The following is a 57671-nucleotide window of genomic DNA, read 5'->3' as shown; positions in this document are numbered from 1 at the left end:
GGTCTCGGCAAGCTACGCCGAGGCCAACGCGGCGCTCGACACCTACGACCAGGCCGAGGCGGTCGGTCGCGCGGTCAGGTTCGCGGACGACGGCCGCGACGCCGCGGAACGCGTCGCCGACGTGCTCGGCGGCGAAGTTTCGCTCGTCGGTCCCGTCGAGTCGTTCGCGCTCGAAACGACCGGCGGCTTCGACGTGGGCGAGGTCGAAATCGAGGGGAGCGAACTCACCTTCTGGAACGAGTACATGACGCTCGACCTCGACGGCGAGCGCCTCGCGACGTTCCCGGACCTCATCACGACGCTCGACGCCGAGACGGGGATGCCCGTCTCGACGGCGGAACTCGCGGAGGGGCGGTCCGTGGCGGTCGTCGTCGCGCCCGCGGCGAACCTCTCTCTGGGCGCGGGGATGGCCGACCCGGCGCTCTTCGACCCGGTGGAACAGGCGGTCGGAAAAGCGGTCAAATCACACGTATTCAACTAACGACACTCATGTTCGACAAGATTCAGCAAGCCTACGACATCCTCAGCCGTCCCGACGCGGACGGCGAACTGGTACGCGACGCGCTCGAAACGTACGGCCTCGACACCGAGGTGACGACCATCTCGACCGACGAGGGAGCGACCGACTTCGTCAAGACGGTCGTCCCCGGCCGCGACCCGGACGCGCCGACCCTCGGCGTCGTCGGTCGCCTCGGCGGGGTCGCCGCGCGGCCGGCCGAACTCGGCCCGGTCTCCGACGCCGACGGGGCAATCGTCGCCCTCGCGGTCGCGCTCCACCTCGGCGAGATGCGCGAGCGCGGCGACGTGCTCGCCGGCGACGTTCGCATCGCCACGCACGTCTGTCCCGACGCGCCGACCTCCCCCCACGACCCGGTGCCCTTCATGGGCAGTCCGGTCGATACGCGTACTATGAACGAACACGAGGTGGACGAGGAGATGGACGCGGTCGTCTCCGTCGACGCCACGAAGGGCAACCGCGTCCACTGCGAGCGCGGCTTCGCCATCACGCCCACGGTCAAGGAAGGCTGGGTGCTGAAGGTGAGCGACAGCCTCCTCGACATCCAAGAGCGGGCGACCGGCCGCCCGCCGAGCACGCTCACGCTCACGATGCAGGACATCACCCCCTACGGCAACGACGTGCACCACATCAACAGCATCCTCCAGCCGGCGACGGCGACCGACGCGCCCGTCGTGGGCGTGGCGACGACGAGCGTCTCGCCCGTCCCCGGCTGCGGGACCGGCGCGAACTACCTCACCGACCTGCTCGACGCGACCGGGTTCGTCGTCGAGACGGCCAAGGACTTCACCCGCGGCCGCGCGTCGTTCTACGACGAGGCCGAGTACGACCGCCTCACGTCGCTGTACGGTTCGATGGGTCGCCTCCAGACGTTGGGCGAGGGCGTCTGAGATGTCGACGCTCGGACTCGTGACCATCGGGCAGGCCCCCCGGACCGACGTGACGCCCGACATCGCGGCGGCGCTCCCGCCCGAGGTGGACATCGTCGAGGTCGGCGCGCTCGACCGGTTCGACTCGGCGGCCGAGGTCGAGGCCGCGGTCGGCCCGCGCGAGGGACAGCCGGTGTACGTCTCGCGGCTGGCCGACGGCACGGCCGTCACCGTCGACCGCGAGTCGGTCGTCGAACTCCTCGGAGCGCGCATCCGCGACCTCGAATCCGAGGTGACGGCCATCGGCGTCCTCTGTACGGGTCACTTCCCGTCGTTCGACGTCAGCGTCCCCGTCTTCGAGCCGAGCGACCTGCTTTCGGCGTGGGTCTCGGCCATCCTCGACGGGGGGACCCTCGGCGTCATCATGCCCAAGGAGGAACAGGAGGCCATGACGTTCGAGAAGTGGGCCGATTACGACCTCGTCACGGCCGCCGGGTCGCCGTACGCCGACGAAGACGAGGTGTCGGCCGCGGCGGCCGACATCGGCACCGACGCCGACCTCATCGTGATGGACTGCATGGGCTACACGCCCGAGATGAAAGCGACCGTCCGCGAGCTAACGGGTACGGGCGTCCTGCTCGGGCGGTCGGTGCTGGCGAAGACCGCCGAGGAGGTGCTCTGAATGGCCGACTATCGCGAGGTGGCGACGCGGCTCCTCACCGAGAACATGAACGCCGCCCCCGGTGAGACGCTCCTCGTCGTGACCGATACCGACACGAACCACATCGGCCGGGCGCTGTTCGAGGCGGGGGTCGACCTCGGCTTGGACTCCGGACTGTTCGAGATTCCGCCGATGGAGCGAAACGGGATGGAACCGCCGGAATCGGTCGCCCGCGCCATGGAATCGGCCGATGTCGTGGTCTGTCCGACCAGCGCGTCGCTGACCCACACGCGAGCGCGAGAGGCCGCGACCGAGGCCGGCGCTCGCGTCGCCACGATGCCCGGCATCACGGACCAGATGTTCAGCGCGGGCGCGATTACGGCCGACTACGAGGAGGTCGAACGCCTGACGGCGGCGCTCACGGAGAAGCTCACCGCGGCCGACGAGGCCCGCATCGAGGCCGGCGGCGCGTCGGCGACGATGTCGCTTTCGGGCCGCGACGGCATCCCGAGCGACGGCATCATCGCCGACCCCGGCGACTCCGGCAACCTCCCGTCCGGCGAGAGCTACGTCGCGCCGGTCGAGGGGACGGCCACCGGCACGCTCGTCTTCGACGGCGGCCTCGCGGGCGTCGGCGTCCTCGACGACCCGCTGACGGTCGAACTCGACGCGGGGCACATCACGTCCGTCGAGGGCGCGGCCGCCGACGAGTTCCTCGACGCGACGAGCGGCGACGACTGCGCCCGACGGGTGTGCGAACTCGGCCTCGGGACGAACCCCGCGGCGAGCATCATCGGGACCGTCCTCGAAGACGAGAAGGTGTACGGCACCTGCCACGTCGCCTTCGGGGACAACCTCGGCTTCGGCGGGACCATCGACTGCGACTCGCACCTCGACGGCGTCATCCTCGAACCGACGGTCTCGCTCGACGGCGACGTCGTCGTCGCCGACGGCGAGGTGCGCGTGTGAGCGACCGCACGCCTTCGCCCTCGGTCGGTGACCGCGCGGGCACGGACCGCTCGGAGCAAGCAGACCACCCGGGCCACCCGGACCGCACGGATCGCCCCGCACTCGCCGCGGCGGCCGCCGAGGTTCCGGACCTCGCCCCGTGGTTGGCGCGCCGCGCCACGGTCCGCCAGTTCGACGCCGACGCCGAGATTCCCGACGACGAGGTTCGCGCGATGGTCGACGCCGGACGGAAGGCCCCGACCAGCGGGACGACCCAGATGTACAGCTTCGTCTGGATACGCGACCCCGACCGCCGCGAGCGGATTCACGAGCTGTGTAGCCGCGGCACCGTGCAGGTCGAGGAGGCGAGCCACTTCCTCCTCGTCTGTATCGACGTCCGCCGGATTCGACTGCTGTTGAAGCACCGCGACCGCGAGTTCCGCATGACGCCCGCGATGGGGCTGTTGGAGGGGTCGATAGACGCTTCGCTGGCCGCGATGGGCGTCATGCTGGCCGCCGAGAGCCGCGGCTACGGCGTCTGCCCTATCGGTAACATCCTGAACAACCTCACCGAGGTCGCCGCGACGGCCGACCTTCCGTCGGGCGTCCTGCCGATTTTCGGGCTCTGTCTCGGCGTCCCGCGTCACGGCGAGGCGACCGAGAACGCCCCGCGGGTCCCGCTCGACACGGTGCTCCACGAAGGCGGCTACCGCGACCCCACCGAGGCGCAACTCGACGCCTGCTACGACGCGATGAACGAGATGTACGGCGACAGCGTCTACGGCGACGACCGCCGCGAGTGGCAGGAGACGCTCGAACGCTACTGGGGGCCGAACGGCTTCATGAACCGCCGCGAGGGCGAACTGCTCGCCGCGCTCCGCCAGCAGGGCTTCTTCGCGGCCCGCGGCATCGACGAGCCGGCGGACGCGGACTCGGACTCGGACTCGCCAGACCCGGACCCGGACGCCGAGCGGAACGGCGGGGGTACCAACTGATGGTCGAACTCGGCGTCCTCCGCGTGCTCACGCTGGACGACCCGGAGGAGGTCGCCCGCCACGGGCGACTCGTCGAGCGGCACTACCCGCACGTCTCGACGCTGTCGCGGTGCATCCCCGACCACCCCGACGGGATTCCGAACGCGGCCGCCGAGGTCGACGCGCTCCCGTACATCGAGGCGCTCGGTCGCGAGATGGCGACCGAAGTCGATGCGCTCTGTATCAGTTGCGCGCTCGACCCCGGCGTGGAGGCGCTCGGCGAAGCGCTCGACATCCCGGTCGTCGGCGCGGGCGCGAGCGTGGCGGCCGTCGCGTCCGCCCGCGGCGAGCGCGTCGGGACGCTCGGTCTCGAAAACGGGGCCGGGTCGGCAATCCGTGACCTGCTCGGCGACCGACTCGCGGCCGAGGCGGTCGTGGAGGGCGCGGCGACGACGAACTTCCTCACGACCGACGACGGGCGAGCGGCGATTCGCGCGGCGGTCGACCGCCTCGTCGACGCCGGCTGTGACGTCGTCGCGCCGAGTTGTACCGGCATCTCCTCGTCGGGCGCGATTCCCGACGCGCGGGCCGACGCTCCGATACCCATCGTCGACCCTGTCGTGGCGATGGGCGCGGTGGCGACGACCGCGGTCGCGCCGCCGCGTCCACCACGGCAGTAGGTTGCCGGACCACCCCGATGGCATTCCGCGCCGCTCGCGCCGCGCTCGGGGTCACACGCGCGAGCTACCCATTTCGTCGTGCTCGGTTGCGGGCCGGCATCCTCGACCAGTCAACAGACAAACAACACTCGACGGGTCGCTCATCGACAGTCCACAACCAGTCAATATTTCGACACAATCGCGAATACGTCCCCGTCAAGAGCTCCCCGACTGAGAATTATTCATAAAGTAAAAAGATTGCTTTGGCTATAACCAAGAGTTAATTCAAAATCAGTCAATTTTATCACCCAAAAGCGGTAACCGTTGGTGTATGAGTGGCTCTGACCATAACTGGTGGCCAAACCAGTTAGACCTCGAAATCCTCGACCAGAACGCACAACAGACCGACCCGATGGGCGAGGAGTTCGACTACGCCGAGGAGTTCCAGCAGCTCGACTACGAGCAGGTGAAAGCCGACCTCGAAGAGCTGATGACCGACTCGCAGGACTGGTGGCCGGCGGACTACGGCCACTACGGTCCCCTCTTTATCCGGATGGCGTGGCACAGCGCCGGGACGTACCGCGCCCACGACGGCCGCGGCGGCGCGTCCGGCGGACACCAGCGTCTCCCGCCGATTAGCAGTTGGCCGGACAACGTGAACCTCGACAAGGCGCGCCGACTCCTCTGGCCCGTCAAGAAGAAGTACGGGAATCAGCTCTCGTGGGGCGACCTCATCGTCCTCGCCGGCAACGTGGCCCTCGAATCGATGGGCTTCGAGACGTTCGGCTTCGCGGGCGGCCGCGCCGACGACTACGTCGGCGACAAGGCCCCCAGCTGGGGTCCCGAAGACGAGTGGGAGACGACCTCCCCCGACCGCTTCGACGAGGACGGTAATCTCAAAGAGCCGCTCGGCAACACCGTCATGGGCCTCATCTACGTCAACCCCGAAGGTCCCAACGGCGAACCCGACCTCGAAGGCTCCGCGAAGAACATCCGCGAGACGTTCAGCGGCATGGCGATGAACGACAAGGAGACCGTCGCGCTCATCGCCGGCGGCCACACCTTCGGGAAGGTTCACGGCGCGGACTCCGGCGACAACCTCGAAGCAGAGCCCGAGGCGGCTCCCATCGAGGAACAGGGCCTCGGCTGGAAGAACAACCACGGCTCCGGAAAGGGCCCCGACACCATCACCAGCGGCATCGAGGGCCCGTGGACCAGCGCGCCGACCCAGTGGGACATGGGCTACGTCGCCAACCTCCTCGACTACGAGTGGGAGGCGCACAAGGGCCCCGGCGGTGCGTGGCAGTGGCGGCCGGCCGACGAGTCGCCGGCGGACAAGATTCCGGACGCGGCTCCGGACGCGCACCTCCCCGACCAGTTCGTCGACCCGATGATGCTCACCACCGACATCGCGCTGAAGAAGGACCCCGACTTCCGCGCGGTGCTCGAGGAGTTCCGAGAGGACCCCGAGGAGTTCCAAGAGTCGTTCGCCAAGGCGTGGTACAAACTCCTCCACCGCGACATGGGCCCGCCGTCCCGGCTCTACGGTCCCGAGGTCCCGGACGAAGCGATGCTGTGGCAGGACCCCATCCCGGACGCCGACTACGACCTCATCGACGACGAGGACGTCGCGGAGCTCAAAGCCGAGCTTCTCGACTCGGATCTTTCTGTCTCCCAGCTCGTCAAGACGGCGTGGGCCTCGGCGTCCACCTACCGGGACAGCGACAAGCGCGGCGGCGCGAACGGCGCGCGCATCCGCCTCGAACCCCAGCGTAGCTGGGAAGTCAACGAGCCCGACCAGCTCGACGACGTGCTCGGCACCCTCGAAGAGATTCAGGAGTCGTTCAACGGCGCGCGGTCCGACGACACCCGCGTCTCGCTCGCGGACCTCATCGTGCTGGGCGGCGCTGCGGCCATCGAGGAGGCGGCGGCCGACGCCGGCTACGACGTCGAAGTGCCGTTCGAGCCCGGACGGACCGACGCGTCGCAGGAACAGACCGACGTCGAGTCCTTCGAGATGCTCAAGCCCGACGCCGACGGCTTCCGCAACTACATCGCGGACGACGTCGACGAGCGCCCCGAGGACCTGCTCGTCGACAAGGCGGACCTGCTCGACCTCTCGGCGCACGAGATGACCGTCCTCGTCGGCGGCATGCGAGCGCTGGGCGCGAACTACCAGGACTCCGACCTCGGCGTCCTCACCGACGAGCCCGAGACGCTCACGAACGACTTCTTCGAGAACCTGCTCGACATGGACTACGAGTGGGTGCCGGTCTCAGACGACCAGTACCTGTACGAAGTGCGCGACCGCGAGACGGGCGATGTCGAGTGGGAGGCCACCCGCTTCGACCTCGTCTTCGGCTCGAACTCCCGGCTTCGCGCCATCGCGGAAGTGTACGGCGGCGACGACGGCGAAGAAGAGTTCGTCGAGGACTTCGTCGCGACGTGGCACAAGATTATGAGCCACGACCGCTTCGACCTCGAATAACCGCGCTCCCCGCCGCGTTCGGTCGCGGTTGCGGCGCGCAAAGTCGGTCACCGCCGCGGCGTCTGCGGTCGCGGTCACCGACGCCGGCTGACGGCTGACTTTTCCGCTCGCTTTTTTCGCTCTCACTCGCTCCCCGAGCGACTGCCGGCAAGTCAGTCGTCGGCCGGAACCTCGCAGTCGAACGTTTCGAGCCGTGCTTGCAGGCTGCCGGTCTGGCCTCTGAGGTCGTCGAGTTGTTCCCGAACCCCCGAAATCGTCGCCGCTCTGGACTCGGCTTGGCTCGCCAGCGCGTCGCTCTGTTCCGCGATATCCCGCGAGCGGTCGGCGACGCCGATAATCGCGTCGACCACCTCCTCGGTCGTGCGCGCGCCGTCGTCGGTCGCCGTGGCGACCTCGTCGACCGACATATCGACGCTTTCGACGATGTCCGAGACCGCCGCGAACGCTTCTGCGGCGTCGGTCGTCGTCGACCGTCCCGTTTCGAGCTGCGCCTTCGTCCGTTTCATCTCCGCCTGCACGCGCGCCACGTCTTCGATTGTCTCGGTTATCGTCCGCTCGATGGCCGCCGAGTGGTCTTGGGTCTCGTCGGCGAGGGACTTCACTTCCTCTGCGACGACCGCGAACCCCTCGCTTCCGTCCGAGGCGCGGGCGGCCTCGATGTTGGCGTTGAGCGCGAGCGTGTTCGTCTGTTCGGCGATCGACTCGATGAGGTCGGTGCTCTTCGAGACGTCGTCCATCCGGTCGTCGAGCGACTCGACCAGCGACGCGAGTTCGTCGACGCTCTGTTCGACGTTCTCGATGGCCTCGATGGCCGTCGTCGCAGTCCCCGTCCCCGCCTCGGCGGCCTCCGCCGCGTCGCTCGCCTCGCCGGAGACTTGGTCGGCGTTCGCGGCGATTTCCTCGATTGTCGCCGACAGACTGCTCAGTTCGTCCGTCGTGGATTCGAGGTCGTGAGCCTGCTCGCGCACGTCCGTGGCGAACGCCCCCACGTCGGCCGCGAGCTGTCGTTGCGTCCGTTCGAGCGTTTCGGCGTCGTCGTGGACCGACTGCGTCGTTCGCTCGACGGTCGCCGCGAACGCTCGGAGATCGACGATAGTCGACGAGAGGTCGCGCTTCATCGCCGTGAACGCGTCGCTGATGGCTTCGATGGCCTCGATACCCGACCCTTCGGGCGGGTTCGCGGTGAAATCCCCCTCCGAGACGGCGTCCATGGCCGCGGCGAGTTCGTCGGCCTGCACCATCAACTGCTCGTTCAGGCGCTCGACTTCGGCTTTCGCCTCCTCGCTGTCTTCGAGGCTCTGCATCTTCTGTCTGGTCTCCTCGCGGGAGCGCTCGACAGAGAACCAGTTCGTGACTAACGCCGACGCGAGCATGAGGATGAACACCGCGTGGACGAGCCCCCAGCCCATCGGGTTCGCGATTGCGTCGGGGTGGTTGTACACCGCTTCCGGGTGGTCCATGCCGAAGACGCCGTGCTGGATGGCGACGTACAGGATGCCGACGACGAACGGGAGCCAGTCCTCATAGACCGCGAGGACGGCCACGATGACGAAAAAGTGGAAGTGCGCCTCGATGTAGCCGCCCGAGAAGTAGACGAGCAGAGCCGAACACGTCAGCAACCCGATTGATGCGAAGCCGCTCCGCATCCGGCGCGGGAGCCACGGGAGCCACGCGAACAGTGCCAACCCCGCGACCGCTCCGACGCCGAGCAAGACGTGTTCGGCGGGCGCGGCGGTGAGCGTCGCACCCGTGACGTACGGCTCCGACCCGGTGAAGTTCCCGAGAAAGTACAAAAGCGGCGCGTGCGCCACGAGGAAGACGAGGATGTTTCGGTGACGCGCCCGCCACGACTCGCTCGGAATCGAGTCCCCCTGCGGGACGTATCTCACTGCGTCTCGGAGCCGCTGTCGCCATCGCCCCACACCGCGTCGACGGTTCTGCGTGTCCGCTGTCGGCGTTCCCATACCCCTCCCCTTCGACTTCGGGGTGAAATGAATTGCCGCTCGTTTATCAACGTTGATTCTGCTCCCGGGAGATTTCCCCTCCAAAACCGATATATCGTGGTGTTTTGTAGAATTTCGACAGCCAGTTATTTAATTTTCAACACGTTCTCGTGTGGTCGACGGAACCTGTCGTTTGATGGCTATCGGCGGGGGTAGCGTGCAGTGAGCATCCGACCGAAGTTGGGTGGTTCGGTACACGGTGAACCCTCTCGTTCACACGAAACGGCACAAAACGGACCCGACGGGCTTTCGTTCGGTGGGCGAACGGGGTCTACATTTCGGGTGGCTGAGGGGCTGTACGGCGCATTTCCAACGTGGTCGATAGGCCACCTGTTTGGATTCATTCCGTTCGAAATCTGAACGTCGGTATTTGCCTCTCGGCCAGAACAGCCAGTTGTCAAATCGTCTCCTTGCTAGTAGACAACGGTGGATCGAGCACATTCACTTGTTTAGTGGTTTAAATAGTAGTTTCACAACTGCTAGTCTCAACGGCTACTATTCCAAATTCTCCGAGTTGCTCTGTACATGCTGTGTTTCGACTCCCAAACTTGTCCAATTGGTATATGAATAATTATACATGGGTTCCCCATGTACTGCGTAGAAATGCGGACGAAGAAGCTCCCAAAGGAGGCACCGGGAAAGTACGTCGAGTATCATCCGCGTCCGTACTACTCACCAGACTCGCTTCCACCGGAGCCGAAAATCGAACTCCCCGACGAGACATACGACCTCGTCGCCGACGCAGCCTATCAGATCGGTCGCGTCGATGGCATCAGTTCGACAGTCGATTTTGCGGCGGTCCTGTACACGACGCTCATCCGAATCGAGGCGGTCGAGTCAGCTCGAATCGAGGGCGCAGAGATCGATTATCAGGACGTCGCCGCGTTCCACACGAAACACGAAGACAGCGCCGACGCCGAACCGCAAAGCAAGGACTTGCGTGAAGCCTTGAACTACGAGGTTGCGCTCCTGTACGGTATCGACCACGTCGAAGGCGGGGGCGAACTCACGCTCGATTTGATTAAACATCTTCACGAGATGCTCCTCGATGGTGTGCGTAACGAGGGCGACGTTGTTGGGGAGTTCCGTGACCACATGGTTCGGCTCAACAGTCCGAACCCTGCGAAAGACCCATTTATTCCACCCTCGGCGTCGTCGCTTGGCGGTCTCATGTCTTCGCTCGTCGAGTACGTTGGGATGGACGGTGAGTACCATCCACTCGTCGATGCCGCGATCATTCACTACTTCTTCGAGACAGTTCACCCGTTTTCAGACGGGAACGGTCGCCTCGGCCGGCTCATCATCATCCTCTATCTGGTCGACCAAGGCTACATCGAGAGCCCGTACATCTACCCGAGTGCCTACTTCAACCGGCACAAGGTCGAGTACGTCGAGAAGATGCGCGCCGTGAGTGAGCAGGGCGAGTGGGTCGAGTGGATCGACTTCTTCCTCGAAGCACTCCGGTCGCAGGCCGAAGAGTCGTACGACCGGACGTGGTCGCTCAAAGAACTGCAGTCGAGGTACGAGACGGAGTACGGTGGGAGCACGTCGACGGACAGGTTCGCCCGCAAATTACTCGAAATTCCGTACTTCACGGCGAACGACATCGTTCGGGAACTCGACGTATCCCGCGGGACAGCGTACAACGTCATCGAGAACCTCGAAGACGTCGGCCTCATCGAAGAAGTGACTGGGGCCGAGTGGGGTCAAGAGTACAAGGCGGTCGAAGTGTTCGACGTGTTCGAGTAGGCCGCTTCGGCGGTGTTCAGATAAGGATTGAAAGGTGAGGCGGAGCGTTTCCCGAGTGCTCTATGCCCGAAAACGCTTGCCTCGGCGGTAATCTCGGCCAGATCGAGTTAGAGTTTGTGGAACGAGAAGCGACACCGCAACTGCTGATGAAGCTCAGTATTCAACTCCATCTCGCTGGATTGTCGCTTTCGAATACTGTTTCTGTTCTTGAGATATTTGGTGTCGAACGGGCTCGTTCCACGGTTCACAACTGGGTGCACAAGACTGATCTACAGCCCGACAATGGTCGAAGTCCGACTCACGTTGCAGTTGACGAAACCGTGATTCGACTCAACGACGAACAGTACTGGCTGTACGCGGCTGTCGACCCAGAAACAAATGAATTACTTCATACAAGGCTTGAACCGACGAGAACCAAGGTTCTCGCTCATTCGTTCTTCCGTGAGCTTCGCGAGAAACACGACGTCGACGACGCCGTGTTTCTCGTCGATGGCGCGACACCGCTGAAAGACGCCTGCAACCGACACGGCCTCCGATTCCGATACGAAAAACACGGGAATCGGAACAGCGTCGAACGTGTCTTTCGAGAGATAAAACGTCGAACTTCCTCGTTCTCAAACTGTTTCAGCAACGCCGAAGCAGAAACTGCCGACGACTGGCTCAGATCATTCGCGTTCGCATGGAACCAGCTTATCTGAACACTACCGCCGTGTGCTACCTGACCTCTTTACCGAGTTCGGATTCTGGATAATAAATACTTTCGAATCCGGTTAGCGTTTCGCTCATCTCAGGCGTCACGAACGAACGTACCTGGCGGGGTGCCTCCGGAACCCCGTTTGGGCGACGCTCCCGAAGACGACCGTCTCGGTCGGTTCGAACCGGCCATCGGCGGCGCGTTTTTCCGCGTTGGTTCCGCCTCGAGCGTCGTGGCCCGGCGCTCCCACCGATTCGAAAAACCTCGCCCTCCGTTCCGGTCCGGTCGCTCGCGTTGCGGAGGTCGACGGCGACCTCGAAGCCGTCACCGGTCTCGCGCTCGGACACGGTCACGACGCCGTACTCGATGGTCGCATACGACAGGCCGTGACCGAACGGGAACAGCGGCTCCGTGTCGTGTCGGTCGACCGCCCAGCGCGGCGGTGACGACACCGACCAACGAATGTCCCACACCTGCGTTCGTGGCCAGTTAGTAATACTCTCCTTACTCTCGATTCACGCCGACTCAACGTCCGATAGACGACTCACGGGCGGTGTCCTACGCCGATTCGAGATGATTCGCTCTCGCCCGCGAAACAGCTTCCCCGAGTCGTTCCGACCAATAAATTACAGACTTATCCGTGTAATCTTTCTTGGTTGAAGTCGCAGAATCCATGTCGGTTGTCATTGCCAGTAATGCTATCATTACCCTTCGGCGCGTGACCGCCCGGTATCCGTTTTAGTAACAGTATTCTTCGTCGGACGGCTCCTACGACGCTCACGCACGCGGCGGCTCAGTATCCCGAGCGTGCCGTCCGAACGTCGCCTTCGGACCGAACGACGACTCTACACGCACCCGATAACATGGTTCGGACCGTCGCGTCTCGTCGCGCCGTCACCGCGGTATCGAGACGCCGAACGAGAGGTGAGGTGTTGGTCGTTCGACGCGGCTCAGGGCTGGACCTGGTCGAGGGGGCGGATGAGGACTTCGTTGATGTCGACGCGCTCCGGTTGCGTGACGACGAACGTAATCGTCCGCGCGATGTCTTCGGGCGCGAGCGCGTCCATCGTGCCGACGTAGTCCTTAACGTTCTTTTGGACTTCCTCGTCCGGGATGTGGTCGAGCAGTTCCGTGTCGACCGCGCCGGGTTCGATTGACGAGACGTGGATGCCCGCTTCGGCGACGTCGAGTCGCAGCGAGTCGCTGAACATCTTGACGCCCGCTTTCGCGGCGTTGTAGTGCGAACTGTTCGCCTGGAGGAACCGGCCGACGACCGACGAGAGGTTGACGATGTGGCCGCTTTCCTGTTCCATCATCGTCGGGACGACCGCGTGGGTGAGCGTGATGAGACCGGTGAGATTCACGTCGATGGTCGTCTGGAGCGTCTCGCGGTCCGCCTCGCCGATGTGTGCAAGCGGCATGAGGCCGGCGTTGTTGACGAGAATGTCGATGCGACCGTACTCGTCGAGCGTCGCCTCGACGAGGGCGTCGATGTCGTCGTCGACGGTGACGTCCGTCGGGACGACGAGGGCGTCGCCGCCGTCGTCTTCGATAGTTGCGGCGAGTTCTTCGAGTTCGCCTTCGCGGCGGGCGGCGACGACGACGCTGGCCCCGCGAGAGGCGAGGGATTTGGCCGTCGCGCTGCCGATGCCCGACGACGCGCCGGTGACGATTGCGACCTTTCCGTCCAGTTCCGAACCGAATTCTTCTGACATCAATTGTTAGTAGTCTCTTTACTGACTTCCCGGTTATGCTATCTGCAATGGGTGTTTAAGTACTGCTGTCTCCGAGCGGTGCTCGCCAGCGGAGCGAAGTACTGAACCGATACGTCGCTGCACAGCGACCGTCGGGTGAGCTCAGTGCGCTAATCGAATCCTCGATTCGACGGTCTGGCGGTCGTTACTCCGTTTTCTCCATCAGTAACGCCCGGTCGAGCCACCACCGGGGAACAACGCGAAAACGACAGTTCCGTCGAACCGTGTTCCGACCGACTCTCCAAATTTAATATAGCGATATACAATTCATTTAGTCTGTACGCGCTTCCATCAGTTGTTTACTAAAACTCATTGTCCCGCAGAGACAACGACACTCGTATTCTTCTCAAATACATTTCACCACCGCTGATTGTCTCGAAAATCGTGTATTCAGTTTCGGATTGGTCGGCAGAGGGCCGCTTTGGGTGCTTCGACTCCAGGGTACGAGCCGCATGAACACCCGCGGATGAGAGATGGACTGAGGTCGATGAACTTTCCCGGTACACCGCCAGAGTGCTGCAACTCACTGTCGGAACGTGACGCAGCAGATTATTCTAACTGGACCGGTTCGGCCCTCACGACTGTGGTGACTCGGTGCTGACGGGGGGTTTGTCTCGTACTGCAAACCGACAGTCGTCAATTTCATAAACTGTATGGCGCAATATCTATTGCTTCGTCTCCGGCTGACGAACCGGCGTGATAGGACGAGCGGCGACTGAGTAGTGAAGAACGTCGTACGAGGGGTCAACACACCTCTACTGCGGCAGCGAGCATCGAGTGCACAATTACGATTCAGCAGTTATCACCGCCAGTCAGTTCCAATTCCCGTTATCTTTAAATACATTGAAACTCTGAATAACACGGCTAGCTGTGTAATGTGTGCGTTTTCACCGACTCTCACGTCCCGAAATCGAAGCCTTGACCCTCAAAAGCGTCGACCTCCCGAAATTCGAGCGACGGTAGACCGAAGATACCGCGCGGTGCGATAGTCGAGCCGACGCGAAACGATGACGGACTATACGACTCGTAGCACAACTGCTTTGCGCGACGAACGTGAACACTGCCGGTATGCGAACTGGTGTCATTATTGCCGGCGGATACTCGACGCGATTCGGTGAGGAGGACAAAGCAGTCGCATCCCTCCTTGGAACACCTCTCATCCGCCGCGTCGCCGACCGGATGGCCGGCGTCGTCGACGCTCTCGTCGTCAACTGCCGACCGGAGCAGACGGCTGCGCTCCGAGCCGCGCTCGACGGCTACGACCACCCGATAACGATTGCGGAAGATTCGGAGCGCGACGAGGGCCCGATGGCGGGAATTATGACGGGTCTGCGGGCCGTCGAGACGGAGTACGCGTTCGTCGCCGCCTGCGACATGCCCTTTCTCGAACCCGCGCTCATCGACAGATTGTTCGAGCGGGCGGCCGGCCACGACGCCGCCGTGCCGCGGGTCGGTGACGGCTGGTTCCAGCCGACGCACGCGGTGTACCGGGCCTCGTCGATGGCCGACGCGTGCGAAGCCGCGCTGGCCGAGGGGAGTCACAAAATCATCGACCCGCTGTTCACGCTCGACTACGTCGTCCTCGAAGAGAGCGAAGTGCGCGAGTACGCGAGTCTCGACACCTTCGAGAACATCAACACCCCCGACGAGCTCGCTCACGCGGCGGAACAGTTGCGCTAGCGCTCCACGACGGCCACGACGGGTTCGGACGCCGTCAACTGCGTCAGTACGACGTGTGGAACGTTCGACCGAGCGAGGATGTCCGATGCAATCTCCCGTGCGACAGCTTCGAGGGTCGCATCGTCGACCTTGTTCAGCACGGGCACGACTGTCGCACCGTCGGGAACGTCCGCGCGGCCGCCGCGCCCGCTGATGAGCACGGTTGCGATATCCGACGGACGAATCGTATCACCGACTTCGAGGTCGGTGAGGGCGGCGACCCGTTCCGGTCGGTGGACGCAGTCTTCGGTGAGCGGTTCACCGACGGCGTGGACGCTCGCGATGGGGAGGACGGTGTCGGCGGTCGCCGGGAGTTGTGGTTCGCGGTCGCCCGGGGCCTTGAACTCGCGCATCCGCGCGCCGTCGGCCTTCACCAGCACCGCGTCGGCGACGCCCGACTCCCCGATGGCGTCGACCACGTCGGGGTCGTAGCCGCGGTAGCGGTCGTCGCGGTCACGGTCGGGGACGACACCCATCGGCCAGTCGGTCGCCTTTTCGAGCGCGGCGACCGGCCTGTCGGTTACGACCACGTCGGCGACGTGCTGGTCGAAGATGGGGATGCGGACCGTCGCCGTCACGACGGCGCGGCCGAGCCGACGCGCCAGCGCGTACAGCGTGGACTTTTTCCCGCCCGCGCCGACGACGCAGACCACGCCGCGTCGAGCGCAGAGCGCATCAGCGAGCGTCATGTTCGTTCTCCGGGTCGCGCGCGGTTCGTCGTCCAGCCGTTCGTTCGGTGTTCAGTCATCGAGGGTGTCGAAGTCATCGGTGAGGGCAGCAAGTCCGAGGCGGTCGATAGTCTGCGCCGTCGGCACGCCGTCGTCGGTCCAGCCGCGGCGGCGGTAGTACGCGTCGAGCATCGAGTCGAAGTCGTCGCGGTCGACGGTCGCACCGGCCCGGGGCCCCGATTCGAGCGGCTCTTGGAGCGCGGCCGGGAGGGAATCGTCCTCGCGCGAGATGCCTTCGCGGACGTTGAACAGCCGCGTCACGTTCCAAATCCGCTCGCCGACTGTGGCGAGTCCGCCGGCGGGGTCGAGGCCGACCGATTCGAGCCACTCCCGGCCGAGGTCGTCGAGCGCGTCGCCGAAAAAGTCATCCGCGATGAGGCTCCAGAGCGTCGACCGCCGGTCCTGTTCGCGGATGACCTCCGCCGCGGTCCGGTCGGCTCCCCAGTCGCCGTCGAACACCTCGCGTTCGATGGGTCGCGCCCGCCGATGGCACGCACCCCGGTCGCTGGTCGCGTACGCGAGTGCCATGCTCTGCGCGCCGCGCGGGTCGTATGCCGGTAGCTCCATCGACTTCACCGTGGGGACGAGGTCGCGCCCGCCGAACCGCGTCGCCGCCGCCTCGACCCCGTCCGCGAGCGCGTCACCGAGCTCCGACTCGCGCTCCGCAATCTCCTGTAAGAGGGCCCGCGCGCCGTCGGGCTCACCGAACGAGAGCGAGCGGTCGAGCACGCCGGCGGCGTTGGCCTTGACCGTCCACGCGACCGCGCTTCCGGCGCTAATGAGGTCCATCCCGAGGCGGTCGCAGGTCCGTCCCAACACTGCGACGGCGTCGAAGTCGTCGATGTCGAGTCCGGCTCCGAGCGTCATCGCGGTGGCACCGCGCGGGACGTGGTCGCCGTCCTCCGTGGCCACACGATACCCGCCCGGAGTCTCCGTGTCGGCGCGTTCGCGGCCGACGGCCCGGTCTTCGACTGTCGTGATGCCCAACTCCTCAGCCGCTTCGAACTGTCCGTCGCTCCAGCCTCGCGTCGAGAGTGCACCGATCTCGTTCGCGAAATCGATCGTCTCGACGGTTCCGCTGGCCCGTAGCCACCGTCCGGTGTCGGTCTCTCGGTACTTCGCCGCGTAGGCGTCTCGCAGGTCGTCCAACCCGTCGGCGTCGGGCGGGGCTCCCCGCGCGACGACGGCCTTCAGTCGCTTCGAGCCCATCACCGCTCCCGCTCCCCCGCGGCCCGCGTGGTGGTCGCCGGCGTCGGAGGCGATGGTGGCGTATGCGACCTGTCGTTCTCCCGCGGGGCCGATACACGCGACAGCCGCGTTCGGGAACGCCCGCGCCGTGTCGACCGTCCCAGACCCCCACGTCTCGGCGGGTTCGATTGTCGCGTCCCCGTCTTCGACGACGAGGCGAACGGGTTCGGACGCGACACCCGTCACGAGCAGGCCCATGTGCGACCCGAGCGCGCCGGCCAGCGAGTCGGGGAACTCGCCCCCCGCGTACGAGTCGAGAAAACACCCCGTCAGCGGGGATTTCGTGATGGCGGCGTATCTCGACTCGCCCGGGAGATAGCCCGAAAGCGGGCCGAGCATGAACAGCATCGCGTTCTCCTCGCCGAGCGGGTCGACGCCGGCGTCGAGTTCGTCGTAGAGATAGCGGGCACCCAACCCCTTGCCGCCGACGTATCGCCGTCGCCACTTGTCCGGAATCGGCGTGCTCTCGACCGAGCCGGCGGACAAGTCGACCCGCAGGAGTCGGTCAGCGATTGGAGGTGCCATCTGATCGTTCGTCAGTACCGGCGACCAAAAAGATGTGCCGTTCTCGCGGACCGCCGAGCGAATTCGGCGTCGCGAACGCCTCCGCCAACGCCGTACTCTGCGGTTCGCTCGGTGGGTCGCGGTGCCCGACGCGAACAGACGGGAAACCATACATGACAACTACAATATATTTTGTGTTTTCACGGCGGGAGTCCGGAGCACGGCGGGTTCTGTCTCCCGTGTTGGTCGACCGACCCAGTCTTCATTACGACCACCCGCGAGGCGTCACACAGCATCGATATGTCCACAACGGAAATACCGATTACGGTCGTCAGCGGTCCGCTCGGCGCGGGGAAAACGACGCTGGTCAACCGACTCCTGAACGACCCCGGTAGCAGGGAGATTGCCGTCGTCGTCAACGACATGGGCGAACTGAACGTCGACGCGGAGTTAGTCGCGTCCGAATCGGACGACGGGGTTATCGACCTCTCGAACGGGTGTATCTGCTGTCGGCTTCAGGACGACCTCGTGACCGAAGTGACGCGGCTAGCGGAGAACCGCTCGTTCGACTATCTGCTCATCGAGGCCTCGGGAATCAGCGAACCGCTCCCGATTGCACGCACGCTGGCGAGCGAGTCGAACGAGGGCGGTCTGCCGGACCACCTCCGGTTGGACACCACGGTCTCGGTCATCGACGCCTACGGGTTTTGGAAGGCGTTCGACCCGGCGGAATCGCTTCCGGACGCCGCCCCCGACCCGGAGCGCCCGTTGACGGAGGTGCTCGTCGAGCAAGTCGAGTTCTGCGACGTGCTGTTGCTGAACAAGTGCGATATGGTCCCCGACGACGCGTTGGACGCCGTCGAAGCCGAGATTCGGGAACTCCAGCCGCGCGCGAGCATCCGCCGGACGACGTACAGCGACGTCGACCCGACGCGGGTTCTCGACACGGGGCGCTTCGATTTCGAGGCGGCGAAGCGCCATCAGGGTTGGAAGCAGGCCCTCGCGAGCGACGGGGTCGAGGCGGACCACGGCCACGACCACGACCATATCCACGACGAGGGCGTCTCGGCAGCGACGGCCCACGGCGTCGAGTCCTTCGTCTACCGTCGAGACCGTCCGTTCCACCCGCAGCGCCTCGACGCGTGGCTCGACGACTGGCGGGGGAACGTCGTCCGCGCGAAGGGGTTCGCGTGGGTCGCGAGTCGTCCCGAGACGGTCCTCGGCGTGAGTCAGGCGGGGCCGTCGGTGCAGGCCGGCCCCATCGGTCGGTGGGGAGACGATACCCCCCAGACGCGACTCGTGTTCATCGGCCGCGACCTCGACGAGGACGCAGTGACCCGAGAACTCGACGAGTGCTTGGCGACGACGGACGAGCGAGAGGCGGCGTATCCGGACGACCCGTTTCCCCGCGAGTCCGCCTGACTAGGCCGCGCCGAGGTCGACCTCGTCTCGGAGTTCGTCCCACGATTCGTGGAAGCCGTAGGTCGACTCCGACTCACCGCCGATGACCGTCTGATACACCTCGTCGTACTCCAACAACTGCGTCCAGCCGTCGTGGTACCGGTAACTGCAGTACTGACACATAGAACGGGATACCGGGCAAACCGGCAAAGGAGTATCGGTGGGAACCGAGTTGGGAGCGGGAGACTCCGCTGCCCCTAGTCCTAGGGTTCCAGCAGGACCTTCGTGACGCCCTCTTCGCGGTTGTCGAACTTCTCGTACATCTCGGGCGCGTCTTCGAGGCCGACGCGGTGGGAGACGACCCAACTCGGGTCGGCGCGTCCCTCGATTATCATGTCGCGGAGCTTACGGTTGTACTCCTTGACGTTACACTGGCCGGTGCCGAGGGCTTGCCCCTTCTCGAACAGGAGGCCGAAGTCGATGCCGAGGCGACCCTGCGCGGCCATCTCGTCGGGCGCGCCGGGGTCGTCGGGGACGTAGAGACCGGGGATACCGAGTTCGCCGGTCGGTCGGACCGTCCGAATGAGGTTGTTGATGACGACGGCCGGGTTCTCCCGGGCGGGGTCGTACGCGGAGTCGGCTTCCTTCTCCGGGTCGATGGCCTGGTAGCCGACCGCGTCGACGCCTTTGTCGACGCCGCCGCCGTGAATCTCTTTGATCTGTTCGACGGGGTCGCCCTCCTCGAAGTTGATGGGCGTGGCGTCACAGTGTTCCTCGGCGAGCGCGAGGCGACTGGGAACGCGGTCGACGACGTAAATCTCGGCCGCGCCCTTGAGTTTGGCGCTGTAAGCGGCCATCAGGCCGACCGGACCCGCCCCGTAGATGGCGACGGAGTCACCGGATTCGAGGTTGGCGAGTTCCGTGCCGTGCCAGCCCGTCGGGAAGATGTCCGCGAGCAGCGCGAACGAGTCCTCGTGTTCCCGTCCGTCCGGCAGTTTGAGCGCGTTGAAGTCGGCGTACGGGATGCGGAGCTTCTCGGCCTGTCCTCCCTGATAGGGCCCCATGGCGACGTAGCCGTACGCTCCCCCGGCGAAGCCCGGATTCACGTTCGTACAGAAGCCGGTGTAGCCGTTCTCACAGTTCTCACAGAAGCCACAGGCGACGTTGAACGGCGCGACGACGCGGTCGCCCACTTCGAGACTGCTGACGGCATCGCCGACCTCTTCGACGATACCCATATTCTCGTGGCCGAACACGATTCCCGGCTCCGCGGCCGTCCGCCCCTCGTACATGTGCAGGTCGGACCCGCAGATACAGGTCGTCGTGATGTCGATGACGACGTCGTTCGGGTGTTGAATCTGGGGCTCTTCGACCGCTTCGACTGCGACCTCTCGTTCGCCTTTGTAGACGACTGCGTCCATAGACATTGTGTGGACTCCACTCGACATCTGCGAACAGTCACTATTTATAGCTCGGGTGGGCTCTATTTTGACATAATCTGACATGTTACGGTTGGGTAGAGTGGCGTAGCGCATTCTCAAACTACCAGATAGGTTACTAGCTGTGTTCTCTCACGTCGTACTCTCTGGAGGACACACCCGAACGACCCGGTTCCGCATCGCAGTCGCCGGTCCCGGCCACGCTCGGCGCTCCCTGCCGGACCGTCCGGTGACGCACCACTCCCCGGCCGCCGAACGGTCGTCGTCAACTCGCGCGTGCGCCGAGGCATTCCACAAACGCTCCGGTTTCTTACACGACGTGTGGCGGCTTCCGTCCCCGAACTGGATTTAATAGGAACCGACCGGAAGGTCCGGCTATGAAGCGCACGATTAGCACTTCGGACGCTCCGGCGGCTGTTGGCGCGTACAGCCAAGCGACGACGAACGGCGAACTACTTCTCACCGCGGGACAGCTCCCGCTGACGCCCGACGGTGAGCTACTCGACGACGCCTCGGTCGGTGACCAGACGGAGCAGTGTCTCGAAAACGTGGCGGCGATTCTCGCCGCCGAGGATGCGTCCTTGGACGACGTGCTCAAAACGACAGTCTTCCTCGACGACATCGACGACTTCGAGGAGTTCAACGAGGTGTACGGCGAGTTCTTCGACGAAGACCCGCCGGCTCGGAGCGCGGTCGAAGTCGGCAACGTGCCGAAAGGAGCCGCGATAGAAATCGAAGCGGTCGCGGTGACCGAATAAGCGAACCGCCGCTGACCTCTGACGGGCGCTCGACGGACCCCGACGCGCCCGGTATTTTTCGAGCCGACACGTCCCGACGAGAATGCGTTTCCGAGCAGTCGGTGCTATAATCGTCGGCTATTCCAATCGCATGTTTTCGGCTCGCTCGGCCGCGAGGTCGGTAATCTCCTCGATGTCGCTCTCGGAGCGGTCCGCGAGGACGCGAACCAACATTCCGAGTTGGACGGCCGCCGTCTCGCGTAACTCCGACGCCTCTTCGGTGTCGTTGGCGAAGTAGTACTCCTGTCGACCGTCGTCGTGGACGAGTCCGGTGTACACGGACTGGATGTCGTCTTCGCGAGTCGCGTCGGCCGCCTTCGCTCGCACGTCGTCGAACCGTGGATTCGTCATCATCACGATAGACGACGCGTCGCCGCCTTAGCTCTTTGCTCCGCTCGCTGTCCCGTCTGGAGCGGTCACCCGTCTCCCGCCCACTCGCGCTCGCACCGACTTCGTGTTCGGCTTCCCGAACGCCTCGAAATCGCACTCCGACGCGAGTGGGTTGGGGTGATTTTTTAACCCCGCCGTGTCTCTTCATCTGTGAGAATGAGTCGCACAGGAAACGCAGTCCGGTCGCCGGTACTTCGGGTCTCGGGAGCCGGGCGGACGGAGCGCGGAGCGCGTGTGTTGAGCGCCGCACGTCGCACCGCCGACTCCGTCACGGTCCTCCGAACGGGACCCACCGGAATCAGCGAGTACGACCCGTTGGTTCTCGCGACCGACGCGGGGCGGACCGCGTTCTTCCCGACCGCGGAGACATCGAGAGTCCGAGACCTCGTCACCGCCATGGAAGACGGGGAGTTACCGACGGACGGTGCTGCGGCAGTCGTCGACCACGACGCCGAGCGGACGACGCTGCCAGTTCCGACCGACGAGCCGCTCGCGGTGGGAACGCGGCGCGTCCTCGGCCCCTGTGGGTGGCTCGACCCGCTGGACCCGACAGCGTATCAGTTTCACTCGCTCGATAGGGACGCGAGCGCCGTCGCGGACGCCGGGCTCGTCGGTCGAGGTAGATGCGACGCCGCCGCCGACGACCCGGTCGCAGACGCCTGGCGACGCGCGCGAGAAACCGACGGCGACCCGGTCGTCGTCGTGAACGCGAACGACGCGGACGACCGCCAGCGCGCGGACCGAACGCTCCTCGCCGGGTCGCCGATGTCGGTGCTCGACGGCGTGGCGGCCGTCGCCGAGTACCTCGGCACGACCGACGCGGTCATCCACGTCGCCGAGACCGACACCGAACTGCAAGCACATCTTCGGGAGGCTATCGACGCCGCCGCGGACGAACTCCCGGTCGTGCCGGTCGTCGTCACCGGTCCCGACGAGTACCGCGCCGGCGAACCGACGGCGGCGCTGGAAGCGATAGAGGGGGCGGACAGAATCGAGCCCCGTCTCCAGCCGCCGACGCCGGCCGAGTACGGGCTCTACGGTCGCCCGACGGTCATCCACACGCCGCGGACCTTCACCCGGGTACGGCTCGCGCTCGCGGACCCAGAGGGCACCGATAGAGACGCCGCATCGACGACGCGACTCCTGACCGTCACCGGCGACGTAGCCGCGCCCGCGACGATAGAGGTCGGCGCGGACGCCCGCCTCTCGACGGCTCGGAACGCCGTCGAACTGGAGGGGTCGTTCAAGATGGCCTGCGTCGGCGGGGTGTTCGGCGGTCTCACCCGGACGTTGGACGTCGCACCGACCGCGGCCGAACTGACCGCGGCCGGCCTCGGAACGGAAGGCGTCGTCGAACTGTTGAACGACGAGCGGTGTGCGGTCGCGACTGCCGGAGAGCGGGCGCGCTTTGCCTCGGAAGCCAACAGCGGGCGGTGCGTACCGGGACGGGAGGGAACCGTCCAACTCACCGAACTGCTGCGAGCGGTCTACCGAGGCTCGTTCGACCGAGCGAAGATACGCGAACTCGGTCGGGTCATGTCCCGGTCGAGCAACTGCCTGCTTGGCGCTCATGCACCGCGTCCGGTGCTGACCGCGATGGACGAGTTCGAATCGAGTTTCGAAGCACACGCCGACGGCCGCTGTCCGAGCGGCACCTGTTCTGACAAACTATGAGCACTGACGACCCACTCCCGGGCGTTCCGGAGATAGACGACCCGCAGCACGAGACGCCGGTCACGGCGGAGTTCGAGACCGGGACCGCGAACGACCCGCCCGTCGGAACCGACGGCGAGGCCCCGACGACACTCAGCGTCGACGGCACACAGGTCACCGTCCCGCCGGGGTCGACCGTCATCGACGCCATGCAAGCCGTCGACGACGAGGTCGTGAGCGTGGACCCCGGTGCCGACAGCCTCGACGAGGACGCCGACGTGCCGGCGCTCTGCTACTACGACCGCGGGGGCGACGCGAGCGACGAAATCGGCCCTCGGAGCGAGTGTCGAACCTGCATGGTCGAGACCGACGAACACGGGGTCGTCCCCTCCTGTTCGTTCCCGGCCACCGACGGGCTGACGGTCGAGACCGACACGTCCGCCGCCGAGGAATCCCGGAGCGTCAACCTCGACCTCGTCCTCTCCAACCACAATCTACGCTGTACGACCTGTAACGGGAACGGTCGGTGTGAACTCCAGGAGACGGCCGTCAGCGAGGGGGTCGACCACCCGCGCTACGGCGTCTTCGACGACCGAAGCGAGTACGAACCGCTCGACGACAGCTCCTCGTTCATCCAAATCGACCGCAACAAGTGTATCCTCTGTAACCGGTGCGTCGAGGGCTGTAACGACGTGCAGGTCGAAGGCGTCCTCCGTATCGAGGGCTCCGGGGAGGACACCCGCATCGGCTTCCAGTCCGACGCCGAGACGATGGCGGATTCCGACTGCGTCTCCTGCGGGCACTGTGCCACGGTCTGTCCGACCGGTGCCCTGACCGAGAAAGACATCGGTGGCGCGGGGACGCTCCCGCTTCCGGGGTTCACGCAACGGAACTCCGTCGGGCGAGTCATCGAACACGAGGATGTCGAGACCCTCGACGACACGACGGCACCCAACCGCTCGCCGGACCCCGGCAGTTCTGGGACCGCTGGGGGCGAAGCCGAGTCGGGACGGGCGGGACGGGAGAAACGGAGCGGCGTCGCCCGATACATGGCCCAGAGCAAGCGCCGAGCGTCCGACTTCCTCGAAACATACGGCCGGAAGGCCATGCTCGCGGGCGAACACACCGCCGAGAACCTCGCGGCGCGGACGCTGCCGGAGGGCCGACTGTTCGATGTCGCGTCGCTCGTCAGCGACTACCGGCTGGGCAACCTCGACAAAGCGGAGACGACCTGCGGGTTCTGCGCGGTCGGCTGTCGGTTCGAGATGTGGGGCAAAGACGGGGACGCCATCGGCGTCCAACCCGTCGACGACCCGGACAACGCCCCGGCGAACAACTTCTCGACGTGCGTGAAAGGAAAGTTCGGCCACGACTTTGCCAACAGCGAAAACCGGCTCACGAAGCCCCTGATTCGAAACGAAGACGGCGAGTTCGAGGCGGCCTCGTGGGACGAGGCGCTCGACTACGTCGCCGGCCGACTCCGCGAGATTCAGGACGAACACGGCGTCGACGCGGTCAGTTGCCTCGCGTCGTCGAAGGGGAGCAACGAGGAGGCGTATCTCGTCCAGAAGTTCGCGCGGCAGGTGCTCGGCACGAAGAACATCGACAACTGCGCCCGGCTCTGTCACTCGTCGACGGTGGCGGCGCTCCAACAGACGCTCGGCTACGGCGCGATGACGAACCGCATCAACGAGGACATCGGCGAGGCCGACGCCTACCTCATCAGCGGGTCGAACACGACCGAGTCGCATCCGGTGTTGGCGACTCGCATCAAGCAGAACGTCCGCGACGGGGCCGACCTCGTGGTGTTCGACCCCCGGAAAATCGGCATCGCCGAGCACGCCGACCAGTACACGAGAACGACGCCCGGCTACGACGTGGCGTGGCTCAACGGACTCATCCGATATCTCATCGAGCACGACCTGCACGACGAGGAGTTTATCGAACGGAATACGAAAGGGTTCGCGGAGGTCAAACGGAAAGTTCAGGCGTTCACCCCCGAGAAAGTCGAGGAGCTGGCCGGCGTCTCGCCCGACGAACTGAAGTCGGCCGCCGAGACGCTCGCCGACGCCGAGAACGTCGTCTTCGGCTGGGCGATGGGGATGACCCAATCCAGCCACGGGACGGAGAATCTCCTCGCGATGGCCGACCTCGCGCTCACCCTCGGGCAGGTCGGGAAACCGGGTGCCGGACTGTCGCCCTTCCGCGGCCAGAACAACGTGCAGGGCGGCGGCGGCGACATGGGGACCCTGCCCGGGAGCCTCCCCGGCTACCAGGACCCGGCCGACGACGAGGTCGGCGAGAAATTCGCCGAGGTGTGGGGCGAGCGTCCACCGGCTGAACCCGGCCTCAAAGTGCCGGAGATGCTTTCGGAGGCCCACGAGGGCAATCTCCGCGGGATGTACATCGTCGGGGAGAACCCCGCGCTCTCTGAGCCAGACATCCAGCACGCCGGCGAGGCGCTCGAAAGCTTAGACTTCCTCGTCGTTCAGGACATCTTCATGACGGAGACCGCAGAGCACGCGGACGTGATTCTGCCGGCGGCGACCTCGCCGGAGAAACACGGCACGTTCACCAACACCGAGCGTCGGGTCCAGCGGGTTCGAGCGTCCGCGGAGCCGCCGGGAAAGGCGCGTCAGGACTGGGAAATCACGCAGGAGCTGGCGGCCAGACTGGGCTACGACTGGGGCTACGACCACCCGCGGGAAGTCATGGACGAGATTAGCGAGTTGACGCCCATCTACGGCGGCGTCAGCTACGAGCGACTCGATTCGGGCGACGAGCACGGACTCCAGTGGCCGTGCTGGGACGACGACCACCCCGGTACGCCGTATCTCTACGACTACGAGGGGGGGAACTTCAACTTCGACGACGGGCTGGCCCGCTTCGTGCCGGCGGACGGCGGCCACCCCGGCGAACTCCCCGACGAGGAGTACCCCCTCACGCTCACGTCCGGGCGGGTCCTCTACCACTGGCACACCGGACAGATTACCCGACGCGTCGAGGGCCTCATGAGCCACGTCGGCGAGAGCTTCATCGAAATCAACCCGACGACCGCCGCGGAACTCGACGTTTCGGACGGCGAGTACGTCAGGGTCGAGTCCCGGCGTGGCGACATCGTCGTCAAGGCGACCGTGACCGACCGCGTCGGCGACGGGACGCTGTTCATCCCGATGCACTTCGCGGCCGGTGCGGTCAACAAACTCACGCAGGAAGTCTTCCACCCGCAGGCCGGCATTCCGGAGTTCAAAGTGTCGAGCGTGCGCGTGGAACCGCTCGGCCCGGACGCCGACCCGGACGTGCTGCGGACCCCGGACGCCGGCGCTGGGAGCGCCGCACGCGGCGACGACTGACCCACGGGGCGCTACGTTTCGCTGTACTCCTCTCCGGAGTGAACTGACTGCCCCTGCAAGCGTGTCTGTGACGGAACTCCTGTCTGTACTCCGTTTCGGCCCGCGAGCGAGGGTCGACAACGTCTATACATCGTATATCGCTATATCTATTTCCCGATTCACTCACAGTTTCGGAGGGTAGTTCTGGAACCGGCGTCTCACGTCAGAACTGAACGGCGAGGCTGCTATATACAAGCGAGATAGCGGACGTATCGGTCATTCGAGGCGTGTAGGTGACCATCCGTTTGTATCTCTATTAGGTGAGCTCTGGTGTTCGTTCTTGCTCTGGTCTCCCTTCCTCACACCCAAGGGAAGATACCGACTGGCTACACAGCGGGTCCACGAGTAAATCGAGCGGATATCGGACTCTCGAACCGTTTGTAGCGGGATTTAGTTCGAACTGAGCGATTCTTCCCCTGCTTCTCATTAGGGGAATCGGTTTGATGCGTTGCTTACTTGCAGCGTTATCTGGTGTGCATTAGCTGAGTAGTGTCGGGTGCATACTACCCGTGTCTATTCTCTGGCAACTACGTCCTAACCGATGCGAATTTGGGGATCCACCGACGAGTTCGGATATGGAGTTACGAAAGTTGGTCTCCGATTACCTTCCAAACGCCGTAGTTGCTGCGACCATATTCACAATCTACAACACCTACACTGGCGATACTGCCGACCCAGTCACGATTGGTGTCGAGTTCATCTTCTCCATTATTGCAATCTTCATCGGATTTGTTGTTATCACTCCGATTTTGAACAAGACATTCGATAGCGTTAGAAGATGAATACCCGTACATCTTCTCTATTAAGCGGCTGATTTTCCGTACCGACGCTGCAAATAAGTCACGCAGCAAAATCAGCCTCCGAGATTGTGTTCACACATCGTTGTGACTCCTCTTCCGGCGCTGCGGTCCGCGGCCGCGATTCAGCTAAGCGGTGTGGTTGGTCGGTTATCGGTTCGGCTGTCTGTTCAATCTGCTCCCCGCGGAAGGACGTACCCACACGAGTCGCAGACGAAGGCGATGTCGTAAAACGAATCGTAGATGGCGAGACTGTGACTGCACTTTGGGCAACGCATGCGTTTCGTGTAACCATTCGATAGTCACTTAACCCTTACCACGACGATTGTCGTATCGCTCGAAGAGTAGTTGCGTTCAGCCCCGATATTAATATTTGCAGAGACGAAAAAATTAATGTCGAACTCAGTCGTCAAGCCATATGGTCGATAGCGCAACCGACCAAGAGACTAACGTATCAGTCATGTCACAGACGTGGTGATATGCGCAGAGTCGGTCTGTCCCGACCGAAGCTCATGAACACCTGACAGCACTACCACGTCGAGCTCAGCACACCACCCGCTGCCATCATTTTTTGGAACGTCGTACCGGTTCCAGCACCGACGCTATACCGAGGTCGAACCCTTGTGCGCGCTCGCAACCGACCGGGTCGCAGACCGGTTGGTCGCCTGACTCACCTGAGTTCACGATGACGGCTCCGTCCCGTTTGCCTCAGCCGGTCTGCTGTTCTCGATACCAGAAATACGGGGCTCCTTCCCCGATGTGTGAATTGAAACGTACGCGTGTCGCGTCCTTGAGTCGGCCAAAACGCTCTCCACGGACAAAAGCCCGACCGCAACCGCCTGTCAGCGCTCCAGAAACCATCCGCGTTACAGTCTGGAGACGGCTGCGTGACTGAGATACGGTTTTCGCGAGCGCGGATGCGCCATCGACATCGACGAGTCCCTGCGGATTCCCGGTGCGTCAACCTCTGAACGTCTCCGCGACGTTCCGTGAACGGCTCGTATCTCGCGTCGGCTCGTCGCTCGGTGAGGATAGATTTCACGAGGAGTCCGCTGGATGTCTCCGAGAACGACGACTGTCGTCGAACTACCCATCCGCGACGATGGTTCCCGGTTATTTGCCGCTATTCACTATGCTGGAACAACACGTCGGGTTCCTCGAAACCGGCCGAGCAGACCGGTTTCGGAGAGTATCCACTTTGGGCACCACGGAGATTACATATTTACCTTTGTAATTGTAATGCGTGGAACGACGTTAGCTAGTTCTGAAATAGGGAACCTTGGTGCGGTTGCACCGAACGCGTCTCTCACCGACTTGCGCTCCCAACGCTTGACGCGAGTTCATCGCTTATCGGGACGGTTCCACAGCGCATCTCGTGTAAGCAGGGAACAAGGCACAATAGTTATCTAACCGGGTACTGATGAGAGAACGTATGCAGAGTGAAGTACGCGTTAGCAGTCACGAGTCGATAGACCGTATCTCGGAGAACATCTACGGCCACTTCGCCGAACACCTCGGACGCTGTATCTACGGCGGTCTCTGGGTCGGTGACGACGACAGAGTCGAGACCGAAGACGGCATCCGAATGGACACCGTCTCGCTGCTCCGCGAACTGAACATGCCGGTGCTTCGCTGGCCGGGTGGCTGTTTCGCCGACGACTATCACTGGAAAGACGGCGTCGGCCCGCGCGACGAGCGTCCCCGACGGCGGAATCTGTGGTGGACCCAGGGGCGCGAAAACATCCCCGAGGAGTCCAACGAGTTCGGGACGGACGAGTTCCTCCGCCTCTGCCAACTCCTCGATACCGACCCGTACATCGCGGTCAACGTCGGGTCGTCGACGCCGCAGGAGGCGCTCGACTGGATCGAATACTGCAACTACGGCGGCGACACGGAACTCGCTAACAGACGGCGAGAGAACGGCCAAGAAGAGCCGTACGGGGTGAAGTACTGGGGCATCGGGAACGAAAACTGGGGCTGTGGCGGCCGGTTCGCACCCGACGAGTACGCCGACGAATACCGCCGGTTCGCGAACTACTTCAACGGCTTCGACAAGCTGATGAACGAGGAGTCGACGGAGTTCATCGCGTGCGGACACCTCACGGACGACTGGAACAAGGTCTTCTTCGACAGCCTCAACGGCGGCATGGAGTACGGTCCGGGCTCGTTCCTCGGCATGGGGTCGCCGTTCAACCTGATGGACCACTTCTCCGTCCACCGCTACTATCAGGCGGGCGGTGACACCGACTTCACCGACGAGCAGTACTACAAGATTTTCGCGCGCGCACAGAAGGTCGGCGGGGACATCGACCGAGCCGCCGAGACGATTTCGCAGTACGTTCCGGAGGACGAAATCGGCATCATCGTCGACGAGTGGGGCGTGTGGCATCCGGAGGCGCGGAGCGACAACGGACTGGAGCAGGAGAACACGGTTCGGGACGCGCTGACGACCGCCGGCGTCCTCGACCTCATCCACGAGCGGGCCGACGTCGTCTCGATGGCGAACATCGCACAGCTCGTCAACGTCTTGCAGTGTCTCGTCCAGACCGACGAAGAGGACGCGTGGCGGACGCCGACGTATCGCGTCTTCGACCTGTACGAGAACCACGTCGGCCGGACGGCGCTCGAAACGAGCGTCGACACGGAACAGCGCACTATCGAAGGCGAAGAAAACGACGTACCGATGGTCTCGGCGTCGGCCTCTGAGGGCGACGGTGAACTGTTCGTCACGGCCTCGAACCGCCGCCACGACGAACCGGAGACGCTCACCGTCGACGTCGGGTCGTCGGCGTACTCGGTGTCGTCGGCGACCGTTCTCTTCGAAGGCAACGACATCCGAGAGTACTCGACGAAGGAGAACGCGGACTCGTTCGAAGCCGATGTCTTGGACGTCACCGACGAGGGCGACGGCACGGTCACGTTCGACGCGCCGCCGGCGTCCGTCGTCGGTCTGACGCTGACCGAGTAACCGCGCCGCCACCGTTCTATTTTGAGCTGACGGCGGAGGTACAGTTATTGTAGTCCCGTGTTAACATGCGGCTGCGTCATGAGCGAACGCAATTCAAGCCGCCAGCATAGCCGCCGGAAGTACCTCGCCGCGGTCGGCGCTGCCGGGGTCGCAGCGGTCGGGTCAACCGGCGTTATCGCGGGCCGCGGACGCGACGACGAACAGACAGACGTCGAAGGGACGCTGTACTCGCCCCCGTCGGGCGCGCCCGCTCCCGGGTCGCTGTATCCCCGCGTCACGCGACTGAAACACGGGTCGGGGAAAGGCGGCGAGAAGCAGTTGCTCGCGACGTTCGAGTACTATCCGTCGATGAGCGGCGGGTCGAAGCCGTACTTCCCCGTCTACCGAAGCACCGACGGGGGAGAGACTTGGTCGAAGTTCTCCGAGATTCACGACACGAGCGGGAAGGACTGGGGGCTTCGATACCAGCCGACCCTGTTTGAACTCCCGCACGCCGTCGGTCCGTGGCCGGCCGGGACGGTCCTCGCCGCCGGGAACTCCATTCCGATCCTCGACGACCCCGAAGACGTCCCCGAAGGTGAGGTCGGCGAACTCGGTGAGACGAGCATCGACCTGTACGCCAGCACCGACCGCGGGGAGTCCTGGGAGTTCGTGAGCACCGTCGTCACGGGCGGCAAAGCCGTCCCTTACGACGGGAACAGCCCCGTCTGGGAGCCGGAGTTGGGGCTGGACGACGACGGAAACCTCGTCTGTTACTTCGCCGACGAGCGGATGGGGAGCGACGACGACTACAATCAGTTGGTCGCGTACAAGGCCTCGGAGGACGGCGGCCAGTCGTGGGGCGACGAGCAGTTCGTCGCGGCCATCCCGGACGAGACGACGCGCCCGGGGATGCCCACCGTCACCCCGCTCCCCAACGGCACGTACGTGATGAGCTACGAGGTCATCGGGCCGGACTACCTGTACGGCGAGGTCCACGTCAAGACCTCGCCCGACGGGCGGGAGTGGGGCGACCCGACGGACGTGGGGACCCTCGTCTCGACGGCCGACGGTCGGCGGTTCATCAACGGCCCGTACGTGACGTGGACACGGGCCGGCGGCAAAGACGGAACGATACTCGTGTCCGGAAAACAGCTCGTCGACGGGAACCGCGACCTCGCGGAGGGGAACGGCGAGGTCGTGCTCGCGAACTCGAACCTCGACGGGAGCGGCGACTGGGAGGCGGTCGACGCCCCGCTGTCGTTCGAAACGGAGGGCGACCTCGGCGGTCGGGCGTTCGTCGGGTGGACGACACCGCTGCTGCCCTCGCGCCACGGGGACGAACTACTGCAACTCACGTCGGTCGCGGACGGCCCGAATCTCTGTGAAATCAGTTACGGCGTCCAGTCGCTACCCCTCGACGACGGGACGTAGCGTCACCGTCGAAACGTCGCGGAGAACTCGTTTTTCGGACTCTCACCGGAGACTGGACGGTCGGTCGGCGCGGTCGCGTCGGCTGTGTCGGCCGCGTCGGCCGCATCCTCTTCTCGGTCGCGCGTTTGGGCGGCCAGTTCCGTGTGGAACGCGGCCGCGAGCGCGGGAAACACGAGCGGGAGTGCGACCGTCAAGACCAGACATACGACGAACAGCGTCGCGGTCACGACGCCGACCAGCACCGTCGCCACCGGCCGCTCGACGGACCACCGGTAGCCGTCGGTGACGGCGTCGAACGCGTCGTCGCCCTGCGCGAGCGCGACGAAGCCCAGCGCGAAGACGACCCACGCGTGATACGCGAGATAGAACCCGACCATCCCGAGGAGGCCCGCGAACGCCGACCCGGAGGCGGAGAACCGGCCGAGATAGAAGACGGCGAGCGCCGGGAACGCGACCAGGAGTCCGCTGAACAGGAGCGCGTCGAGCCAGTGGTCCGAAAGCGTCTCTCTGACGGCGTCGCGGTCGACGTGGCCATGTTCGCGGACGGAAGCGACGGCGCCGTAGACGCCCAACGTCGCCGGCCCGATTGTGACCAGCGGGACCGATGCGAGCACCCACGCGACGCTGATAGCGACCATCCGAACGGGGTGATGGAACACCGTTCGGACCGCGGCGACGAGCGCGCGGTGGACGCCGACGGTCCCGTCCGCTGACTCGCTCATCCCGTCGCGCCCTGCATCTGCACTGCTCGCACGATCTGTCCCTGGAAGATGAGGTAGATGATGAACAGCGGCAAGGACCCCAGAATCGCGACGGCCATGTGGAGTCCGGGCGTGTCGATGTTCCCCTGATAGAGGTTCACCAGTCCGATGGGAAGCGTGTACGCCGTCTCGTTCGACAGCACGAGGAGGGGCCAGAGGAACGCGTTCCAGTTGTAGACGAACATGAACAGCGCCAGCGCCGAGAGAATCGGCTTCGCGAGCGGGAGGATGATTCGGGTGTACACCTGGAAGGTGGTGAACCCGTCGAGCCTCGCCGCCTCCTCGTACTCGGCCGGGATGTCCTTGAAGAACTGGTAGAGGAGGAACACGCCGAGCGGGCTGGCCACGGCCGGCAGTATCACACCCCAGTAGGTGTTGATGAGGCCGAGGTCCGAGACGATCTGGTACAGCGGGACGATGTTCATGTAGTACGGGACCATGAAGCTCGCGAGGATAACACCCATGACCAGCCCTTGACCGGGCCAGTCGAGCCGCGTGAGCGAAAAGGCGATCATCGAGTCGATGACGACGATGAGCAGCGTCGCTCCGGCGGCGATGATGAACGTGTTGATGGTCCACTCGACGACGAGCGTGTTGTTCAGGAGGTACTGGTAGTGTTCGAGCGTTATCGGCTCGCCCGCGAGCGGCGGTATCCAGTACGGTCGCGGGTCGCGCAACAGCTCGGTCGGCTGGAAGGACCGAGAGAGCGTGTACAGGTACGGGACCGCCATGAGAACGGCGAGGCCGTAGAGGAACGCGTGGAGCAACACGTTCCGAACCGTGTCGCCGTCGAGCCGTGCTCGTATCGAGTCCTGCGATGTCGTTTTAGTCATTTGAATCACCGATTACTTTGAAGTTCACGATTGCGATGACGATGAGGATGGCGACCAGCACGTACCCCATCGCCGCGCCGTAGCCGAACTGCTGTTGGGAGAAGGCGCTCCGGTAGAGATAGTAGACGAGCGTGTCGGAGGTGTCCTTCGGGCCGCCCTGCGTCATCACGTACGGTTGTGCGAACACCTGGAACTGGAGGATGAACTGCACCATCACCACGAACACGACCGAGTTTCGCATCTGGGGCAGCGTGATATCCTTGAAGGCTCGCCAGCCGGTCGCGCCGTCGAGCCGAGCGGCCTCGTACAGCCGTTCGGGGATGCTCTGTCGGGCCGCCAGGAAAATGACGAAGTTGAACCCGACCAGCCACCAGACGGTCATGAACGCGAGCGCCGCCATGACGAGGTCCGGCGACGTGAGCCACCCCGGCGGGTTGTCGATGAAGAACCCGAGGTAGTAGTTTATCAGGCCGTAGCTCTGGGAGTACACCTGTCCCCACACCAGCGTCACGACCGCGACGGTGAGGACGTACGGACTGAAGTAGATGGCCCGAAGGGTTCGTTTCCCGGCCACGTCCCGGTTTACGCCGAGTGCCATTACCAAGCCGAGGATGACCAGCGCCGGAACCGAGATAGCGACGAAGAGGAGCGTTCCCTCCATCGCGTTGTAAAACACGGGGTCCTGAAACAGTTCCACGTAGTTCTGGAGGCCGACCCACTCCGTCTCGGTGAGGTCGAACTTGTTCGGGTACGTGTGGAGGCTCATGTAGAGCCCCTTCAGGGCCGGCCAGATGAGGAACACCGTGAACACGGCGAGGTACGGAAGCGACCAGACGATGCCCTCGATGGTCTCCTTCCGCAGACCCATAACGGTCTTGCTGTTCGCCGCGGTCTCACCTCCCATGATGCGTTCTGTTATCCCCATCTTCGATTACTCCGAGATGCCGTTCGAGACCGTCTGGATTCCGGAATCGATAGCAGCCTGTGGCTCGGAGTTCTGCGCCCAGATGTCGACGAGCCACGTGTACCAGTTCTGCGCGTTCGGGTCGCCGTTCGGGACCTTCGGGTGGTAGAAGTAGTCGCCGTCTTCGGCCATCTCGACGTACTTGTTGAGCGTCTTATCGTAGTACGGGCTGTTCTGGAAGGTGTCGGACTCGTAGATGCTGTTCGCGGCGGGCAGGTGACCGGCTTCGGCACCCCACGAGGGGTTCTGCGTGGTCATCCAGTGGGCGACTTCGGCGGCAATCTCCGACTTGGCGTCGCTCCGGCCCTCCTTCTTCGGGAGGACGATGGAGTGGCCGTCAGCCCAGACCGTATCCTGCTGTTTGTTCGGGCCGACGGTCGGTTCGAAGAAGCCCCAGTTGAGGTCGTCGACGCCGGACAGGGCGGCGACGTACCACGTCCCGTTCATCGCCATCGCGCACGTTCCGTTCTGGAAGGCGTTGTTCCCCCACGTGTCCTCGCTCGTGGCGGGGGCCCATCCCATGTCGCCGGTCATGTCGGAGAAGAGTTGGGCGATGTTCATCCCGGCCTCGCTGTCGAACGTCGGGTTCCACTCGTCGTCGTAGAGACTCCCGCCCTGCTGTTTGACCCAGGTACTCCACGTCCGGAACGACCCGAATCCGTCGTTGTACGGCGACTGCGTAAACGCGTGAGCGTCGGTGTTCTCGACGACCGCGTCACCCGCCTGCCGGAACTCCTCCCAGTTCGTCGGCGGGCTCTCGGGGTCCAAGCCGGCCTGCTCGAACAGGTCCTTGTTGTAGTACACGCCGATGGGATGCATGTCCATGGGTAGCGCGTTCACGTTGTCGTTGACGGTGACGAGGTCCCAGTGGCTTTCGGTGTAGTCGCTCTCCATCGACGCCGTGTCGGCGTAGGACCCGATTGCGTCGATACCGCCGTCCCACGCTCGCAGGTACGCGGCGTGCATGACCGCCATGTCTGGCGCTTCGCCGCCGGAGAGGGCGGTGAACAGCTTGTTGTAGTACTCGTTCCACGGGGTGCGTTGGCGGTTGATGGTCACCTCCGCGTCCGTGTCGAGCGGCTGTTCCTCGTTGAACTTGTTGACGATGCTCTCCATAATCGGCCCTTCGCCGCCGCTGAACAGCTCCCAGAACGTGAGCTCGTAGGACTCGCTCCGCGTGTTGCCGGAACTGCCGCCGTCACTGCTGTCGCCGTCACCGCCGCCACTTCCGCTATCTCCGCTGTTGTCGCTGTTACCGGCGCAGCCCGCGAGTGCGACGGTTCCCGCGACTCCGGCAGATTTGATAAACTTCCGACGGGTCCTGCTAGTGATAGCTTCTCGAACCATGTGTCATGTGTATATGTAGGGGTATGGATTAAACTATTTTCCGTGACTAATTCTGCCGGTAGATGAAATCCGACGTACTACTCGCTCGCCTGTCTGTCGTGGCGGCGCGGAGAGCGAGCGCCGTCCAGACTGCGCTCGCGTCCCCGAATGACGCGACTTCGAGCGGAGGTAACCACAACTATTATTAGTTCTCTTGGCAACCCACGAACAATGAGTACTGTTAGCATCGAAAACGTGCGAAAAGTCTACGGTGGCGACTCGGATATTGTCGCCGTCGACGACATCAGCTTCGAGATAGCGGACGGTGAGTTTCTGACTATCGTCGGTCCCTCGGGGTCGGGCAAGTCGACGTTGCTCCGTATGATTGCGGGTCTGGAAGATATCACAGAAGGGACGATACGTATCGGGGACCGGGTCGTCAACGGCGTCCAGCCGCAGGACCGGGACGTCGCGATGGTGTTTCAGAACTACGCGTTGTACCCGCACATGACCGCGCGCAAGAACATGAGTTACGGGTTGCAGTTGACGACCGACCTTCCCGAAGACGAGATAAACCAGCGGGTGATGGACGCGGCGGAGATGATGGGTGTTACGGACCAGCTCGACAAGCATCCTGGAAACCTCTCTGGAGGACAGCAACAGCGTATCGCCACGGGCCGCGCCATCGTGCGCGAGCCGTCCGTCTTCCTGTTCGACGAGCCGCTGTCGAACCTCGACGCCAAGCTCAGGCTGCACATGCGGACGGAACTCCAGCAGCTCCAAGACACGCTCGGGACGACGACGGTGTACGTCACTCACGACCAAGAGGAGGCGATGACGATGTCCGACCGCATCGCTGTTGTCGACGGCGGCGAACTCCAGCAGATAGGGACGCCGGAGGAGATATACAACGAACCTCGGAACCTGTTCGTGGGCGACTTCGTCGGGAACCCGCCGATGAACCAGTTCGAGGTACGACTGTCGGGCACGTCGCTGGTCGCCGACGGCTTCAGTTACGACCTCTCCGAGCGAGTTCTCGAACATATCAAGCAGTACGCCGATGGCGTAGACGAGTTCGTGCTCGGCATTCGGCCCGAGAACATCACTCTCACAGACAGCGACGAGCCCAACGCGGTTCGAGCGTTCCTCGACGTCCGCGAGCCGGTGGGGTCGGACAACTACCTCCACTTCGACATCGAGGGCGAGGAGTGCTGGGTCCGCGTGCCTGGCGATGTCAAACCCGACACGAACCAAGAGCTGTCGCTCGCCTTCGACGAGGAGCGGTTGCATCTCTTTCGGCAGTCTGACGGCATCAACATTCTCGCACAAGAAGAACCACCGTTAGAGGCGACGGCTGGGCAGAACACCTGATAGCGGCCCTGTGAAACGCAACAAACCCGGTTTGTCGGAGAGCCACGGCTGATACTTGGAGCTAGTTTTATCGGAGGGGAGACGCGAGCGACGCGTCGGTTCGATTCGTCGGTGAAGGCCGTAGTCGGCACTGCGGTTCGTCTCCGGCGAGGTGCGGCGACGCTATCGACGCCTCCCGAATCGCCGCCGATACAACCCGTGGATGACTGAACCGCCCATGCCCGCCCCGTAGTCTTGGGACGAACAACTACATTCTGAAATACAGAATAGACTCCGCCCGGGGTGACCCGGCGGGACCGCCTGCAACGAACTAGTAGAAGCCGTCGGTTACTCCGGTGAACGATGGCTACACTGTACGTGCATAGACACGAAACCGAAGATAGTGTAAGAACGACTATACACACTCCCTTTCTCCGGTGGGTGGCACGAGACCGGTGGTCGTATTACGGCCGATTGTCTCCGTCGGTTCGACTCCTAACCATCGAGCGGTACGTCGATGAGCACAGTCTCCACAGTGTTCTTAATCTCAGAAAGTAGTTTCCATACTCACGCTGTGTTTCTCCTCTCGGTCATCAGTAAGTCCGTTCAGCGCAATCTCATTACACTCATAACGTTGTAATCTAATTCATCTTTGCCCTCTCGGTTGGCACTGAAGAGGCCATAGAAGGCTGAAAGTCCTATCTCTCGAAGCTGTTCTCTAATTCGGAATATACTTCCGTATCCATACCGGTCCGCCACCGTCCGACGAGCGTCCCACCGGACGTACCCCCCGAAGGAGTGGTCCGGTTGCGAGTCGACGTGGAGTGAGAGGTGGCTACGCAGGCCGCGGGGTCGACGTCGGTCAAACTTCGGATACGAACCGGGAGAGCGTGTCGTCGAACTGTCGTAGTTCCCGTAATGGCCTCACGACTCACAACTCCGCTCTCGACGACGTTTGCCGCGTACGCCTCCACTCGACCGGAGGTGAAGCCGATAGTCGTCCTGCCATGGTCATGGTCGCATCCCCCGCTCAGCGAATCGCGGTGTCGTTCCCGAACGGGTTTCGGTACTTTATATTGCGACTCTACTGAAATAGCACTGGTCTGTGAAGAAATCCAAATGTTGCGAATACTGTGTATTATTTGAATAATTTAAAATACTGGTTGTTCTGTGGTAGCTATGGACCTTCGATACTCCTTTCAGTACGCTCTCATGGATAATCTTTGAGAAAATCAGGATTGTGGGCTGTCGTTTCTCTCTGTCCTTTGATTTTCCGATAGTATCATTGCATAATACATGCATGGCCACGAGGTTTCCGAAGGGGAAAGACCGGGTGCATCGCTATGGCGGTCACTCTCGTCGGCAACGGGTTTTGACCCGCACGTAACCGTCTCCGATACTATTTATACCAGAAGCGATATTGGACTGACATGGGCCCACAGCGACAGCGTAGAGTCTCAGTTGAACCCGTTCGACCGCCGAAGCGACTTTCCCCGGGAGACCGACCATGTCGTTGACGGGGGCGTTCACGAACGCGATTCTCCCGATACTCGGCGTCGCCGTCGTCGGCTATCTCCTGGCGCGAACGACGGACATCGATGTCGAACCGATAAACACGCTCGGGCTGTACGTGCTCATCCCGGCGTTGGCGTTCCACAGCATCGCCACGACGACCCTCGGCGGCGGGGAGGTCCTCAAACTCGGCCTCGGCGTCGTCGGCTACTCCCTTCTCATGATCGTCATCGCGTGGGGCGTCGGCCGACTCGCGGGCGAATCGGGCCCGCTCCTCGGCGCGCTCATGCTGGCGGCGGCGTTCCCGAACTCGGGCTTCGTCGGCATCCCGCTTTCCGGATTCGCCTTCGGCGAGGTCGGACGGACGACCGCCGTTATCTACCTCACCATCCAGAACGTCGTGGTCTACACGCTCGGCGTCTACATCGCGTCCAACGGCTCCGACGCGGGCGCACTCGACGCCGTCACCGAGATATTCCGTCTCCCGCTGCTGTACGCCATCGTCGCCGGCGTCGTCGCCCGCGCGCTCGGGGTCGTCCCGCCGGCCGACGCGGCGCTCATGGAGACCGTCGGCCTCGTCGGCGACGCGTCGATTCCGGTGATGTTGCTCATCCTCGGCATCCAACTGGCCGAGACCGACGTGTCCGCGATATCGCGGTCGGTCGCCCCGTCGGCGCTGAAGCTCGTCGTCGCGCCGCTCGTCGGGTTCGGCCTCGCGCTCGCGTTGGGCTTCGGTGACCCGACAGTCGCAAAGGTGTTCGTCCTCGAATGCGCCACGCCCGCCGCGGTCATCCCGCTGGCGCTCACCATCGAGTACGCCGACGAGACGACGGTCGACGGCATCACTGCACCCGAGTACCTCAGTACGACCATCTTCACCACCACCGTCGCCAGCGTCGGCGTCCTGACCGTCCTCGTGGCGGTCCTCCAAGCCGGTGCGCTGTTCTGAACCGACTCGCGACGGCCGTATTCGGGCCGTCGCCGTCGGACCGCGCCGATTCACGTCTCGAAAACGTCCTCTGTGGTGCGCTGCTTGCATCTCGTGCACTCTCGGATACGCGTCTCGTCACCCGACGCGGAGTCGGTGCTGGTTGTGTTCTCGTAAACGGGGTGGGCCCAAGCGGTCGCCACGTCTTGCGGGTATTCGGAGTACTGCCGGCGTACCACCGTCACGACATCGCTCAGCGCTCACGCGCGGCGGACGCACAGAACGGAACTCGACTGGCGACCACGACTGACCCCTCCTCGTCTCGTAAACGCTTGGTAACGGTGTAGTAATTACAGACATATGCTTGTAATGGTTGTGTGACGAACGTACGTCAGTAATGCCGACCGAAGGTGCGGGCGAGTACTGACACGACGCCGAGCAACCCGCGCGCCTGCTCACCTCATTTTCGATATGAAAATCCGTGTTCGAGGAGTCGCCCTCGACCCCTCACGCGACTCGCGTTCGACACGCGAGCGACGCCGTTCGTGGCGGTCGGAATCCGCATCTGCCGCGCGAGGCGAAAATCGTTCGGGTCGACGAGGCGGGACAGTCCGCCGATGTCGGCACGGTACCCTCGCTTCGGCGGCGTTTCTCTGTCAGTCACCGACTGATTCGCGCTCGCGTCGCCCTCGAATGTACCTCTGTATTAATAATTTACAACACGAGAACGGAGCAGCCGCCGACGCGAGTGCCGACTGGTCGACTGGGGACGAACCGGGGTTTGAACCGCTCTTCCATCGGTTCAGTGGCAAAAATCCACGACCTGCTGCTCCGAGCCACTGTTTCCCTCTCGAAAACCGCGGCTCGGCCACGGCCGCTCTGCGGGTCCGGCAAGCGCGTTCGGCCCACCAAAATATTTAATAATTGATACTGTTTGACTCAACACGTCATGGTATCCGAAAAGCGGTTCGTCCAGCCGGACGACGTGGAGACGATTCGATTAGACTGGGGCACGCTGAAGTGGATGAACGCCCCCGAGGTCACCGGCTCCGAGGGGTTCAGCGCCGGCGTCGTGTTGCTCGAACCCGGGAAGGGCCACGAGCGACACACCCATCCCGACAGCGAGGAGATACTGTACTTCCTCGGCGGCGAGGGCGAACAGACCATCGAAGACGAGACCCGGACGGTCGGCGCGGGCGACATGGTTCACATCCCGAGCGGCGTCGAACACAGCACTATCAACACCTCGTGGGAGCCGCTTCGGTTCCTCGCGGTCTACTGCCCGCCCGGCCCGGAAGCCGAAATCCGCGCGGACGACGACGCGACGGTCTTCCCGCCCGGCGAGTTCCCGGGCAACTGATTCGCGCGGTCGAGCGCCCTCGTACCGAACTTCGTCGCGGCCGGGTCGCTCGCCGGACATTCGGCTGCCGGTCGATTCTTCCGAAATATTAAAGTCGCACGCGATGGCCTGTCAACCCGGATGAAGTATACACGTGCTGAATCACTCGACCGTATCGAAGCCACGATTGAAGCCGGTGACCCGGTCATCGGTGCCGGTGCCGGTACCGGCATCTCCGCCAAGTTCGCGGAGCGCGGCGGCGTCGACCTCCTCATCATCTACAACTCGGGACGCTACCGGATGAACGGTCGCGGCTCCCTCGCCGGCCTCCTGCCGTACGGCGACGCCAACGAAATCGTGGTCGAGATGGGTCACGAGGTCATTCCGGTCGTCGAGGACACGCCGGTGCTCGCCGGCGTCAACGGCACCGACCCCTTCCGCGACATGAGCGTGTTCATCGAAGACCTGCGTCGCCGCGGGTTCTCGGGCGTCCAAAACTTCCCGACGGTCGGACTCATCGACGAGGACAGCAGCTACCGGAAGAACCTCGAGGAGACCGGGATGGGCTACGATAAGGAAGTCGAGATGATTCGCGAGGCGAGCGAGCAGGGGATGCTGACGTGCCCGTACGTCTTCACCGAAGAACAGGCCGCGGCGATGACCGAGGCCGGCGCGGACGTCATCGTCTCGCACATGGGGCTGACGACTTCGGGCGACATCGGCGCGGAGACGGCGCTCGACCTCGACGACGCGGCCGAGCGCGTGCAGGCGCACCACGACGCCGCCAAGGCGGTCCGCGACGACGTACACGTCATCTGCCACGGCGGCCCCATCGCGTGGCCCGACGACGCGGCGTACGTCCTCAACAACACCGAGGGCGTCGTCGGCTTCTTCGGCGCGTCGAGCATCGAGCGCCTCGCCACCGAGGAGGCCATCGAGAATCAGGCGCGCGAGTTCAAGGAAATCGAGTTCTAGAGGGGTCTCCAAGCCACAGCTACCGAATACGGGCCGTCGTGAGGGCTGTCCCGCGCCGTCAAGCTACTCGACTGCGTACACCTTCGCGTCCGTCCCGCCGAAGTACAGTCGCCCGTCGACGAGCGCCGGACTCGACCCGACGCCGCGCCCGTCGATTTCCATGAACCACTCTTCTTGCCCGTCCGTCGTGATGGCGTGGACGCCGACGCCGTCGCCGTCTGACTGCCGGTGCGTTCCGACGTAGAGCACGTCTTCAGTCAGGACGGGACTGCTTCCGACCTCCAGCGCGGGCGTCTCGAAACTCCAGTTCTCAGCGCCGCTCTCGCGGTCGAAGCGGAACACCTTCGCGTGGTTGGTCGTCGGGTCGTCGAGGGTGTTGTACGGCGTGTGACCGACGTAGACGGCCTCCTCGCCGACGGCGACTGACCCCGAGATGTATCGGCCCGCCGTGTCCGCGAGCCACTCCTGTTCGCCCGTCGCCGCGTCGGCGGCGTGGACGTTCCCGTTCCAGTCGGTGAAGTAGACGGAGCCGTAGGCGACCGCCGGACTCGACCATATCATGTCGCGGGTCTCGTAGGTCCACTCGACCTCGCCGGTCGACCGCGACAGCGCGTACAGTGCCTCGTCGGAGGTGCCGACGTACACGCGGTTGTTCGTAACGGCCGGCGTGCTGACGACCTCGTCACCGACTTCGTACCGCCACTCTGTCTCCCCCGTCTCGGCGTCGAGGGCGTACACCCAGCCGGTCTCCGAGACGTTGGCCTCCTCGGCGTACCACGCGCACGCGAGGTTGTGACACCCGACGCCGGTGTAGACCGTGCCGTCCCAGACCGTCGGGCTCCCCCGAATCAGGCCGCCGAACCCACGGGACCAGCGCTCCTCGCCGGTCTCGGCGTCGAGCGCGTACAGATGTTTGTCGTACGACCCGACGTAGACGACGCCGTCGGCGTAGGCCGGCGTCCCCTCGATTCGGTGTCCGGCCTCGAACGACCAGCGCTCCTCGCCGGTCTCGGCGTCGAGCGCGTACAGCGCGCTGTCAGCGCTCCCGATGTAGACGGTGCCGTCGGCGACGATTGGGCTCCCCCAGAACGCGTCGCCCGCCTCGAACGTCCACTCTACCGAGGGCTCCGAATCGAGGGGTGACACGTCGCCGATGTAGCCGGTGTTGTAGCGCCCTCCGCGGAACGTCGGCCACGAGGTGACGGGCTCGGACACGGGGTGGCGCTCGGACGCGGACGCCACCGGGCGTTGACATCCCGCGGTGAACGCGAACGCCGACGAGGAGAACGCGGCGAGAAACCGTCGTCGATTGGTCCGTTTCATGTCCCGTGTGTTCGAGTGTCACGAAATAATATTGTCGACTGATTGATGGCGGCTGCGGGTTGGGTTCCGACTTCGAAATTCGAGACTGAGCGCCGAGGTAGGAGTCGGAACGAGAACGGACCGAAACGGAATCGAGGTGGGATAGAACGGAGCGCGGTCGGTCGCGCCGAGGAGCGCGAGGCCGGCGCGGTCAGACGACGAGGTACTCGTCGAGGTCTTCGGATTCGAGTTCGTCCACGGTGCCTCCGTAGACGATGTCGCCCTGGTCGAGCACGTAGCCGCGGTCCGCGATGCGGAGCGCCTCGCGGACGTTCTGCTCGATGAGAAGCACCGTCAGCCCTTGGTCGGCAATCTCCGTGATGGAGTCGCCCACCGCCTTGACGATTTGCGGGGCCAGTCCCTCGGTCGGCTCGTCCAGCAACAGCAGTTTCAGGTTCGGTAGCCTGAGCGTCCGCGCGATGGAGAGCATCTGCTGTTCGCCGCCCGAGAGCGTCCCCGCCTGTTGGGTGCGACGCTCGTCGAGTCGCGGGAACAGGTCGTACAACTCGTCTATCGACATCGTGCTCTCGCCGCCGCCGAGGCCGCCCCGGCGGATGGTGTTCCACCAGCCGCGCGTGATTTTCGACATTTCGAGGTTCTCCTCGACCGTCAGTTCGGTGAACAGCCGCCGCCCCTCGGGGACGACGCCGATGCCGCCCATGGCGATGTTGTCGGCCGGCCAGTCCGTGATGTCGTCGCCGTCGAACCGAATCGACCCTGACCGAATCGCCGGCGGTTCGGTCCCGGCGATGCTGCGGACCGTCGTCGTCTTCCCCGCGCCGTTGCGGCCGAGGAGCGTGACGACCTCGCCCTCGTCGATATCGAGCGAGACGCCGCGGAGAATGTGGCTCGGCCCGTAGTAGGCGTGCACGCCGTCCAGTTCGAGCAGGCTCATTGCTCCCCACCTCCGAGGTAGGCCTCGCGGACGGCCGGATTCTCCCGAATCTCCTCGGGAGTCCCCTGCGCGATGAGCCGTCCTTGGTGGAGCGTGAAGATGCGGTCGGACACGTCGAAGACGATGTCCATGTCGTGTTCGACGAGGAAGATGGTCATCCCCCAGTCGGCCAGCAGGTCGTGGATGAGGTTCACCGTCATCTGCGTCTCCGTCGGGGACATGCCGGCGGTCGGCTCGTCCATGAACAGCAGGTCGGGGTCGGTCGCCAGCCCGATGGCGACCTCCAAGCGCCGCTTGTCGCCGTACGGGAGCGAGCCGGCTTCCATCCGGGCCTTCGAGTCGAGGCCGATGGTGTCGAGGATGTCGTTCGTTCGCGATTGGACCTCGTCGAAGGAGTCCCGTCGGCGGAAGAAGTTGACCCGAAAGGAGCCGTGTTCGGCCGCGAACGACGCGACTTGCACGTTCTCGCGTACCGTGAGTTCGGGGAGAATCGACGCGGTCTGGAACGACCGGCCGACCCCGAGCTGTGCGATTTCGAACGGTTTCATCCCGACGAGCTCGGTGCCGGCGTAGGACACTTGGCCCTCGGTCGGGTGCAGGCGTCCGGTAATCGTGTTGATGAGCGTGGATTTACCCGCTCCGTTGGGGCCGATGAGCGAGACGAGTTCGCCTTCTTCAACGTCGATGTCGACGTCGTCGAGCGCCGTGAGCCCGCCGAACTCCTTGGTGAGTCCGCGGGTTTCGAGCAGCGCCATCAGTCCTCACCTCCCGGGGCGTCGCCGGTCGAGTCGCCGCCCGTGACTCGGGCCGTGATCGCGGCGACCAGCTCTCGGGGGTCGCGGAGCGCGCCGGTGAGCGCGGTAATCATCCCCCAGATGCCGTCGCGGTAGACCCACACGACCGTGGTAAAGGAAAGCGACAGCAGGAGCAGCCAGTAGTTGCCGAGCGTCGGGAAGCCGTTGACGATGCCCTTGAAGTAGAAGAACACGAACGTCCCGATGACCGGGCCGGCGAGCGTGCCGAGGCCGCCGAGGACGGTCATGACGACCACGTCGCCGCTGACGGACCAGTAGAGGCGCTCGACGCCCGCGAACTGGGTGTTGACGGCCATCAGCCCGCCGGCGAGGCCGACGATGGCCGCAGAGAGGAGAAACGCCGCGAACTTGTAGCGCCAGACGTCGAGACCGACGAACGCCGTCCGCGTCTCGTTCTCGCGAATCGCCTTGAAGATGAGCCCGTAGGGCGACTTGCGGATGCGCGTGATGGAGGCGACGACGGCGACGAAGAAGACGCCGACGAAGAGATAGAGGTTGTTCACGACGAGTTCCCCGAGGAGGCCGCCGTACTGGTGTTCCAGCTCGAAGATCCCGAGAACGGCCGACCGCGGCACTTCGAGGCCGTTTATCCCCTTCGTGATTTCCACGAGCGGCTCGCGGGCGAGGAAGTAGAGGAACTGCCCGATGGCGAGCGCCACGATGGAGAAGTACACCGTGTGGAGGCGCAGGAGAATCAGCGCCGCGACCGCCCCGAGGGCGACCGCGGCTAGCGTCCCGACGACGATGACCGCCAGCGGGTCGTTGTACACGTGAATCGCAAACAGCGCCGCGGCGTAGCTCGCGGTCCCGAAGAACATGGCGTGGCCGAACGAGAGGAGGCCGGTCTGTCCCAAAAGGAGGTTGAATCCGAGCGCGAATATCGACCAGATGAGGATGGTAATCGCCAGCCCGTGATAGCCCTGGAAGACGTCCGAGACGACCGGCGCGCGGCCGAATGCGTACGAGAACAGGAGGACGAAAAGCACCGACGACAGGAGGACGAACGACTCGGTGTGTTTGATTCGGTCCCAGGTGTCCCAGCTAATCAACGACGATGCTTCGGCTACGGTCTTGTGGATGTTGTCCGTGCTCATTGTCCGATCTCCGCCGAGGGGAAGATACCGCTCGGCCTAATCGTCAGCACCACGATGGCGAGCAGGTAGATGCTGGCCTGCGTCATGCTCGGTTCGAGTTCCGTCGCCACCGCGAAGGTGAGCCCGGCGAGGAGCGCGCCGACGACGGTCCCGCGCAAACTGCCGACGCCGCCCATGATGACGATGACCAGCGACGGGATGATTATCTCCATGCCGATTTCGGAGGTCACGTTGAAAAGCGACCCGCCGAGAACGCCCGCGAGCCCGGCGTACGCGGCTCCGACGGCGAATATCAGGAGGAACGGCCGCCCGATACGGATGCCGAGCATCTGCGTCATCTCGGAGTCTTCGGTCCCCGCCCGGACGGCGAGGCCGTAATCGGTGTACTTGAAGAACGCGAAGATACCGGCGACGAGCAACAGCGTGAGCGCGACGACGAGGACGCGTATCGTCGAAGCCGCGCTCATCCCCGGCGGCGTTCCGATGACGGGAAGGGATATCGCGCCCGTGAGCCACTCCGGACGCGGGTAGATGGTCCCCGTTCGGCCGAAGAGGATGGCGACCAGCTCTTGGGCGGCGATGAGGATGCCGAACGTGACGAGCAGTTGGTCGAGGAGTTCTCGTTCGTAGAACGGTTTCGCAATCCAGCGCTCCATCGCGACGCCGACGACGAAGATGACCACCGGCGTCAACACGAGCGCGGGGACGAACCCCCAGTCGAGGCCGACCTGCCCGAAGTCGCTCAACAGCCCGCCGTACTGTTCGCTCGACGCGATGAGTAGGCCGATGTACGCGCCGCTCAGGTAGAGGACGCCGTGGGCCATGTTCACGTACTTGAGCGACCCGAACACGATAGACAGTCCGACCGCGACGAGCAGATACAGCGACGCGACGCTCAGCGCGATGAAGAGGAATCCGACGACGCCGTCGACGTTCATCGCAGCCACCTCGGTACAGCTGTGAGTAAGCAGTTCATGGTGTGCACGATTATTCATGAATTCTTCAGTATGTTAATCTTGCGTTTCGCTGACTTTTGACACGGCAGCGGCCCGCTCTCCGGGTGCGGCGCGGGTCGTCTCCGGGCGTCAACGCGAGGTCCGTGCGACCGAGAAAAAGCGGCGTTCGAGCAGTCGAACGCGGGTGAACTGACCGCGGAGGGAGCCTCGACTGCCCAAAATGGAGTTGGTACGTTGTATTCGTATCGAGGCGCTGTCAGGCTGTCACTCGTCTCCGTACTCGTTGTCGCCCATGGCGCAGTTGGACGCCGGGAACTCGCTGCACTCGTAGACGAGCGGGTCGGTCGTCTCGACGATTTCGGTTCGGATACCGAGCTCCTCGGCGCGCTCGTCGCCGACGCCCTGCACCATGTACCACGGGCGTTCGACCTGGTGGTCGCACGTCCGGAACGCGGAGTCGCCCCACGCGAGGCTCCACTCGAAGTCTTCGAGCGTTCGGACCACGGTCGGCGGGTGGAACGTGCCGGCCTCCTCGACGGCGGCGGCGTACACCATCATCGACTCGTAGGTGTGCAGCGAACTCTGATTCGGCGTCTCGTCGTACTCCGCCTGGTAGGACTCGACGAACGCTTGGCTCGCCTCGTTGTCGGCGTTCGGGTTCCACGGCTCCATGCCGAGGACGCCCTCGGCGTCCGCGCCGAGCGGGTCGAGGGTGAACGCGCTGACGTGCGGGATGATGACGTCGATGTCGTCGGTCAGGCCGGCGTCTCGCAGTTGCGCGAGGCCGCTGGCGGCGAAGTTGCCGAAGCTGGAGAAGTACAGCGTGTCGGCTCCCGAGTCTTCGAGCGCCTGAATCTGCGAGCTGTGGTCGGTCTCGCCCTCCGCGATGGCGGCACCGCCGACGTCCTCCCACGGCCCCTGTTCGGTGAGGTACTTCCGGGCGGCGTCGCGGTTCGACTGCCCGTAGGAGTAGTCCATGTAGATGTGGAACAGCGAGCGGTCCTCGCCGAGGACCGAGGGCGCGGCCTCGCCCATCGCCATCCCGATAATCTCCGCGTGGAACGTCGGGTGGAAGTAGTACCGCGAGCAGTTCTCGCCGGAGATGCCGGCGGACGTGGAGTTGCCGCCCATGAACGGGACCTTCTCCCGCTGGGCGACGTTCTGCATCGCCATCGTCACCGTGCTGGACATCCCGCCCGTCCAGAACTGGATGTTGTCCCGCTGAATCATCCGCTCGATGTTGTCCTGTGCCGTGTCGGCGCTGCCGGCGGTGTCGGCCTTCGTCGGCTCGACCTGGTGGCCCATGATGCCGTCGCCGCTCAGTCGGTCCCAGTAGTCGACGAGGCCGCCGCCCTCGTTCAGGTGCTTCACCGCGAGGTCGAAGCCCTTCTCCTGGTCTTGGCCGTCGGGACCCAACGCGCCGGAGGTCGGCCCGTTGAAACCGATGCTCACGGAGTTCCCCTCGGGCGGGAAGTTCCCGATTGCCTCGTAGTCTTCGCCGCCGCCGGAGGAGTCGTCACCCCCGCCGCCCCCGGCGTTGTTCTCGCCGTCAGAATCTCCGCCGCCGTCACCGCCGCCGCCGTTACCGCCGCCCCCGCCGGAACAGCCCGCGAGACCGGCGGTGAGTCCGGCCGTCCCGATTGCTTTCAGATAGCGTCGCCTGGATTCGTCAGTTAGCGCTGGTTGATCAGTCATGTTTCTTCGGAACGCTGGTAGTGACATGGTGGCATGGTATAGTTAAACTTTGTGATTATACAGGTAGAAAACAGGTCGAACGACCGACTGCGAGCGGGAAATTCCGCCGGTCGGTGTTTCGAGCGTCGCTGCTCGCGGGGCGACACGCGGCCGTCTCGGTGGAGCTATTGGGTCGTCGAAGGCGGCCTCACGTCGACGTCGGTCGTCTCACGCCGCCGCCCGCATCCGGCGGTCGATAGCTTCCGCGAGGGTGAGCGCGAACTCGTCGTCGTTGATGTTCGCCGGCGATTCGATGACTTCGACGTCGTCGTCGAGGTGTTCGCGGAGCGCGTCGAACAGCGCGTCGTCGGCCTCGGGGTCGTAGAACGCCTCGCCCTCCGCGTCGAGCATCGAGACGCCGCCGAGCGGGAGCGCGAGCGTGGTCGGCCCGGTCGCGGCGTTGAGTTTCTCCGCGATGATGCGGCCGAGTTCGGCGTTCTCCTCGGGCGTCGTCCGCATCAGCGTCACTTGCGGATTGTGGACGTGGAACTGCCGGCCGTCGAACTCGTCTGAGATGGAGTCTTTCGGCCCGAAGTTGACCATGTCGAGCGCGCCGGTCGAGACGACCTGCGGGATGCCGCGCTCGGCCGCGGCGTCGAGTCGGCCGGGCCCCGCCGCGAGGACGCCGCCGACCAGTTCGTCGGCCCACTCGGTCGTCGTGACGTCGAGGACGCCGTCGATGACGCCCTCCTCGATGAGCGACTCCATCGCCCGACCGCCGGTCCCGGTCGCGTGGAAGACGATGGTCTCGTAGCCGCGCGCTTCGAGCCAGTCGCGCGCCCTCTGGACGCACGGCGTGGTGACGCCGAACATCGTGATGCCGATGGTGGGCTTCTCCTCGGTCTCCACGTCCGGTTCGTTCGACACCATGCCGACCATCGCGAGCGCCGCGTTGGAGATGACGGTCCGCGAGAGCTGATTGAGGCCCTCGATGTCCGCGACGGAGTACATCATGGCGATGTCGTGGTAGCCGATGTACGGCTCCGTGTCGCCCGACGCCATCGTCGACAGCATCAGTTTGGGAACGCCCATCGGCAGCGCGCGCATCGCGGCCGTCGCGACCGACGTGTTCCCCCCGCCGCCCAGCCCGAGGATGCCGTCGAGTCGGCCCTCGCTGTGGAGTCGGGACACGACGACGGCGGCACCGTCGCCCATGATTTCGATGGCCTTGCCGCGGTCGCCGGCCTCCCGAAGCGTTTCGAGGGTGCTCCCGCCCGCCTCGGCGACGGCCGCGGCGTCGGTGTCCGGTTCGATTTCCGGCTCGCCCAGCACGCCCACGTCGACGAGGTGGACTTCGACCCCCTGTTCTTCGAGCACGTCGCGGGCGAACCCGATTTCCTCGCCTTTGGTGTCGAGCGTGCCGACGATGACGACGCTCATCGGCCACCCGCTTCGGGCCGCTCGCGCCCGGTCGGTCCGCCCCCGTGGTTCGAACCCGCGACGCCCCTTGGCGTCGCCGCCGGTACGACAGACTGTGTGTGTGCGCGGTTCATACGTGCAACTGAAGCAACACGACAGACAATAATTAACATTGGGGTTAGGCCAACGTTCACCGGCGACTGAGGCGGTGAACCGGGCGGTCGCTCCTTGCCGCCGGACAGTACATTCAAGTAATGTTAGTTCATGAAATTCGGTAGCCCACCACAATGAGCCTGCGGACGTAACGGCGATACACCCGTCACACCTCGTCGAGCGGTTCGGGCGAGCGCGCGGGGGGAGAGCCGTCTGTCCGCTCGGCCCGTTGGCGGGGGACGCGGCCGGGGTGCGCTCCCCGAGAGCAGCGCAACCCTGAATCGAACGGTAACCGACGACAGCGACCGACGCAACACTATGACACACGACGACACGACACGGGAATCGAACCCGGACGACGACGACGGCGACCGACTGAACATCAACAGACGCGACTTCATGAAGGTAAGCGGCGCGGGGGCGGCGAACTTCCTCGGGGCCAGCGGCGTCGCGCAGGCGCAACAGCTCACCGCCGACGACACGATTCGCCTCGTGGCGACGGAGGGCGACGTCCTCGCGGCGTACACGAACGAGGAGTCCGTCATCGAGGGGTCGGGTCTCGCGGACGCGATATCCGACTGGCGCGAGGGCGACCTGACGACCAACTCCCTGTTGACGGGCATCAACAGCTGGCGAAACGGGACGGAAATCGAGACCGCGGCGGACTCGTTTTCGTGGGTCGCGACCGCGCCAGACGAGATGGCGGACACGGCCAATCCGACGCTCGTCATGCACGAGGGCGAGGAGTACGAAATCGAGCTCTCGAACGCCATGGACGAGGACATCACGTTCATGCTCGCGGACCCGACCGGCGAGGTGATGGAGTCGTTCTCCACGATGGAGGGCTCCGGCGACTCGGAGACGGTCAGCTTCACCGCCGAGTCGTCGATGGCGATGTACTACGCCGAGGAACACCCCGAGCAGATGCGGGGAAGCGTCGAGATAACGCCGCCGCCGGCCAAGGACACCATCAGCGTCCTCATGATGGGCGGCCCGCAGGGCGGCAGTCACAACGCGCCCGCACGGCAGGTCCAGCTCACCGAGTACATGCTGAACCGCGGTATCGAGGTCCAGTACACCGACCGACTCGAAGACCTCGAACCCGACGTGCTCCACCGCTACGACGCGTGGGTTATGATAGACAACCGCGGCGCGAACTACGGTCAATCGCTGACCGCGGAACAGGAGCAGTCCATCGTCGAGTTCGTCGAGAACGGCGGCGGCTTCATCCCGATTCACAGCGCTTCGGCCTGTTTCACCGGCTCGGACGCTTACATGAACCTCGTCGGCGGCGAGTTCGCCGCCCACAACTACGGCGAGATGACGACGAACTTCGCCCAGCCGAGCCACCCCATCCTGTCGACCCTCGACCCCATCACGGTCGAAGACGAGACGTATCGCCACACGAACCTCAACGACGACATCGACGTACTCGCCTACGCGCAGTTCCCCGAGGGCGACAGCATCCCCGAGTACGACGAGGGACGCGACCAAGGCGAACCGTGGTCGTGGACCCGCACGCAGGGCGACGGCCGCGTCTTCTACACCGCGTGGGGTCACGGCAGAGCGCCGTGGGCGACCGACGGCTTCAAGGCGCTCATCGAGAACGCGATTCGCTGGGTCACGAAGAACGAAGATACCATCGCCGACGACACCACGGTTCTCAACGACTTGGAGTTCATCGACGCCGACATCCCGTACTATCCGCCGCCGGAGGGGAGCCTCCTGACGCCGGAGGTCCCCGAGGAGGTCGGCAGCGGGACGAGTTGGAACAGGATGCAGCGGGCGCTGAACCCCAGCGAGACGGTCCGGCGGACGATTACGCCGGAGGGGTTCGACCTCGAACCGTTCGTCACCGAGGCCGACCTGCCGGACGACGCGCGGGGGAACATCCTCGACGCGAAGTTCGACGCGCGGGGTCGCGTCTGGCTGTCTGTCACCCGCGACTACCCGAACGAACTCGGGCAGAACCGCGACAAAATCGTCGTCTGCGAGGACACCGACGGCGACGGCGAGGCCGACGAGTTCACCGTCTTCGCGGACGGCCTCTCGATTCCGACGAGCATGGTGGTCGTCGACGACGGCGTCGTCGTTGCGGACCTCGACGACCCCGGCGAGAGCGGGAAGATGGTCCACCTCGCTGACACGGACGGCGACGGAGAGGCCGACGAGCGGACGGTCCTGTTCTCCGGGTTCGGCAACGGCGACACCCACGCCGGCCCCAACGAACTGGCCCACGGCATCGACAACTGGATTTGGGGACAGGTCGGCTACTCCGGCTTCAGCGGCACCGTCGCCGGCGAGGAGCGAAACTTCAGCTCCTCAGTCTTCCGATTCAAGCTGGAAGACGGCTCAGTCACGGACTTCGAAATCGTCGGCACGCTCCCGGGGAACCAGGCCGGCCTCGGCTTCACCGAGGAGGGCCTCGCCTTCGGCTCGGCGGCGACCTCCGGGCGACCGAGCAACTACTTCGCCATCCCGCATCAGTACTACGACCTCATCGAGGGGACCGGGCCGAACGACTTCGGCGCGGCGTCCGACACGAACCGATTCCTTCCGGTCACGGACCGCGTCCGGCAGGTCGACCTCCACGGTGGCTACACCGCGGCGACCGGTCACACCATCTACACGGCGCGTGAATATCCCGAGAAGTACTGGAACAACACCGGCTTCGTCGGCGGCGGAACGGGTAACCTGCTCGGGACGTTCTTCCTCTCGCAGGACGGCGCGGGCTACACCAACCATTACGCCCACAACATCGCGGCCGCGACAGATGCGTGGTTCGCACCGTCGTACTCCTCCGTCGGCCCGGACGGCATGCTCTGGTTCATCGACTGGTACAACTACATCTACCAGCACAACCCGACACCCGACGGCTTCGAGAACGGCCCCGGAAACGCGTACATGTCCGAGGTTCGCGACCACGCGACCGCCCGGCTCTTCCGCGTCGTCTACGGCGACGACGACGGCTACGAGCCGACCGACCTCTCGGACGCGAGCGTCTCAGAACTCGTGGCGGCGCTGTCGAACACGAACATGTTCTGGCGGCAGACGGCCCAACGGCTGTTGGTCGAACGGAACGAGACCGGCGCGCTCTCGGCGCTCGTCGACCTCGTCACGGCGGAGACGCTCGACGAAACCGGCCTCGACCCGGCGGCGATTCACGCGCTGTGGACGATGCACGGCCTCGGCGCGCTCGACGCCGACGCCGGAAACGCGACCGCGATTCAGGCCGCGCTCGGCGCGCTGACCCACTCCTCGGCGGGCGTCAGGCTCACCGCGCTCCGCGTCCTCCCGTCGACGGCGGAGACGCGGGGGGCGATTCTCGACAACGGCCTCCTCGACGACGAAGACGGGCGAGTCGCCATGTGGGCGCTCGTCGCGCTCGCGCAGACGCCGGCCGACGACGCGTCCGGCGAGGCGGTCTACCAGATGATTAGCGACGAGTCGAACTACCGGGACACGGTTCTCGTCGACGCGGCGTCGCTCGCCGGCGCGACCCACGCCGACGGCTTCATCCCGGCGTACGAGGCAAACGAGGACACGAGCGACGGCGGCGACGGCGGCGACGACCTGCCGAACCTCCTCGAAAACCCCTCGTTCGAGACGCCCGCCGGCGGCGACACCGGCGACGCCGACGCGATGCCCGCCGGCTGGTCGAACACGGACTACTCCGGGTCGCCCGAGTTCTCGTACGCCGAGACGGGCTACGAGGGCGACCGGAGCGTCCAGGTGTCGTCCTCCGAGGGCGCGGACGCCTCGTGGAACACGACCGTCGCGGTCGACCCGAACACCGAGTACACCCTCTCCGCGTACGTCAGGACCGACGGCCTCGAACTCGTCGACGGGACCGCAATCGGTGAGGGACCGCTCGGCGCGACCATCAACGTCGAGCAGATAGCGAACACGGACTCGGGCACGCAGTGGGACACCATCCCGTCCGGACTGACCGGCACCAACGACTGGACGGAACTGAGCACCACCATCGACAGCGGCGACCTCGAAGAGCTCCAGATTAACTGCCTGTTCGGCGGCTACGGCGAGGCGACGGGGACGGCGTGGTTCGACAGCGTCTCGTTGACCGACCCGGACGGCACCGACGTGCTCTCGAACGGTTCCTTCGAAGAGAGCACCGGCAGCAGCGAGCCGGCGATGCCCGCCGACTGGTCGACGAACACGTTCACGGGCACCGCCGAGTACACCTACGCGGACGCGGGCCAAGACGGCAGTCAGAGCGTCCAAATCTCGTCCACCGAGGGCGCGGACGCGGTCTGGCTCGTCGACGGCATCTCGGTCCAGCCCGAGACGGAGTACACCCTCAGCGGCTGGATACGGACCGAGAACGTGCAGGCGAGCGACTCTGCCCGCGGCGCGCTGTTCAACGTCCACAGCACGGACTTCGAGACGGAGCCGCTGACCGGGACGAACGACTGGACGGAGGTGAGTACCACGTTCACCACGGGCGCGGACACCACGACGGTCCAGATTAACTGCCTGTTCGGCGGCTACGGCACGGCCACCGGGACGGCGTGGTTCGACAACGTCTCGCTGACCGACCCCGACGGGAACAACCTCCTGCCGAACGCGTCGTTCGAGGAGGGAGCGGGAACCGACTCCCCGTCGGACCCCGAGACTCCGGCGAACTGGGAGGGGACTACCTACGGCGGCACGGCCGAGTTCACCTACACCTCGGACGTTTCGCGGACGGGCGAGTACAGCGTCCGCGTCGACTCCACGGAGGGTGCGGATGCGTCGTGGACCCAGTACCGCGACGACCTCGAACCGAACTCGGAGTACCGCTTCCGGGCGTGGGTCAGGACCTCGGACGACTTCAGCAACTCCGAGGACGGAACCGGGGAAATCGGAAGCTCCTACGGCGTCACCATCAACGTCCACTCACTCGGACAGGGCTCTGTCACCGACTACTACACGGAGCCCGTCGAGGGCTGGCAACTGCTCGAAACGACGTTCTCGACCGGGGCGTCGCCCGGCGAGTTCCAGCTTAACCTGCTGTTCGGCGGCTGGGGCGACGCCACCGGCACCGTCTGGTTCGACGACACCGAACTGACGCGCATCGGCGGCTCCGGCAACGGGCTGGAGCTCGTCTACGACCGCGTCACTGCGCACGTCGAGGCGACGAGCGGCGGCGGCGACGACGGCGGCAGCGACGACGACGGGAGCGATGTCATCCCGTCGGGCTCGACCATCGAACTCGAAGCCGAGAGCAACGAGGGCTGGACCGGCGTCGCGCCGTCCGGAATCGCGGACGCGACGAATCCGACGCTCACCCTCGAAGCCGGCGGCGAGTACACGCTCACGTGGACGAACCGCAACGGCGCGCCCCACAACTTCGAAATCGTCAACGGCGACGACTCCACCGTCAACGACATCTCCACGTCGTACCTCTCGACGCAGGGCGAGTCACAGACCGTCACGTTCACCGTCACCGACGCGATGGCGGAGTACGTCTGTCGCGCCCACCAGCTACGGATGCGCGGCACCATCGAAATCGCGAGTTCGGGCGGGAACTGAGCGGGCGAGACGCGTTCCGACCGCGGTCCGCGGCGGCTTTTCTTTTGTATCTATCGTACGTTCGCTGTCGTCGAGCGGAGCGGAAAAGCAGTTCTGGAGCGCGTCGCGGCGGTGTCGAACCTACACTTGCGGCCCGGCGAACAGCGACGGGCGCTCGAACGCGAGCGACACGTCCTCTGCGATGCCGAGGAGGTCCGCGACCGTCGGCGCGAACCGCCGCGCATCGACGGTTCGGTCGGACGGGCCGTCGGGTGCCGCCGGCCCGCCGAAGCCGTAGAAGCCGCGCGTGTCTGGGTCGATGCGGCCGTGCGACCCCGACACCTTCGTCGGGTCGAGCGTCACGAGTCCCTCGTCGCCGAGGAACAGTTCGCACGGGTCGAAGCCGGGCTTGGCGTGGATGTCCATCTCCGTCGCGTACGACGGCGCGTCGGCGTCGTCGGTCCACCAGTAGTACTGGAACCACGCGTCCGCGTCCGCGACGACGACGAGGTCGCCGGCGTTCGGGTGGTCCGCGTCGCCCCGGGCCTCCCCTTCGAGCACCGCGTCGACGCCGGGGAGCGATTCGAGCACCTTTCGGGCGGCCGTCGGGCGGTCGGTGTAGACATGCGCGATTTGGTGATCGACCATGGCGAACGCCGACGACCCGGCGATATCGACTTCCTCGCCGCCCGCGTCGTCGTCGCGCACGGCGAGCAGGCCCGCCTCGCGGAGCGCCCGGTTCGGAAACACCGGGGCGTCGACCGCGTTGAAGCCGTACTCGTTGACGACGCCGACCGCCGTCTCGGCCCAGCGGGGCGTCGTTTCGAGCCGATCGAGGAACTCCCCGACGAGGTCGTCGACGACGCCCACGGCCTCCCGGAGTTCCGGCGAGTCGGGGCCGTGCCGCTGGGCGTCGTAGTCGAGGTGCGGCACGTACACCCACAGCAGGTCCGGGTCGTACCGCGCTATCGACTCCCGCGCGGCCGCGAGAATCCACTCGCTGCTCCGCTCGTCGGCGACCGGCCCCCAGTAGTTGTGCAGCGGGAAGTGGCCGTACTCCTCGCGGAGGTCGTCGTAGAAGCCGTCGGGGGTCGTCCAGCAGTCCATCTCGATGAGGGTGTTGTCCTCGTCTTCGATGGGCGACGGCGTGACGGCCACGTCGGCGCTCGTGCCGATGAGGTGCTGGAAGAACAGCGCGCCCGTGGTGAGGCCCGCCTCGTCGCTCGCGGCCTCCCACAGCCGGGTTCGGCCTCCTCGGTCGCGCTCCCAGAACTCGGCGACCTGTCGCTCGCGGTCGAACTCGCCGCTGGACACGTCGCCGTGGGCCGCGGGCGACTGCCCGGTCGAGAGCGTCGTCTGCGCGGGCACCGTGACGCTCGGAAACGAGGGTTCGAGCGGGCCGGACGGCTTGCCGGCCAGCAAGTCGGCGACGTTCGGTGCCAGCCCTTCCTCGAGGTGCGTTTGTTGGAGGCCGACGATATCGAGGACGACGACGCGCCCGGCACCGGACGCGCCCGCGGCCGAGGGGTCGCGAGTCGTCACGCTCCCTCCGCGTGGCGCTCCGCGTAGTCGTAGAGGAGGCGGAACTGCTCGGAGAGTTCGTGGCGGTCGACGCCCTCGGGCGACTTGAAGAAGGACGCGAGGTGGGACATCGTCCCGCCCTCTCCGCGCTCGTCGGCAAAGGCGGCCAGCCGAACCAAGTCGAGAACGAGCGGGGCCGCGAGCGCCGAGTCAGCCCCCTCCCACGTGAACTGCATCTTCATCTCCGTCCCGAGGAAGCCCTCGAAGTGGACGTGGTCCCACGCGGTCTTCCAGTCACCGAGCGACGGCGTGTAGTCGATGCGGACGGCGTTGTGGGTCTCGTAGCCGAGGATGTCGTCCAGCAGGCTCCCCTTGCTCTCTATCTTCCCCGCCTTGTTCGCGTCGTCTTCGAGGACGAGTCCGTCGCTGTTGCCGAGGATGTTGTGGCCCTCCCACGAGAGGACCCGCAGGTTCCGCCCCGCGAACATCGGCCCGAGCGCGGACTTCATCAGCGTCTC

At 64.7% G+C, this 57671-nt stretch carries 42 protein-coding genes (2 of these 42 cut by a window edge); 22 read left to right on the top strand and 20 right to left on the bottom strand.

Features of this window, described 5'->3' with window-relative positions:
- From DVK03_RS16175 to katG, 7 genes are all read left to right on the top strand, one after another.
- On the top strand, window positions 1–481 hold the final stretch of the coding sequence (locus tag DVK03_RS16175) for a DUF917 family protein (RefSeq protein ID WP_004063089.1). 689 nt of this gene lie to the left of the window's left edge; 481 of the gene's 1170 nt are visible here — the last part of the coding sequence; its start codon lies off the left edge, out of view; the stop codon is at window positions 479–481.
- Window positions 482–489: 8 nt separating this feature from the next.
- Window positions 490–1407: a DUF1177 domain-containing protein gene (locus tag DVK03_RS16170; protein ID WP_115803997.1), complete on the top strand. Its 918-nt coding sequence runs from the start codon at window positions 490–492 to the stop codon at window positions 1405–1407.
- A gap of 1 nt (window position 1408) precedes the next feature.
- Window positions 1409–2068: an AroM family protein gene (locus DVK03_RS16165; protein WP_115803998.1), complete on the top strand. Its 660-nt coding sequence runs from the start codon at window positions 1409–1411 to the stop codon at window positions 2066–2068.
- Complete coding sequence (locus DVK03_RS16160) at window positions 2069–3016, top strand: aminopeptidase (protein ID WP_004041656.1); 948 nt, start codon at window positions 2069–2071, stop codon at window positions 3014–3016.
- The gene (locus DVK03_RS16155) at window positions 3013–3990 is read left to right on the top strand and encodes a nitroreductase family protein (protein WP_115803999.1); all 978 of its coding nucleotides are present in this window, start codon (window positions 3013–3015) and stop codon (window positions 3988–3990) included. Before DVK03_RS16160 ends, DVK03_RS16155 begins: the two co-directional genes overlap by 4 nt.
- Window positions 3990–4649, top strand: a complete 660-nt coding sequence (locus DVK03_RS16150; protein ID WP_115804000.1) for an aspartate/glutamate racemase family protein — start codon at window positions 3990–3992, stop codon at window positions 4647–4649. The genes DVK03_RS16155 and DVK03_RS16150 overlap by 1 nt, the downstream gene beginning before the upstream one ends.
- Before the next feature lie 310 nt (window positions 4650–4959).
- Window positions 4960–7116 carry a catalase/peroxidase HPI gene (gene katG, locus DVK03_RS16145; protein ID WP_115804001.1) on the top strand — a complete coding sequence of 719 codons (2157 nt, stop codon included), beginning with the start codon at window positions 4960–4962 and terminating at the stop codon, window positions 7114–7116.
- 152 nt (window positions 7117–7268) lie between these two features.
- Here katG and DVK03_RS16140 read toward each other — a convergent pair whose 3' ends face one another.
- Entirely contained in the window at window positions 7269–9005 is a 1737-nt protein-coding gene (locus DVK03_RS16140) for a methyl-accepting chemotaxis protein (RefSeq protein WP_115804002.1), read from the bottom strand.
- Window positions 9006–9722: 717 nt separating this feature from the next.
- Between DVK03_RS16140 and DVK03_RS16135 the strand changes: the two genes are divergently transcribed.
- A complete protein-coding gene (locus DVK03_RS16135; RefSeq protein WP_115804003.1) occupies window positions 9723–10868 on the top strand; it encodes a Fic family protein in 1146 nt (381 codons plus the stop codon).
- A 62-nt stretch (window positions 10869–10930) separates the two neighbouring features.
- A complete protein-coding gene (locus DVK03_RS16130) occupies window positions 10931–11566 on the top strand; it encodes an IS6 family transposase (RefSeq protein WP_115804006.1) in 636 nt (211 codons plus the stop codon).
- 946 nt (window positions 11567–12512) lie between these two features.
- On the opposite strand, the gene DVK03_RS16120 is transcribed toward DVK03_RS16130, so the two are convergent.
- Entirely contained in the window at window positions 12513–13277 is a 765-nt protein-coding gene (locus DVK03_RS16120) for an SDR family oxidoreductase (protein WP_004061954.1), read from the bottom strand.
- Window positions 13278–14384: 1107 nt separating this feature from the next.
- Here DVK03_RS16120 and DVK03_RS16115 point away from each other — a divergent pair.
- On the top strand, window positions 14385–14996 hold the full coding sequence (locus DVK03_RS16115; RefSeq protein ID WP_115803338.1) for a molybdenum cofactor guanylyltransferase: 612 nt from the start codon (window positions 14385–14387) through the stop codon (window positions 14994–14996).
- Here DVK03_RS16115 and yqeC read toward each other — a convergent pair.
- Together yqeC and DVK03_RS16105 are read right to left on the bottom strand one after the other, a co-directional pair.
- Complete coding sequence (gene yqeC / locus DVK03_RS16110) at window positions 14993–15724, bottom strand: selenium cofactor biosynthesis protein YqeC (RefSeq protein WP_115803339.1); 732 nt, start codon at window positions 15722–15724, stop codon at window positions 14993–14995. The genes DVK03_RS16115 and yqeC overlap by 4 nt on opposite strands.
- Before the next feature lie 51 nt (window positions 15725–15775).
- Entirely contained in the window at window positions 15776–17536 is a 1761-nt protein-coding gene (locus tag DVK03_RS16105) for an aldehyde ferredoxin oxidoreductase family protein (protein ID WP_115803340.1), read from the bottom strand.
- A gap of 279 nt (window positions 17537–17815) precedes the next feature.
- Here DVK03_RS16105 and DVK03_RS16100 point away from each other — a divergent pair, with 279 nt between their 5' ends.
- A complete protein-coding gene (locus DVK03_RS16100) occupies window positions 17816–18937 on the top strand; it encodes a GTP-binding protein (protein ID WP_115803341.1) in 1122 nt (373 codons plus the stop codon).
- Here the strand turns inward: DVK03_RS16100 and DVK03_RS20140 are convergent, their stop codons facing one another.
- Window positions 18938–19099: a hypothetical protein gene (locus DVK03_RS20140; protein ID WP_004061967.1), complete on the bottom strand. Its 162-nt coding sequence runs from the start codon at window positions 19097–19099 to the stop codon at window positions 18938–18940. It abuts the gene before it with no gap.
- A gap of 80 nt (window positions 19100–19179) precedes the next feature.
- Window positions 19180–20337, bottom strand: a complete 1158-nt coding sequence (locus DVK03_RS16095; RefSeq protein ID WP_004061969.1) for a glutathione-independent formaldehyde dehydrogenase — start codon at window positions 20335–20337, stop codon at window positions 19180–19182.
- A gap of 395 nt (window positions 20338–20732) precedes the next feature.
- On the opposite strand from DVK03_RS16095, the gene DVK03_RS16090 reads away from it, so the two are divergent.
- Entirely contained in the window at window positions 20733–21113 is a 381-nt protein-coding gene (locus DVK03_RS16090) for a Rid family detoxifying hydrolase (RefSeq protein ID WP_004041297.1), read from the top strand.
- 117 nt (window positions 21114–21230) lie between these two features.
- Here DVK03_RS16090 and DVK03_RS16085 read toward each other — a convergent pair whose 3' ends face one another.
- Complete coding sequence (locus DVK03_RS16085; RefSeq protein ID WP_004041298.1) at window positions 21231–21506, bottom strand: hypothetical protein; 276 nt, start codon at window positions 21504–21506, stop codon at window positions 21231–21233.
- 270 nt (window positions 21507–21776) lie between these two features.
- On the opposite strand from DVK03_RS16085, the gene DVK03_RS16080 reads away from it, so the two are divergent.
- The 5 genes from DVK03_RS16080 to DVK03_RS16060 all read left to right on the top strand — a co-directional run bounded on the left by DVK03_RS16080 (window position 21777) and on the right by DVK03_RS16060 (window position 31765).
- Window positions 21777–23216: an NADH-ubiquinone oxidoreductase-F iron-sulfur binding region domain-containing protein gene (locus DVK03_RS16080; protein ID WP_115803342.1), complete on the top strand. Its 1440-nt coding sequence runs from the start codon at window positions 21777–21779 to the stop codon at window positions 23214–23216.
- On the top strand, window positions 23213–26548 hold the full coding sequence (gene fdhF, locus DVK03_RS16075; protein ID WP_115803343.1) for a formate dehydrogenase subunit alpha: 3336 nt from the start codon (window positions 23213–23215) through the stop codon (window positions 26546–26548). Before DVK03_RS16080 ends, fdhF begins: the two co-directional genes overlap by 4 nt.
- Before the next feature lie 614 nt (window positions 26549–27162).
- Entirely contained in the window at window positions 27163–27369 is a 207-nt protein-coding gene (locus DVK03_RS16070) for a hypothetical protein (protein ID WP_004061978.1), read from the top strand.
- Between the two features lie 1447 nt (window positions 27370–28816).
- On the top strand, window positions 28817–30352 hold the full coding sequence (locus DVK03_RS16065) for an alpha-N-arabinofuranosidase (RefSeq protein ID WP_115803344.1): 1536 nt from the start codon (window positions 28817–28819) through the stop codon (window positions 30350–30352).
- Between the two features lie 78 nt (window positions 30353–30430).
- Window positions 30431–31765, top strand: a complete 1335-nt coding sequence (locus tag DVK03_RS16060; protein ID WP_115803345.1) for a sialidase family protein — start codon at window positions 30431–30433, stop codon at window positions 31763–31765.
- A 2-nt stretch (window positions 31766–31767) separates the two neighbouring features.
- Here DVK03_RS16060 and DVK03_RS16055 read toward each other — a convergent pair whose 3' ends face one another.
- From DVK03_RS16055 to DVK03_RS16040, 4 genes are all read right to left on the bottom strand, one after another.
- The gene (locus DVK03_RS16055) at window positions 31768–32487 is read right to left on the bottom strand and encodes a hypothetical protein (protein ID WP_115803346.1); all 720 of its coding nucleotides are present in this window, start codon (window positions 32485–32487) and stop codon (window positions 31768–31770) included.
- Window positions 32484–33359 (bottom strand): carbohydrate ABC transporter permease, encoded by an 876-nt coding sequence (locus tag DVK03_RS16050; RefSeq protein WP_115803347.1) that lies wholly within the window; start codon window positions 33357–33359, stop codon window positions 32484–32486. The genes DVK03_RS16055 and DVK03_RS16050 overlap by 4 nt, the downstream gene beginning before the upstream one ends.
- Window positions 33352–34227 (bottom strand): carbohydrate ABC transporter permease, encoded by an 876-nt coding sequence (locus DVK03_RS16045; protein ID WP_006600104.1) that lies wholly within the window; start codon window positions 34225–34227, stop codon window positions 33352–33354. Before DVK03_RS16045 ends, DVK03_RS16050 begins: the two co-directional genes overlap by 8 nt.
- 63 nt (window positions 34228–34290) lie before the next feature.
- Entirely contained in the window at window positions 34291–35670 is a 1380-nt protein-coding gene (locus DVK03_RS16040) for an ABC transporter substrate-binding protein (RefSeq protein WP_008606057.1), read from the bottom strand.
- Between the two features lie 210 nt (window positions 35671–35880).
- On the opposite strand from DVK03_RS16040, the gene DVK03_RS16035 reads away from it, so the two are divergent.
- From DVK03_RS16035 to DVK03_RS16015, 4 genes are all read left to right on the top strand, one after another.
- Entirely contained in the window at window positions 35881–37020 is a 1140-nt protein-coding gene (locus tag DVK03_RS16035) for an ABC transporter ATP-binding protein (RefSeq protein ID WP_115803348.1), read from the top strand.
- A 1486-nt stretch (window positions 37021–38506) separates the two neighbouring features.
- On the top strand, window positions 38507–39460 hold the full coding sequence (locus DVK03_RS16030) for an AEC family transporter (RefSeq protein WP_006600105.1): 954 nt from the start codon (window positions 38507–38509) through the stop codon (window positions 39458–39460).
- Window positions 39461–40388: 928 nt separating this feature from the next.
- Window positions 40389–40799 (top strand): cupin domain-containing protein, encoded by a 411-nt coding sequence (locus DVK03_RS16020; protein WP_004041311.1) that lies wholly within the window; start codon window positions 40389–40391, stop codon window positions 40797–40799.
- 120 nt (window positions 40800–40919) lie between these two features.
- Window positions 40920–41753, top strand: a complete 834-nt coding sequence (locus DVK03_RS16015; RefSeq protein ID WP_004041312.1) for a phosphoenolpyruvate hydrolase family protein — start codon at window positions 40920–40922, stop codon at window positions 41751–41753.
- Between the two features lie 63 nt (window positions 41754–41816).
- Here the strand turns inward: DVK03_RS16015 and DVK03_RS16010 are convergent, their stop codons facing one another.
- The 7 genes from DVK03_RS16010 to DVK03_RS15980 form a co-directional block, all read right to left on the bottom strand.
- Window positions 41817–43076, bottom strand: a complete 1260-nt coding sequence (locus DVK03_RS16010; RefSeq protein WP_115803349.1) for a PQQ-binding-like beta-propeller repeat protein — start codon at window positions 43074–43076, stop codon at window positions 41817–41819.
- A gap of 190 nt (window positions 43077–43266) precedes the next feature.
- Window positions 43267–44010, bottom strand: a complete 744-nt coding sequence (locus DVK03_RS16005) for an ABC transporter ATP-binding protein (RefSeq protein ID WP_006600107.1) — start codon at window positions 44008–44010, stop codon at window positions 43267–43269.
- Window positions 44007–44765: an ABC transporter ATP-binding protein gene (locus tag DVK03_RS16000; RefSeq protein WP_006600108.1), complete on the bottom strand. Its 759-nt coding sequence runs from the start codon at window positions 44763–44765 to the stop codon at window positions 44007–44009. The genes DVK03_RS16005 and DVK03_RS16000 overlap by 4 nt, the downstream gene beginning before the upstream one ends.
- The gene (locus DVK03_RS15995; RefSeq protein WP_115803350.1) at window positions 44765–45919 is read right to left on the bottom strand and encodes a branched-chain amino acid ABC transporter permease; all 1155 of its coding nucleotides are present in this window, start codon (window positions 45917–45919) and stop codon (window positions 44765–44767) included. Before DVK03_RS15995 ends, DVK03_RS16000 begins: the two co-directional genes overlap by 1 nt.
- A complete protein-coding gene (locus tag DVK03_RS15990) occupies window positions 45916–46857 on the bottom strand; it encodes a branched-chain amino acid ABC transporter permease (RefSeq protein ID WP_004041317.1) in 942 nt (313 codons plus the stop codon). Before DVK03_RS15990 ends, DVK03_RS15995 begins: the two co-directional genes overlap by 4 nt.
- Before the next feature lie 282 nt (window positions 46858–47139).
- Window positions 47140–48570: a substrate-binding protein gene (locus DVK03_RS15985; protein ID WP_115803351.1), complete on the bottom strand. Its 1431-nt coding sequence runs from the start codon at window positions 48568–48570 to the stop codon at window positions 47140–47142.
- 207 nt (window positions 48571–48777) lie between these two features.
- The gene (locus DVK03_RS15980) at window positions 48778–49989 is read right to left on the bottom strand and encodes a Tm-1-like ATP-binding domain-containing protein (RefSeq protein ID WP_006600111.1); all 1212 of its coding nucleotides are present in this window, start codon (window positions 49987–49989) and stop codon (window positions 48778–48780) included.
- Between the two features lie 450 nt (window positions 49990–50439).
- On the opposite strand from DVK03_RS15980, the gene DVK03_RS15975 reads away from it, so the two are divergent.
- Complete coding sequence (locus DVK03_RS15975; RefSeq protein WP_115803352.1) at window positions 50440–55653, top strand: PVC-type heme-binding CxxCH protein; 5214 nt, start codon at window positions 50440–50442, stop codon at window positions 55651–55653.
- Between the two features lie 120 nt (window positions 55654–55773).
- Here the strand turns inward: DVK03_RS15975 and DVK03_RS15970 are convergent, their stop codons facing one another.
- Both DVK03_RS15970 and DVK03_RS15965 read right to left on the bottom strand, forming a co-directional pair.
- Window positions 55774–57174, bottom strand: coding sequence for an alkaline phosphatase family protein (locus tag DVK03_RS15970; protein ID WP_115803353.1), 1401 nt, complete (start codon window positions 57172–57174; stop codon window positions 55774–55776).
- Window positions 57171–57671, bottom strand: partial view of an inositol-3-phosphate synthase gene (locus DVK03_RS15965; protein WP_081606137.1) — the 3' portion only. 696 nt of this gene lie beyond the right edge of the window; 501 of the gene's 1197 nt are visible here — the last part of the coding sequence; its start codon lies off the right edge, out of view — the gene reads right to left on this strand; its stop codon occupies window positions 57171–57173. The genes DVK03_RS15970 and DVK03_RS15965 overlap by 4 nt, the downstream gene beginning before the upstream one ends.

Source organism: Haloferax sp. Atlit-109R, from assembly GCF_003665865.1.
Lineage (GTDB): Archaea > Halobacteriota > Halobacteria > Halobacteriales > Haloferacaceae > Haloferax > Haloferax volcanii.
The sequence above is the reverse complement of the archived record's forward strand: the minus strand, read 5'-3'. Positions and strand labels throughout refer to the sequence as shown.

Excerpts from the sequence above, each read along its gene's own strand:
- DVK03_RS16170 (WP_115803997.1), top strand. The coding sequence starts at position 490 with ATGTTCGACAAGATTCAGCAAGCCTACGACATCCTCAGCCGTCCCGAC.
- DVK03_RS16165 (WP_115803998.1), top strand. The coding sequence starts at position 1,409 with ATGTCGACGCTCGGACTCGTGACCATCGGGCAGGCCCCCCGGACCGAC.
- DVK03_RS16160 (WP_004041656.1), top strand. The coding sequence starts at position 2,069 with ATGGCCGACTATCGCGAGGTGGCGACGCGGCTCCTCACCGAGAACATG.
- DVK03_RS16150 (WP_115804000.1), top strand. The coding sequence starts at position 3,990 with ATGGTCGAACTCGGCGTCCTCCGCGTGCTCACGCTGGACGACCCGGAG.
- katG (WP_115804001.1), top strand. The coding sequence starts at position 4,960 with ATGAGTGGCTCTGACCATAACTGGTGGCCAAACCAGTTAGACCTCGAA.
- DVK03_RS16135 (WP_115804003.1), top strand. The coding sequence starts at position 9,723 with ATGCGGACGAAGAAGCTCCCAAAGGAGGCACCGGGAAAGTACGTCGAG.
- DVK03_RS16130 (WP_115804006.1), top strand. The coding sequence starts at position 10,931 with ATGCCCGAAAACGCTTGCCTCGGCGGTAATCTCGGCCAGATCGAGTTA.
- DVK03_RS16120 (WP_004061954.1), bottom strand. The coding sequence starts at position 13,277 with ATGTCAGAAGAATTCGGTTCGGAACTGGACGGAAAGGTCGCAATCGTC.
- DVK03_RS16115 (WP_115803338.1), top strand. The coding sequence starts at position 14,385 with ATGCGAACTGGTGTCATTATTGCCGGCGGATACTCGACGCGATTCGGT.
- yqeC (WP_115803339.1), bottom strand. The coding sequence starts at position 15,724 with ATGACGCTCGCTGATGCGCTCTGCGCTCGACGCGGCGTGGTCTGCGTC.
- DVK03_RS16105 (WP_115803340.1), bottom strand. The coding sequence starts at position 17,536 with ATGGCACCTCCAATCGCTGACCGACTCCTGCGGGTCGACTTGTCCGCC.
- DVK03_RS16100 (WP_115803341.1), top strand. The coding sequence starts at position 17,816 with ATGTCCACAACGGAAATACCGATTACGGTCGTCAGCGGTCCGCTCGGC.
- DVK03_RS20140 (WP_004061967.1), bottom strand. The coding sequence starts at position 19,099 with ATGTGTCAGTACTGCAGTTACCGGTACCACGACGGCTGGACGCAGTTG.
- DVK03_RS16095 (WP_004061969.1), bottom strand. The coding sequence starts at position 20,337 with ATGGACGCAGTCGTCTACAAAGGCGAACGAGAGGTCGCAGTCGAAGCG.
- DVK03_RS16090 (WP_004041297.1), top strand. The coding sequence starts at position 20,733 with ATGAAGCGCACGATTAGCACTTCGGACGCTCCGGCGGCTGTTGGCGCG.
- DVK03_RS16085 (WP_004041298.1), bottom strand. The coding sequence starts at position 21,506 with ATGATGACGAATCCACGGTTCGACGACGTGCGAGCGAAGGCGGCCGAC.
- fdhF (WP_115803343.1), top strand. The coding sequence starts at position 23,213 with ATGAGCACTGACGACCCACTCCCGGGCGTTCCGGAGATAGACGACCCG.
- DVK03_RS16070 (WP_004061978.1), top strand. The coding sequence starts at position 27,163 with ATGGAGTTACGAAAGTTGGTCTCCGATTACCTTCCAAACGCCGTAGTT.
- DVK03_RS16065 (WP_115803344.1), top strand. The coding sequence starts at position 28,817 with ATGCAGAGTGAAGTACGCGTTAGCAGTCACGAGTCGATAGACCGTATC.
- DVK03_RS16060 (WP_115803345.1), top strand. The coding sequence starts at position 30,431 with ATGAGCGAACGCAATTCAAGCCGCCAGCATAGCCGCCGGAAGTACCTC.
- DVK03_RS16055 (WP_115803346.1), bottom strand. The coding sequence starts at position 32,487 with ATGAGCGAGTCAGCGGACGGGACCGTCGGCGTCCACCGCGCGCTCGTC.
- DVK03_RS16050 (WP_115803347.1), bottom strand. The coding sequence starts at position 33,359 with ATGACTAAAACGACATCGCAGGACTCGATACGAGCACGGCTCGACGGC.
- DVK03_RS16045 (WP_006600104.1), bottom strand. The coding sequence starts at position 34,227 with ATGGGTCTGCGGAAGGAGACCATCGAGGGCATCGTCTGGTCGCTTCCG.
- DVK03_RS16040 (WP_008606057.1), bottom strand. The coding sequence starts at position 35,670 with ATGGTTCGAGAAGCTATCACTAGCAGGACCCGTCGGAAGTTTATCAAA.
- DVK03_RS16035 (WP_115803348.1), top strand. The coding sequence starts at position 35,881 with ATGAGTACTGTTAGCATCGAAAACGTGCGAAAAGTCTACGGTGGCGAC.
- DVK03_RS16030 (WP_006600105.1), top strand. The coding sequence starts at position 38,507 with ATGTCGTTGACGGGGGCGTTCACGAACGCGATTCTCCCGATACTCGGC.
- DVK03_RS16020 (WP_004041311.1), top strand. The coding sequence starts at position 40,389 with ATGGTATCCGAAAAGCGGTTCGTCCAGCCGGACGACGTGGAGACGATT.
- DVK03_RS16015 (WP_004041312.1), top strand. The coding sequence starts at position 40,920 with ATGAAGTATACACGTGCTGAATCACTCGACCGTATCGAAGCCACGATT.
- DVK03_RS16010 (WP_115803349.1), bottom strand. The coding sequence starts at position 43,076 with ATGAAACGGACCAATCGACGACGGTTTCTCGCCGCGTTCTCCTCGTCG.
- DVK03_RS16005 (WP_006600107.1), bottom strand. The coding sequence starts at position 44,010 with ATGAGCCTGCTCGAACTGGACGGCGTGCACGCCTACTACGGGCCGAGC.
- DVK03_RS16000 (WP_006600108.1), bottom strand. The coding sequence starts at position 44,765 with ATGGCGCTGCTCGAAACCCGCGGACTCACCAAGGAGTTCGGCGGGCTC.
- DVK03_RS15995 (WP_115803350.1), bottom strand. The coding sequence starts at position 45,919 with ATGAGCACGGACAACATCCACAAGACCGTAGCCGAAGCATCGTCGTTG.
- DVK03_RS15990 (WP_004041317.1), bottom strand. The coding sequence starts at position 46,857 with ATGAACGTCGACGGCGTCGTCGGATTCCTCTTCATCGCGCTGAGCGTC.
- DVK03_RS15985 (WP_115803351.1), bottom strand. The coding sequence starts at position 48,570 with ATGACTGATCAACCAGCGCTAACTGACGAATCCAGGCGACGCTATCTG.
- DVK03_RS15980 (WP_006600111.1), bottom strand. The coding sequence starts at position 49,989 with ATGAGCGTCGTCATCGTCGGCACGCTCGACACCAAAGGCGAGGAAATC.
- DVK03_RS15975 (WP_115803352.1), top strand. The coding sequence starts at position 50,440 with ATGACACACGACGACACGACACGGGAATCGAACCCGGACGACGACGAC.